General features: G+C 60.9%; 54 protein-coding genes and 1 pseudogene (1 of these 55 cut by a window edge). 36 read left to right on the top strand and 19 right to left on the bottom strand.

Translation table 11 applies throughout. From position 1 onward, the window contains the following. The 10 genes from ACOQFT_RS12035 to mdoH all read left to right on the top strand — a co-directional run. On the top strand, positions 1 to 1,042 hold the 3' portion of the coding sequence (locus tag ACOQFT_RS12035) for a cobyrinate a,c-diamide synthase (protein ID WP_421598161.1). The gene continues 275 nt to the left of window position 1, outside the view; only the last 1,042 of its 1,317 coding nucleotides appear in the window; the start codon falls outside the window, past its left edge; the stop codon is at positions 1,040 to 1,042. Next, the gene (gene cobA / locus ACOQFT_RS12030) at positions 1,039 to 1,767 is read left to right on the top strand and encodes a uroporphyrinogen-III C-methyltransferase (protein ID WP_421598160.1); all 729 of its coding nucleotides are present in this window, start codon (positions 1,039 to 1,041) and stop codon (positions 1,765 to 1,767) included. The genes ACOQFT_RS12035 and cobA overlap by 4 nt, the downstream gene beginning before the upstream one ends. Further along, the gene (gene cobF, locus ACOQFT_RS12025) at positions 1,760 to 2,506 is read left to right on the top strand and encodes a precorrin-6A synthase (deacetylating) (protein ID WP_421598159.1); all 747 of its coding nucleotides are present in this window, start codon (positions 1,760 to 1,762) and stop codon (positions 2,504 to 2,506) included. Before cobA ends, cobF begins: the two co-directional genes overlap by 8 nt. A gap of 61 nt (positions 2,507 to 2,567) precedes the next feature. Beyond that, a complete protein-coding gene (locus ACOQFT_RS12020) occupies positions 2,568 to 3,026 on the top strand; it encodes a DUF302 domain-containing protein (protein WP_421598158.1) in 459 nt (152 codons plus the stop codon). A 78-nt stretch (positions 3,027 to 3,104) separates the two neighbouring features. After that, on the top strand, positions 3,105 to 4,724 hold the full coding sequence (locus ACOQFT_RS12015) for a thiamine pyrophosphate-binding protein (protein ID WP_421598157.1): 1,620 nt from the start codon (positions 3,105 to 3,107) through the stop codon (positions 4,722 to 4,724). Continuing rightward, the gene (locus ACOQFT_RS12010; protein ID WP_421598156.1) at positions 4,711 to 5,895 is read left to right on the top strand and encodes a CaiB/BaiF CoA transferase family protein; all 1,185 of its coding nucleotides are present in this window, start codon (positions 4,711 to 4,713) and stop codon (positions 5,893 to 5,895) included. Before ACOQFT_RS12015 ends, ACOQFT_RS12010 begins: the two co-directional genes overlap by 14 nt. A 181-nt stretch (positions 5,896 to 6,076) precedes the next feature. Next, positions 6,077 to 7,447, top strand: coding sequence for a tetratricopeptide repeat protein (locus ACOQFT_RS12005; RefSeq protein ID WP_421598155.1), 1,371 nt, complete (start codon positions 6,077 to 6,079; stop codon positions 7,445 to 7,447). Between the two features lie 35 nt (positions 7,448 to 7,482). Further along, the gene (locus tag ACOQFT_RS12000) at positions 7,483 to 8,700 is read left to right on the top strand and encodes an OpgC family protein (protein WP_421598154.1); all 1,218 of its coding nucleotides are present in this window, start codon (positions 7,483 to 7,485) and stop codon (positions 8,698 to 8,700) included. Beyond that, positions 8,697 to 10,196 carry a glucan biosynthesis protein gene (locus ACOQFT_RS11995; protein WP_421598153.1) on the top strand — a complete coding sequence of 500 codons (1,500 nt, stop codon included), beginning with the start codon at positions 8,697 to 8,699 and terminating at the stop codon, positions 10,194 to 10,196. The genes ACOQFT_RS12000 and ACOQFT_RS11995 overlap by 4 nt, the downstream gene beginning before the upstream one ends. Continuing rightward, a complete protein-coding gene (gene mdoH, locus ACOQFT_RS11990; protein ID WP_421598152.1) occupies positions 10,193 to 12,061 on the top strand; it encodes a glucans biosynthesis glucosyltransferase MdoH in 1,869 nt (622 codons plus the stop codon). The genes ACOQFT_RS11995 and mdoH overlap by 4 nt, the downstream gene beginning before the upstream one ends. Before the next feature lie 98 nt (positions 12,062 to 12,159). Here the strand turns inward: mdoH and ACOQFT_RS11985 are convergent, their stop codons facing one another. After that, positions 12,160 to 12,975, bottom strand: a complete 816-nt coding sequence (locus ACOQFT_RS11985; protein ID WP_421598151.1) for an alpha/beta hydrolase family esterase — start codon at positions 12,973 to 12,975, stop codon at positions 12,160 to 12,162. Next, a complete protein-coding gene (locus tag ACOQFT_RS11980; protein ID WP_421598150.1) occupies positions 12,972 to 13,445 on the bottom strand; it encodes a rhodanese-like domain-containing protein in 474 nt (157 codons plus the stop codon). The genes ACOQFT_RS11985 and ACOQFT_RS11980 overlap by 4 nt, the downstream gene beginning before the upstream one ends. A 224-nt stretch (positions 13,446 to 13,669) precedes the next feature. Between ACOQFT_RS11980 and ACOQFT_RS11975 the strand changes: the two genes are divergently transcribed. From ACOQFT_RS11975 to selD, 7 genes are read left to right on the top strand one after another with little or no spacing between them, the layout of a single operon-like run. Next, a complete protein-coding gene (locus tag ACOQFT_RS11975) occupies positions 13,670 to 16,537 on the top strand; it encodes a monovalent cation/H+ antiporter subunit A (RefSeq protein ID WP_421598149.1) in 2,868 nt (955 codons plus the stop codon). Then, on the top strand, positions 16,537 to 16,896 hold the full coding sequence (locus tag ACOQFT_RS11970; protein WP_170325456.1) for a Na+/H+ antiporter subunit C: 360 nt from the start codon (positions 16,537 to 16,539) through the stop codon (positions 16,894 to 16,896). The genes ACOQFT_RS11975 and ACOQFT_RS11970 overlap by 1 nt, the downstream gene beginning before the upstream one ends. Continuing rightward, positions 16,893 to 18,431 carry a monovalent cation/H+ antiporter subunit D gene (locus ACOQFT_RS11965; protein ID WP_421598148.1) on the top strand — a complete coding sequence of 513 codons (1,539 nt, stop codon included), beginning with the start codon at positions 16,893 to 16,895 and terminating at the stop codon, positions 18,429 to 18,431. The genes ACOQFT_RS11970 and ACOQFT_RS11965 overlap by 4 nt, the downstream gene beginning before the upstream one ends. Beyond that, positions 18,431 to 18,928, top strand: coding sequence for a Na+/H+ antiporter subunit E (locus ACOQFT_RS11960; RefSeq protein ID WP_421598532.1), 498 nt, complete (start codon positions 18,431 to 18,433; stop codon positions 18,926 to 18,928). The genes ACOQFT_RS11965 and ACOQFT_RS11960 overlap by 1 nt, the downstream gene beginning before the upstream one ends. Beyond that, positions 18,925 to 19,194: a K+/H+ antiporter subunit F gene (locus ACOQFT_RS11955; RefSeq protein ID WP_421598147.1), complete on the top strand. Its 270-nt coding sequence runs from the start codon at positions 18,925 to 18,927 to the stop codon at positions 19,192 to 19,194. The genes ACOQFT_RS11960 and ACOQFT_RS11955 overlap by 4 nt, the downstream gene beginning before the upstream one ends. Positions 19,195 to 19,201: 7 nt before the next feature. Then, positions 19,202 to 19,588 (top strand): Na+/H+ antiporter subunit G, encoded by a 387-nt coding sequence (locus tag ACOQFT_RS11950; protein ID WP_421598146.1) that lies wholly within the window; start codon positions 19,202 to 19,204, stop codon positions 19,586 to 19,588. 5 nt (positions 19,589 to 19,593) lie between these two features. After that, a complete protein-coding gene (selD, locus tag ACOQFT_RS11945) occupies positions 19,594 to 21,753 on the top strand; it encodes a selenide, water dikinase SelD (RefSeq protein ID WP_421598145.1) in 2,160 nt (719 codons plus the stop codon). Here selD and mnmH read toward each other — a convergent pair. Both mnmH and ACOQFT_RS11935 read right to left on the bottom strand, forming a co-directional pair. Beyond that, the gene (gene mnmH / locus ACOQFT_RS11940; RefSeq protein ID WP_421598144.1) at positions 21,744 to 22,796 is read right to left on the bottom strand and encodes a tRNA 2-selenouridine(34) synthase MnmH; all 1,053 of its coding nucleotides are present in this window, start codon (positions 22,794 to 22,796) and stop codon (positions 21,744 to 21,746) included. The two genes, selD and mnmH, sit on opposite strands and share 10 nt — an antisense overlap. 44 nt (positions 22,797 to 22,840) lie before the next feature. After that, on the bottom strand, positions 22,841 to 23,506 hold the full coding sequence (locus ACOQFT_RS11935; protein ID WP_421598143.1) for an SOS response-associated peptidase: 666 nt from the start codon (positions 23,504 to 23,506) through the stop codon (positions 22,841 to 22,843). A 282-nt stretch (positions 23,507 to 23,788) separates the two neighbouring features. Between ACOQFT_RS11935 and ACOQFT_RS11930 the strand changes: the two genes are divergently transcribed. From ACOQFT_RS11930 to ACOQFT_RS11920, 3 genes are read left to right on the top strand one after another with little or no spacing between them, the layout of a single operon-like run. Next, on the top strand, positions 23,789 to 24,538 hold the full coding sequence (locus ACOQFT_RS11930; protein ID WP_421598142.1) for a tetratricopeptide repeat protein: 750 nt from the start codon (positions 23,789 to 23,791) through the stop codon (positions 24,536 to 24,538). After that, positions 24,508 to 24,621, top strand: coding sequence for a hypothetical protein (locus ACOQFT_RS11925; RefSeq protein ID WP_421598141.1), 114 nt, complete (start codon positions 24,508 to 24,510; stop codon positions 24,619 to 24,621). The genes ACOQFT_RS11930 and ACOQFT_RS11925 overlap by 31 nt, the downstream gene beginning before the upstream one ends. Further along, entirely contained in the window at positions 24,605 to 25,213 is a 609-nt protein-coding gene (locus ACOQFT_RS11920) for a sulfotransferase family protein (RefSeq protein WP_421598140.1), read from the top strand. Before ACOQFT_RS11925 ends, ACOQFT_RS11920 begins: the two co-directional genes overlap by 17 nt. Before the next feature lie 63 nt (positions 25,214 to 25,276). Here ACOQFT_RS11920 and ACOQFT_RS11915 read toward each other — a convergent pair whose 3' ends face one another. Then, positions 25,277 to 26,854, bottom strand: coding sequence for a bifunctional metallophosphatase/5'-nucleotidase (locus ACOQFT_RS11915; RefSeq protein WP_421598139.1), 1,578 nt, complete (start codon positions 26,852 to 26,854; stop codon positions 25,277 to 25,279). Between the two features lie 108 nt (positions 26,855 to 26,962). On the opposite strand from ACOQFT_RS11915, the gene ACOQFT_RS11910 reads away from it, so the two are divergent. Genes ACOQFT_RS11910 through arsC form a run of 3 tightly spaced genes read left to right on the top strand, consistent with a single transcriptional unit; the run spans position 26,963 to position 28,744 of the window. Further along, positions 26,963 to 27,301, top strand: coding sequence for a DUF952 domain-containing protein (locus tag ACOQFT_RS11910; RefSeq protein ID WP_421598138.1), 339 nt, complete (start codon positions 26,963 to 26,965; stop codon positions 27,299 to 27,301). 46 nt (positions 27,302 to 27,347) lie between these two features. Further along, the gene (locus tag ACOQFT_RS11905) at positions 27,348 to 28,406 is read left to right on the top strand and encodes a quinone-dependent dihydroorotate dehydrogenase (RefSeq protein WP_421598137.1); all 1,059 of its coding nucleotides are present in this window, start codon (positions 27,348 to 27,350) and stop codon (positions 28,404 to 28,406) included. Next, positions 28,403 to 28,744, top strand: coding sequence for an arsenate reductase (glutaredoxin) (gene arsC, locus ACOQFT_RS11900; protein WP_421598136.1), 342 nt, complete (start codon positions 28,403 to 28,405; stop codon positions 28,742 to 28,744). The genes ACOQFT_RS11905 and arsC overlap by 4 nt, the downstream gene beginning before the upstream one ends. Here arsC and ACOQFT_RS11895 read toward each other — a convergent pair. The 3 genes from ACOQFT_RS11895 to ACOQFT_RS11885 are packed head-to-tail and all read right to left on the bottom strand — an operon-like array spanning position 28,741 to position 31,001. Next, on the bottom strand, positions 28,741 to 30,057 hold the full coding sequence (locus ACOQFT_RS11895; protein WP_421598135.1) for an MATE family efflux transporter: 1,317 nt from the start codon (positions 30,055 to 30,057) through the stop codon (positions 28,741 to 28,743). The genes arsC and ACOQFT_RS11895 overlap by 4 nt on opposite strands. Positions 30,058 to 30,063: 6 nt before the next feature. Then, positions 30,064 to 30,582 carry a PaaI family thioesterase gene (locus ACOQFT_RS11890; protein ID WP_421598134.1) on the bottom strand — a complete coding sequence of 173 codons (519 nt, stop codon included), beginning with the start codon at positions 30,580 to 30,582 and terminating at the stop codon, positions 30,064 to 30,066. Then, positions 30,582 to 31,001, bottom strand: coding sequence for a PaaI family thioesterase (locus ACOQFT_RS11885; RefSeq protein ID WP_421598133.1), 420 nt, complete (start codon positions 30,999 to 31,001; stop codon positions 30,582 to 30,584). The genes ACOQFT_RS11890 and ACOQFT_RS11885 overlap by 1 nt, the downstream gene beginning before the upstream one ends. A 114-nt stretch (positions 31,002 to 31,115) precedes the next feature. Between ACOQFT_RS11885 and ACOQFT_RS11880 the strand changes: the two genes are divergently transcribed. From ACOQFT_RS11880 to ACOQFT_RS11845, 8 genes are all read left to right on the top strand, one after another. Continuing rightward, positions 31,116 to 31,484 carry a MerR family transcriptional regulator gene (locus tag ACOQFT_RS11880; protein ID WP_421598132.1) on the top strand — a complete coding sequence of 123 codons (369 nt, stop codon included), beginning with the start codon at positions 31,116 to 31,118 and terminating at the stop codon, positions 31,482 to 31,484. Positions 31,485 to 31,757: 273 nt separating this feature from the next. Further along, positions 31,758 to 32,159: a MerR family transcriptional regulator gene (locus tag ACOQFT_RS11875; RefSeq protein ID WP_421598131.1), complete on the top strand. Its 402-nt coding sequence runs from the start codon at positions 31,758 to 31,760 to the stop codon at positions 32,157 to 32,159. Between the two features lie 46 nt (positions 32,160 to 32,205). Next, the gene (locus tag ACOQFT_RS11870) at positions 32,206 to 33,987 is read left to right on the top strand and encodes an acyl-CoA dehydrogenase C-terminal domain-containing protein (RefSeq protein WP_421598130.1); all 1,782 of its coding nucleotides are present in this window, start codon (positions 32,206 to 32,208) and stop codon (positions 33,985 to 33,987) included. Between the two features lie 53 nt (positions 33,988 to 34,040). Then, a complete protein-coding gene (locus tag ACOQFT_RS11865) occupies positions 34,041 to 34,253 on the top strand; it encodes a hypothetical protein (protein ID WP_421598129.1) in 213 nt (70 codons plus the stop codon). A gap of 279 nt (positions 34,254 to 34,532) precedes the next feature. Further along, entirely contained in the window at positions 34,533 to 35,171 is a 639-nt protein-coding gene (locus ACOQFT_RS11860; protein WP_421598128.1) for a glutathione S-transferase family protein, read from the top strand. Positions 35,172 to 35,182: 11 nt separating this feature from the next. Continuing rightward, positions 35,183 to 36,394 (top strand): acetyl-CoA C-acetyltransferase, encoded by a 1,212-nt coding sequence (locus tag ACOQFT_RS11855; protein ID WP_421598127.1) that lies wholly within the window; start codon positions 35,183 to 35,185, stop codon positions 36,392 to 36,394. Beyond that, on the top strand, positions 36,394 to 36,882 hold the full coding sequence (locus ACOQFT_RS11850; protein WP_421598126.1) for a cupin domain-containing protein: 489 nt from the start codon (positions 36,394 to 36,396) through the stop codon (positions 36,880 to 36,882). The genes ACOQFT_RS11855 and ACOQFT_RS11850 overlap by 1 nt, the downstream gene beginning before the upstream one ends. Then, positions 36,875 to 39,076 (top strand): 3-hydroxyacyl-CoA dehydrogenase NAD-binding domain-containing protein, encoded by a 2,202-nt coding sequence (locus tag ACOQFT_RS11845; protein ID WP_421598125.1) that lies wholly within the window; start codon positions 36,875 to 36,877, stop codon positions 39,074 to 39,076. The genes ACOQFT_RS11850 and ACOQFT_RS11845 overlap by 8 nt, the downstream gene beginning before the upstream one ends. 68 nt (positions 39,077 to 39,144) lie before the next feature. Here ACOQFT_RS11845 and ACOQFT_RS11840 read toward each other — a convergent pair whose 3' ends face one another. The 3 genes from ACOQFT_RS11840 to ACOQFT_RS11830 form a co-directional block, all read right to left on the bottom strand. Then, positions 39,145 to 39,903 (bottom strand): Hint domain-containing protein, encoded by a 759-nt coding sequence (locus tag ACOQFT_RS11840; RefSeq protein ID WP_421598124.1) that lies wholly within the window; start codon positions 39,901 to 39,903, stop codon positions 39,145 to 39,147. Positions 39,904 to 40,075: 172 nt separating this feature from the next. Then, entirely contained in the window at positions 40,076 to 40,738 is a 663-nt protein-coding gene (locus ACOQFT_RS11835) for a sulfotransferase family 2 domain-containing protein (protein ID WP_421598123.1), read from the bottom strand. Continuing rightward, the gene (locus ACOQFT_RS11830; RefSeq protein ID WP_421598122.1) at positions 40,735 to 41,655 is read right to left on the bottom strand and encodes a DMT family transporter; all 921 of its coding nucleotides are present in this window, start codon (positions 41,653 to 41,655) and stop codon (positions 40,735 to 40,737) included. The genes ACOQFT_RS11835 and ACOQFT_RS11830 overlap by 4 nt, the downstream gene beginning before the upstream one ends. 140 nt (positions 41,656 to 41,795) lie before the next feature. Between ACOQFT_RS11830 and ACOQFT_RS11825 the strand changes: the two genes are divergently transcribed. Further along, entirely contained in the window at positions 41,796 to 42,812 is a 1,017-nt protein-coding gene (locus tag ACOQFT_RS11825; protein WP_421598121.1) for a hypothetical protein, read from the top strand. 3 nt (positions 42,813 to 42,815) lie between these two features. On the opposite strand, the gene upp is transcribed toward ACOQFT_RS11825, so the two are convergent. The 7 genes from upp to ACOQFT_RS11790 form a co-directional block, all read right to left on the bottom strand. Next, positions 42,816 to 43,448, bottom strand: a complete 633-nt coding sequence (gene upp, locus ACOQFT_RS11820) for a uracil phosphoribosyltransferase (protein ID WP_170443013.1) — start codon at positions 43,446 to 43,448, stop codon at positions 42,816 to 42,818. After that, positions 43,445 to 44,431, bottom strand: coding sequence for an adenosine deaminase (locus ACOQFT_RS11815; protein WP_421598120.1), 987 nt, complete (start codon positions 44,429 to 44,431; stop codon positions 43,445 to 43,447). Before ACOQFT_RS11815 ends, upp begins: the two co-directional genes overlap by 4 nt. Further along, positions 44,428 to 45,639, bottom strand: a complete 1,212-nt coding sequence (locus ACOQFT_RS11810) for a phosphopentomutase (protein ID WP_421598119.1) — start codon at positions 45,637 to 45,639, stop codon at positions 44,428 to 44,430. Before ACOQFT_RS11810 ends, ACOQFT_RS11815 begins: the two co-directional genes overlap by 4 nt. Further along, positions 45,636 to 46,943, bottom strand: coding sequence for a thymidine phosphorylase (locus ACOQFT_RS11805; protein WP_421598118.1), 1,308 nt, complete (start codon positions 46,941 to 46,943; stop codon positions 45,636 to 45,638). The genes ACOQFT_RS11810 and ACOQFT_RS11805 overlap by 4 nt, the downstream gene beginning before the upstream one ends. A gap of 4 nt (positions 46,944 to 46,947) precedes the next feature. Continuing rightward, positions 46,948 to 47,340 (bottom strand): cytidine deaminase, encoded by a 393-nt coding sequence (locus tag ACOQFT_RS11800; RefSeq protein WP_421598117.1) that lies wholly within the window; start codon positions 47,338 to 47,340, stop codon positions 46,948 to 46,950. 89 nt (positions 47,341 to 47,429) lie between these two features. Continuing rightward, the gene (locus ACOQFT_RS11795; protein WP_421598116.1) at positions 47,430 to 48,527 is read right to left on the bottom strand and encodes a cupin domain-containing protein; all 1,098 of its coding nucleotides are present in this window, start codon (positions 48,525 to 48,527) and stop codon (positions 47,430 to 47,432) included. Continuing rightward, entirely contained in the window at positions 48,496 to 49,185 is a 690-nt protein-coding gene (locus tag ACOQFT_RS11790; RefSeq protein WP_421598115.1) for a hypothetical protein, read from the bottom strand. The genes ACOQFT_RS11795 and ACOQFT_RS11790 overlap by 32 nt, the downstream gene beginning before the upstream one ends. A 180-nt stretch (positions 49,186 to 49,365) precedes the next feature. Here ACOQFT_RS11790 and ACOQFT_RS11785 point away from each other — a divergent pair, with 180 nt between their 5' ends. The 3 genes from ACOQFT_RS11785 (at position 49,366) to ACOQFT_RS11775 (ending at position 55,354) form a co-directional block, all read left to right on the top strand. After that, positions 49,366 to 51,639 (top strand): NADP-dependent malic enzyme, encoded by a 2,274-nt coding sequence (locus ACOQFT_RS11785; protein WP_421598114.1) that lies wholly within the window; start codon positions 49,366 to 49,368, stop codon positions 51,637 to 51,639. A 273-nt stretch (positions 51,640 to 51,912) separates the two neighbouring features. Beyond that, entirely contained in the window at positions 51,913 to 53,802 is a 1,890-nt protein-coding gene (gene prpE, locus ACOQFT_RS11780; protein WP_421598113.1) for a propionate-CoA ligase PrpE, read from the top strand. A gap of 94 nt (positions 53,803 to 53,896) precedes the next feature. Continuing rightward, positions 53,897 to 55,354 carry an amidase family protein gene (locus ACOQFT_RS11775; RefSeq protein ID WP_421598112.1) on the top strand — a complete coding sequence of 486 codons (1,458 nt, stop codon included), beginning with the start codon at positions 53,897 to 53,899 and terminating at the stop codon, positions 55,352 to 55,354. Between the two features lie 236 nt (positions 55,355 to 55,590). On the opposite strand, the gene ACOQFT_RS11770 is transcribed toward ACOQFT_RS11775, so the two are convergent. Next, positions 55,591 to 56,352 (bottom strand): NAD kinase, encoded by a 762-nt coding sequence (locus ACOQFT_RS11770; protein WP_421598111.1) that lies wholly within the window; start codon positions 56,350 to 56,352, stop codon positions 55,591 to 55,593. Positions 56,353 to 56,518: 166 nt separating this feature from the next. Between ACOQFT_RS11770 and glyA the strand changes: the two are divergent. Further along, positions 56,519 to 56,740, top strand: a pseudogene (gene glyA / locus ACOQFT_RS11765) (serine hydroxymethyltransferase); the annotation flags it as partial.

The raw sequence follows: 56,740 nt of genomic DNA, 5'->3' as shown, positions 1-56,740 counted from the left end.
GCTGTTTGACGGCGTCGCCAAACCCGGTGAGCTGGGACATGGGTCCAGCGCCGAGACCGCGTTGCGGATGGGATGGCCCGTAGTTCTGGTGCTGGATGTTGGTGGTCAGGCGCAATCGGCTGCGGCCACGGCGCTGGGGTTCCGGATGTATAACTCGGATCTGCCGTTCGCAGGTGTGATCCTGAACCGCTGCGCCAGCCCCCGGCATGAACGCCTGACGCGGCTGGGGATGGAGCGTGCGGGCCTGCCGGTTCTGGGCGTCTTGCCCCGTCGCGGTGACCTGACCCTGCCAGAACGCCATCTGGGCCTGATTCAGGCGATCGAGCACCCCGATCTGGAAAGCGCGATTGCCGGTTATGCGGCGTTTCTTCGTGAACATGTGGATCTGGAGGCGATCAAGGCGGCGGCTTCCTCAGGCCCGAAGGGGCCATCGTCAGCCGCGCTGCCGCGCCCTCCGGCGCAACGGATCGCGCTGGCCCGGGATGCCGCGTTTTCCTTTACCTATCCTCATTTGCTGGAAGGCTGGCGCGCGGCGGGGGCAGAAATTCTGCCGTTTTCGCCGCTGGCGAATGAAGCCCCGGCAGCGGATGCCGATCTGGTCTGGCTGCCCGGTGGATACCCCGAGTTGCACGCCGGGACACTGGCTGCAGCCGAAGCCTTTCTGACCGGGTTGCGCGAGCACGCTGAAACCAAGCCGGTGCACGGGGAGTGCGGCGGGTATATGGCTCTGGGTCAGGCTCTGATCGACAAGGAAGGTGTACAGCACCAGATGGCTGGCCTGTTGGGGTTGGTGACCTCGTATGAAAAGCGCAAGTTCAACCTTGGTTATCGCAAGGCGGAACTGTTGGCGCCGATACCCGGCTATGCGTCCGGTGCGGCTCTGCGCGGGCATGAGTTCCACTACTCCTCGATTGTCGAGCAACCTGATGCGCCGCTGGCGCGGGTCTTTGATGCCGAAGGGGCCGAAGGCCCGCAAACCGGCTCGGTGCGCGGCAGCGTCACCGGCACTTTCTTTCACCTGATTGCGGAGGCCACTGCATGAGCGGCTTCGTTTCCTTTATCGGTTCTGGTCCCGGCGACCCGGAACTTCTGACGCTGAAAGCCGTCGACCGGATGCAAAAGGCCGATGCAGTTCTTTTTGACGACCTGAGCAGCGGCCCAATTCTGGAGCACGCACGCGAAGACACCGATCTGGTTGGCGTGGGCAAACGCGCCGGGCGGCCCTCGCCCAAGCAGGACCATGTCAGCCGCCTTTTGGTGGACTATGCCAGGACTGGCGCGCGCGTCGTGCGGCTGAAATCCGGCGATGGCGGGCTGTTCGGTCGGCTTGAAGAAGAACTGGTCGCCCTGCGCGAAGCCGGGATTGACTATGAGATCATCCCGGGCATCCCGTCAGCCGTGGCCGCAGCGGCAGCGGCAGGAATTCCCCTGACGCGACGCCTGACTGCCCGCCGGGTGCAATTCGTCACGGGTCATGATGTCAGCGGCCAACTGCCCGAAGACCTGAACCTGCCCGCGTTGGCCGATCCGGATGCGACAACCGTGGTGTTCATGGGCAAGCGGACGTTCCCCCTGTTGGTAAAGACCTTGCACGGGCATGGCCTGCCATTGGACACGCCCGCGCTGATGGCTGAATCTGTTTCGACCCCTGACCAGAAGCTGCATCGTGCGACCATCGGCGCATTGTCGGAAAAACTGGCAATCGAGGTCGGCAACGCCCCGGCGCTGATCCTTTATGGCCCGCTGGCAGAGTTTGAAGATGTTTGACCTGACCCTGATCGGCATTGGCACCGGCAACCCGGATCACGTGACCTTTCAGGGCGCGCAGGCGATCCGTGATGCGGACCTGATCCTGATCCCCCGCAAAGGTGAGAACAAGGCCGATCTTGCCGGGCTGCGCGAAGAGATCATCGGGGCCGTGACCGACACGCCGCCCCGGATTGCATACTTTGACATTCCCAAGCGCCGTTCGGACGATGGTTACCTGCGTGGCGTGGACGAATGGCACGACGCGATTGCCCTGCGCTGGCACGAGGCGATCCAAGCCCACCCAGAGGCGCAACATGTGGCCTTGCTGATCTGGGGCGACCCGTCGCTATACGACAGCTCGCTGCGGATCGCCTCGCGGTTGGACCCGCAGCCGGAAACCCGAGTGATTCCGGGAATCACCGCCCTGCAGGCACTGACGGCGGCTCATGCTATTCCGATCAATGATCTGGGCGCGCCTTATGTTGTCACCACTGGTCGGCGTATCCGGGATGAGGGTTGGCCGGTAAACGCCTCGAAAGTGGCGGTTATGCTGGACGGTGAATGCTCGTTCCAAAGCCTTGAGATGCAGGACTATGACATCTGGTGGGGCGCTTATGTGGGCATGAAAGAGGAACTGCTGATCAAGGGGCCTCTGGCCGACGTGGCGCAGCAGATTCTGGACACCCGCACCAGCGCGCGTGCCGATCATGGCTGGATCATGGATATCTATCTGCTGCAAAAACGCACAGGATTGTGAATGCGCCACACCCGGTTCTCTGTCATCAATAAAGCCAATCGTGGTGTTGGAGGTGTCAAGAATGCGCGTTCTATGGGCTTTGCTTTGCTGTTTGGTCGTGCCTGCCTGGGCCGACGAACCCCTGTCCGGTTGGGCGATTTATCCGACGGACAAAAGCTATGAAGACCTCGTGGCCGATACCAAATCTGCGGTGAAGGAAAACGGGCTGATCGTGGTCACTCAGGCCGGGCCGACCAAGGCCGCGGCTGCGCGGGGCATCATCATTCCCGGAAATCTGGTGATCGGCGCCTTTAACAACGACTACGCCGTGCGCGTGCTGGAAACCTCGGTCCGGGCGATGATCGAAGCCCCAATCCGGCTTTACGTCACTGAAAACGAGGACGGCACCGCGACCCTGTCCTACAAAACGCCCAGCTTTGTGTTTGCGCCTTACGTCTATGAAGGAGGCGAGCCGCTGAGCGATATTGCCGCCGAACTGGACACAAAGTTTCAGGCGGTGGCGGAAACCGCAGTCAAATAGTCACACTGGCGTGAACCCGCTTGCGTCCGGGCGCGTCCTCCGCATTCTCCTGTGAAACACGATTTCGGAGCTTGACTGATGCAGGACCTGTCCCCCCGTGCGGCTGACCTTTTGGCCCAACGTCTCTACGAGGCCGGATGTCGCCACGCCTTTGGGATGCCGGGCGGCGAGGTTTTGACGCTGGTAGATGCTTTGGAACAGGCCGGGATCACCTTTCACTTGGCCAAACACGAAAACGCCGCCGGGTTCATGGCTGAAGCCGTGCATCACCGCGACGGTGCACCTGCGATCCTGGTGGCCACCCTTGGCCCCGGCGCGATGAATGGGATCAACGTGGTGGCCAACGCGCTGCAGGACCGGGTGCCGATGATCGTACTGACCGGCTGCGTCGATGCGGATGAGGCGCTGACCTATACCCATCAGGTCATGGATCATGCGCAAGTCTATCGCTCGATCACCAAGGGGACGTTCACCCTGACCCCGCAAGGGGCGGATATTGTGGCCGACAAGGCGGTGTCGCTGGCCAACCAGCCGCGTCCCGGTCCGGTGCATATCGACGTGCCGATCTCGGTCGCGGATACGCGCGTATCCGGTGTCAAACGCCGCCGCCTCACCAAACCCGCCGCCGTTGCGCCCGAGGGGAATTGCGTTGAAAAAGCCCGCCGCTGGGTGGCCGAGGCCGAGCGTCCCATCGCGATTGTGGGTCTGGACGTGCTCTATGACAACTCGCGCAATGTGGTGCAGGCGTTTCTGGAACATTTCAGCATTCCCTTCGTGACCACCTACAAGGCCAAGGGTGTGGTGCCCGAGGATCACCCTCTGAGCCTCGGCGGTGCGGGTCTGTCACCGCTGGCAGACAAGCATCTGGTGCCGCTGGTCGAACAATCCGATCTGGTGCTGTGTCTGGGCTATGACCCCATTGAAATGCGCCCCGGCTGGCGTGAGATCTGGGATCCCGAGGACAAGCGCGTCATCGATATTTCTGCCGTGGTCAATGATCATTTCATGCATCAGGCCGGGCTGCATCTGGTCGCCCATACAGGCGCCACGCTGGAATCCATCGCCAAAGGCAACCCCGCGCGCGCAACATGGCCGGGTGGTGAGCCCGCGCAGGTCAAGGCCGCCTTGGCGCAGGCCTTCCCCACCGATGACGACTGGGGCCCTGCCGCCGTGATCGCCGAGACCCGCGCCACCCTGCCCGCTGAAACACTGGCCACTGCCGACAGCGGCGCGCATCGCATCCTGCTAAGCCAGATGTGGGATTGCCATGAAGAACGCGGGCTGATCCAATCCTCGGCGCTGTGCACCATGGGCTGCGCGGTGCCGATGGCAATTGGCCTGAAACTGGCCGAGCCGGACCGCCCGGTGATCAGCTTTTCAGGCGATGCCGGGTTCCTGATGGTCGCCGGAGAGTTGTCGACCGCCGCCGAGATGGGCGGCAACCCGATCTTTCTGGTCTTTGTCGATGCCAGCCTTGCGTTGATCGAGTTGAAACAGCGCCAGCGCCAGATGGGCAACACAGGCGTCGATTTCGACCGCCACGACTTTGCCGCTATGGGTCGGGCCTTTGGCGGCAACGGCCACACCGTCCGCAACCGGGAAGAATTGCGCGCCGCGCTGAATGCAGCCGTAAAGGCCGACACATTCACCGTGATCGCCGCCGAGATTGACCGTGGAGGATATGATGGCCGCATCTGAAGGACCGCTGAAGGGCGTCAAGGTTTTGGACCTCAGCCGCATTCTGGCTGGGCCGACCTGCACGCAATTGCTGGGCGATCTGGGCGCCAGCGTCATCAAGATCGAAAATCCGGCCACGGGCGGGGACGACACGCGGCAATGGGGTCCTCCTTATGTTGAGGACGCAGACGGCAACCGTTCGGACCTGAGCGCTTATTTCATGTCGACCAACCGAAACAAGAAATCCGTGGCCATCGACATCACCACGCCCGAGGGTCAGGCGCAGATCAAGCGGCTGGCCTCGCACGCGGATATCTTAATCGAAAATTTCAAACCCGGTGGTTTGGCAAAATACGGGCTGGACTACGCAACCCTGTCGCCAGAGTTTCCCAGCCTCGTCTATTGCTCGATCTCGGGCTACGGCCAGACCGGGCCGAACGCGTCCAAACCCGGATATGACCTGATGGCGCAGGGCTATGGCGGGATCATGTCGTTGACCGGTGACGCTGACGGGGCCCCGATGAAGGTGGGCGTCGGCATCTCTGACGTGATGTGCGGGATGTACGCGACCGTCGGCATTCTGGCCGCGCTGCGCCACCGCGACCAGACCGGGGAAGGCCAGCAGATTGATCTGGCGCTGGTCGATGCGCAGGTGTCGTGGCTGATCAACGAGGGCGTGAACTATCTGACCTCGGGCGAGGTGCCCCAACGGCGCGGCAACGGGCATCCCAATATCGTGCCTTATGACGTCTACGAAACCGTCGATGGCCACGTCATTCTGGCCGTGGGTAATGACGGCCAGTTCCACCGCTTTTGCGATTTCATCGGTCAACCGGAGCTTGCGGACGACCCGCGCTTTGCCACCAACCCGGCGCGGCTGGAAAACCGGGACGCCCTAAACGCGGTGCTGCGTCCGGCTGTGCAGACCTATACCACCGCCACCGTGATCGCCGAACTTGAAACGCGCAAAGTGCCGGTCGGCCCGGTGCAGGCGCTGGATCAGGTTTTTGCCACGAAACAGGTCGCCGCGCGGCAGATGCAGATCGCCATGCAGGCCGCCCCGGGCGAAGTGAAATTGATCGGGAATCCGCTGAAACTGTCCCGCACACCTGTAACATATCGCAGTGCTCCGCCGGTGTTCGGGGCGGACACTCAGGCTGTTCTGAACGCTGAAAATCCATTCGAAGATTGAAACACGGCGCCTGTTTCGGCGGCAAGTTGCTGAAACATGCCGTTGAATCGGCGGTTTTTTTCACGTTTTCCACACACGGCATTTCACCAATTCGAGAGCAGCGGCGATACTGATACGACGCCGCCGTTGTCTCTGCTAAATCAGATATTGTACAAATTCATAATTGGATCGGATCGCTCCCATGAAACAAGATGTTTTCGGACAGATGAACACCCTGAGCCAGCCCGCAAGCGTCGAGGCGTGGAATGGTGTTCTGCTTGGCTTCATGGCGCATTCGGCCAGCACGCCGCAGCATCTGGGCAAAGTGCTTGAGCTTGAGCCCGACTTTGCCCTGGGTCACGCGATCAAAGGCCTGTTCATGGTTCTGCTGGGCCGGCGTGAGATGACGGCAGTCGCGGTTGAGGCATTTGCAGACGCAAATGCAGCGGCGGAGCGGCAGCCGGTTTCCGCGCGCGAGCAGCTGTATATCGACGCGCTGGGTCTGTATCTGGCCGACCTGCCCTCACAGGCCATCCAGAAATTCGAAGAGATACTGCGCGCCCATCCGCAGGACACACTGGCGATGAAGCTCAGCCACGCGACCCGGTTCGTTCTGGGCGACCCAACCGGAATGCGCCGCTCTATCGAACGGGTGATGCCCGCCTATGCGCCCGATCATCCCGGACGTGGCTATCTGCTGGGCTGCCATTCCTTCGCGCTGGAGGAAACCGGCGCCTATGAAAAGGCCGAGATTGCCGGGCGTCAGGCGCTGTGGATGGTATCGGATGACGCCTGGGGCCTGCACGCGGTGGCCCATGTGCATGAGATGACGGGCAACGCGCAGCTGGGTCTGGACTGGCTGGCTGGGCGCGAGGACGCTTGGACCCATTGCAACAACTTCCGCTATCACGTCTGGTGGCACAAGGCGCTGATGCACCTGGACCTGGGTCAGGTCGATCAGGTGATGGAGCTGTATGACAACTACATCCGTCAGGACAAAACCGACGATTACCGCGATATTTCGAACGCAACCTCGTTGCTGTCACGGCTGGAGCTTGAGGGCATAGATGTCGGCAATCGTTGGGAAGAGCTGGCCGATCTCAGCGCCGCCCGGACCGAGGATGGCTGTCTGATCTTTGCCGATCTGCACTATCTTCTGGCTCTGACCGGCGACAACCGCACCAACGCGACCAACAAGATGTTGCAGCGCATCCAGAAGGACGCACAGCGCAATCAGGGGGACACCCCGGTCCGCATGTCCGATCCGGGCATTGCAGCCGCCAAGGGGCTTGAGGCTTTTGGCGAAGGCCTCTACGGTGCCGCATTCGACTTTTTATCGAACGCGCGCAGTGGTATGCAATTGGCAGGGGGCAGCCACGCCCAACGTGATGTATTCGAGCGCATCACAATTGATTCCGGCCTGCGCGCGGGTCGTCTGGATGCTGTCGAGCGCATTCTGGACGATCGCCGCACCAAACGCGCCGGAGGCGAGGATAATTACGCTCTGGCGCGCCGCGCATTAATCGATGCGGCCCGCGATGACCGAGACGCACAAAGCGTACCGGCTGAATAACAAAACAAAAAAAGACCAAGAAGGACAGAATACGTATGGCGACAGCTTCGCCCGCTTCTGATTTTGCGCCTGTGGTGGCCTCGACGGCTGCCCCTGCGCGCACGCGCGACCCGCGGCTGGATTTCTATCGCGGCATCGCGATGTTCATCATCCTGATCGCGCATATCCCAAACGACCCGTGGGCCAAGTGGATTCCCGCCCGGTTCGGGTTCTCGGATGCGACCGAGATTTTCGTATTCTGCTCGGGCATGGCCTCGGCCATCGCATTCGGCGGCGCGTTTCTGCGCAAAGGCTGGTGGATGGGCACGTGCCGCGTCGCCTTCCGCATCTGGCAGGTCTACTGGGCGCATATTGCGCTGTTCTTCTTTGTTGCCATGACCATGGCGGCGCTGGATCAGAGTGGGTTATTCGAAAAAAGCTATATCGCGTCGCTGAACCTTCAGCATTTCTTCAACGACCCGGCGCCGCAGATCGTCGGGATGTTCACGCTGACTTATGTGCCGAACTATTTCGACATCCTGCCGATGTATCTGGTGGTTCTGGCGATGATGCCGCTGGTCATGGGCCTGTCGCGGATCGGGTTCTGGGCGGTTGCCCTGGCCTCTGTCGCGCTGTGGCTGGTGGCGCAGACTGACGTGCTGGACCTGCCTGCCGAGCCGTGGTCGGACCGTCAGTGGTTCTTCAACCCGTTCGGCTGGCAGCTGCTGTTCTTCACCGGATTTGCCTTTATGCGCGGCTGGATACCGGCGCCTCCGGTGTCGAAGACGCTGATCTGGGCGGCGGCACTGTTTGTGGTCCTGTCCGCACCATTCGGGTCGTGGAAGGTGTTCCTGTGGGTTCAGGCCGTCGCTCCGGATTTGGCGGCGGAAATTAAAAGGGTCTGGCCGCTGACCGGAGAGTTGCGCGACAAAACGGATTTCGGCCTGTTCCGTTACCTGCACTTCCTGTCTCTGGCCTATCTGGGCTGGGTTGTCGCAGGCGAGCACGGCCACCGCCTGATCGCCACCGGACACGGCGCTGCGGCCAAAGTCTGGCAATTCCTGCTGACCGTGATCACCAAGGTCGGGCAGCAATCGCTGGCAGTGTTCGTATTTTCCATGGCAGCAGCACGGCTTATCGGCGTCGGACTGGATCTGAGTGGGCGGGATGTTGCCAGTGTGTTCATCGCAAACATGATTGGCTTTGCCATGATCATCGGCGTTGCTTACATGGCCGCTTGGTTCAAGTCACAACCCTGGAAGTCGAAAAAATGAATTTTACACGTCGCGCATTTCTGGCCTCGACTTCGGCGCTTGCCTTTGCGCCTGCCACCTTTGCCACGGGCGGGGAAACCCCGTTTGACCGCAACGACGTCATCGCGATGGCCCGGGAATTGGCCAGCCAGCCTTATGCCGAACGCGAGATGGTGCCGCAGGAATGGCAGGATCTGACGTACCAGCAATACCGCTCGATCCGGTTCCGTCTGGACCGCGCGCTTTGGTATGAGACCGAGACGCCCTTCAACGTCGATTTCTTTACGCCCGGCCTGTACTTCCCGCGCACGGTTAAAGTGATGACGGTCGAAAACGGCATGGCCGCGCCGGTCGCCTTTGACCTTTCCATGTTCGATAAATCCGAGGATGTGCCCGAACTGCCGGTCGACGACACTCTGGGCTTTTCCGGCCTGCGCCTGCGCACCGAGATGCACCGCCCCGGCAAAACCGACGAATTCTGCGTCTGGCAAGGCGCCAGCTATTTCCGCGCCATCGGCCTGCACGAGGTCTACGGTCTTTCGGCCCGCGGGCTCGCCCTGAAAACCGGCGACCCGGATGGTGAGGAATTCCCCGAATTCATCCGCTTCTGGCTGGAACGCCCGAAACCCGGCCAGCGCGACATGGTTGTCCACGCGCTGATGGACAGCCCCAGCGTAACCGGTGCCTATCGGTTCAACGTCACCGCTGGCGCGGACTGTGTGATGGATATCGAAGCGACCCTGTTCCCGCGCGAGGAACTGCCGCATGTGGGCATCGCGCCCGGCACCTCGATGTTCCTGTTCGATCAGACCAACCACAGCCGGTTCGACGATTTCCGCCCCGCCGTGCATGACAGCGACGGGTTGCTGATCCGCAATGGTGCCGGAGAAGTGCTGTGGCGGCCGCTGGCCAACCCCACGCGGCTGCAGTTTTCATCCTTTGTCGACATGAACCCGCGCGGGTTTGGTCTGATGCAGCGCAAACGCGCGTTCTCGGACTATGCGGATCTTGAGGCGAATTACCACAAGCGCCCGGGCCTGTGGGTCGAACCCAATGGCGATTGGGGCAAAGGCGCTGTGACGCTGGTCGAGATTCCGGCCGATCAGGAAATCTATGACAACATCGTTGCCTACTGGCGGCCTGCCGAACCCTACGCGGCAGGTAGCCAGGTCGATCTGTCTTATCGCCTGATCTGGGGTGAGGAACCCCAGCGTACCCCGATGCCGCGCGTGATCAACACGGCGATGGGTGAGAACACCTTTGGCGAAGGGCGTCTGGCGGTTATCGACTTTGAGGAAAGCGAACTGTTTGACGACCCCGAGGCGATGACGATCTTTGTCGACTCGCCCCATGCGGAAACCTCCGAAGGTGTGCTGCAGCGCAATCCGGATACCGGTGGCCTGCGGCTGGCATTTTCATTCCAGCCGGGCGAGCGCAACCACGTGGAGTTGCGCGCGCAGTTGCTGAAAGACAAACAACCGGCCTCTGAGGTCTGGCTTTATCGTTGGACCGCATGACCCAGGATTTGCACATCATGCCCCCCGAGGCGCCTTTGGCCATGCCTGCGCAGGATTTCAGCGCGGATTTTCGGGATGCACAGGTACCGGCGGGTCGGCGCCCCTCAGCCGGGTTCTGGCGCGCGCTGGCGTTCTCTCCGGCCATGGCGGCTACGCTGGGCCTGTTGTGGATCATGGGCGATTGGTTTGGGGCCGAAGGGATCAATCTGATCGAAGGCATCCTGCTGGCGCTGATCTCGTTCAACTTCTTCTGGATCTCTTTCACGGTTTGCACCGTTTTGCTGGGCATGGTGTCCCTGTCGCGGCAGGAGCAGCCGAAACGCGAAACCCGCCCGCAGCCGCTGCGCGTGGCGCTGCTGACTCCGGTCTACAACGAGGTGCCGTGGAACGTGCTGGGCAACGCCCGCACAATGCTGGAGGACCTGCGCGCCCGAGGCGGTCAGCACCACTATGCTATGTTCATCCTGTCCGACACCCGCGACCCCGAGATCGCAGCGCAGGAACAGGCCAGTGTCGAAGCGCTGCGCACCACCCTCGCCCCCGGTCTGGAGCTGTATTACCGTCGGCGTGAGGAAAACACCGACCGCAAGGTCGGCAACATCGCCGATTGGGTCAGCCGCTGGGGCGCCGATTGGGACGCGATGCTGGTGCTGGATGCCGACAGCCTGATGACCGGGCGGGCGATCACGCGCCTGACGGATTCGCTGGCGCGTGATCCGGGTGCCGGTCTGATTCAAAGCTACCCGCAACTGATCGGCGCACAGTCGGTCTTTGCCCGGATGCAGCAATTCGCCAACGGCGTCTACGGCATTGCCTTTGCCGAGGGTCTGGCGCGCTGGTGTGGACAGGAAGGAAACTACTGGGGCCACAACGCAATCATCCGCACCCGGGCCTTTGCCACAAGCGCAGGCCTGCCAAAGCTGCGGGCCTTCAACGGTCAGGAAAAGCTGATCATGAGCCACGATTTCGTCGAGGCCGGCCTGCTGCGCCGCGCCGGTTGGGGCGTGCGCTTCCTGCCGCGCATTCGCGGTTCGTATGAGGAAACCCCGCCCACGCTGATCGACCATGCTCTGCGCGACCGCCGTTGGTGTCAGGGCAACCTGCAGCACCTGAAACTGCTGGGCTCGACGGGTTTCCGGGCCGTGTCGCGCTTTCACATGTTCCACGGCGCGGTCGGATATCTGATGTCGCCGCTGTGGTTTGCGCTGCTGGTGATGTGGGCACTGATTGGTCAGGGTGAGGACGCCTCGGTCCTGCATTATTTCAGCCCCGACAACCCGATGTTCCCGCAATGGCCCGAGATGTCGGAAACCCGCCACGTGCTGATCATCCTGGTGATGTACGCGATGCTGCTGGCCCCCAAGGTGCTGGGCGTTCTGGCCCTGCCCCTGAGCGGGGTGCGCTATGCCGAGTTCGGCGGCGGGTCCAAGTTCCTGACCTCTTTCCTGGCCGAGGTGATCCTGTCGATCCTGTATGCCCCGATCCTGATGGTGCAGCAGATGATTGCGGTGTTCCGCACGGCGCTCGGTATACAAAAGGGCTGGTCCCCGCAGGCGCGCGACGGCGGCACCTACAGCCTGCGCACCCTGGTTCTGTGCCACACGTTGGAAACCATCAGCGGCGTCGCGCTGAGTGTTGGCATCCTGTCCGGTCTTGTCTCGGTCTGGCTGGCACCAATTGCGATCAGCCTTGCGCTGGCGATCCCACTTTCCGCGCTCAGCGGTGTCTCGGCTGGCGCGGCGCGGCGTATGGTCGGGATGAGAGAGGATTTCCGCGAACCCGCGATCACCCGTTCGGCCCGGCGCCACCGGAAAGAACTGAAGCGCTTGATCGAGGGAAACGGCGCAATGACGCCGGCAGAGTAAAGCGCTTTGCGTTTCATTTGAGTTTCGTATCGAAATGCGCGTTCGACCGCAGGGAGAGGCAGCGTATTTCGATACAAGTCATACGCAAAGCGCTTGAATCAACCGCCGGGCAGGCCTTCGTACCAATCCACCATCATGTCCGCCCATCCCTTGGGCACACCATGACCGCCGGGGAACAGCGCAAATTCCAGCGCACTGCCCTCGGCGCATCCGGTCCAATAGCGGCGCATGAATTGGCCAGTGGTGGAAAAGCCGCTGGGTTTGGTGTCAGCGCATTCGTTGGCAACACGCCAAATCTCAAGACCGGCAAAGATGTCGCCCTGATGGAACCGGCCGCCGCCCAGCAGACGCCCCTCAAGCGGCACCACGTTGTCGGTCCAGCCATGGGTGTGAAACAACCGCACCGGGCCGTCGCAAGCCTCGGGGTGTGGACGCCAGAACCCTCCCGAGACAGGCACATAAGCTGAAAACGTATCCGGCGCGGCGCAGGCGAGGTAATAGACCATGAACGCGCCCGCCGAAAACCCGCCCAGCACCACCCGGTCCGTATCCACCCCGAACGTGTTCGAGGCGTCCTGAACAACCTCGGTCAGAAAAGCCGCTTCATCGCGCCCCTCCCATCCCGGAAAGAAATTCCAACTTTGGCGGCCATTGCGCTCAGCCCCTTCCGGCGCCATCACAGCGTAACCCCGCGCCAACAAGGGCTCGACCATGCTGCGGTTTTTCATCGTACCGGTGGCCGTGCCGCCATAGCCGTGCAGAAACACCACCAGCGGCGGGTTGTCCGCCTCGGGCAGTTCGATGTGATAGCCGCCCGAAGCGGTTTCGCACATACCGTCCTGATCGGCACACGCGGCAAGGCCAGCTTGCGCCGCGAGCGTCAACCTGGTTGCCAGCGTCATTTCACGGATCATCCAGTCTCTCCTGTTTTGCGTTGAACCGGCAATCCGGCGCGTACCCACCCCGGCCCTGCGGCAGAACCCAGCATACCCTCGGGTACGTCCAGGACATTGGTGAACCCGGCCTCGGTCAATCGGTTGCTCAGACGAGCCGACCGCACCCCACGGGCGCAGATCAACGCGACCGGGGCGCTGCGATCTCCGCCGGTCAGATGCGCCAGAGCTTGTTCGAAATCATCGCGGCGCATATCCAAAGGGTACGCCCCTTCACCAACACCAGTGGCCTGCCATTCCTGCGGAGTACGGATGTCCACCAGCAGGATATCGCCTGACAGTGCCTGCGCGTGCGCGTCCGCAACATTCAGCTGGCCGCCCGCATAATCCGGAGGAATCAAGCGATATTCACGAATGGCGAAACCGGTGGCAAGGGCTGCACCCCCGCCCAGCAAAACCCACCTTCGGGTCCGGTTTACCGTCTCTGCCATACAGTGCCCTCCTGCGCAGACAGGCCGTTTTTACCATACTCGCCAAGCCGGCGCTGTGGTGAAATTCGGCCCGCAGATCAAGTTCGCGTCATTAATTCGCACTTGACCAGCCGCCTGTTTCGTCCCCCAAGAATGCAGCGAAATACTTGCAATAGCTGGACAGTCAGAAAATTATCCTTACAAAATCAGGACTACTTTTGACCGCCCAGACCGGAGTATCGCACTTGTCCCTATTCCTCATCGCGGCCCTTCCCTTCCTCGGAGCTGTATTCCCAGCCCTTCTGATCCGGGCAGGACGAAACGCAGCAGCTTCGGCGGCGGGCTTGACCACCTTTCTGGCGCTTATGGGGCTGTTGATCCACATCCCTGCGGTCATGCGCGGAGAGGTTGTGGCCGCCCGGTTTGAATGGATACCCGCTCTGGGTTTGAATGCGAATTTCATGCTGGACGGTCTGGGGTTCCTGTTTGCTCTGCTGATCCTGGGTATCGGATTGCTGATCATCCTTTACGCGCGGTTCTACCTGTCGCGCGAGGACCCGATGGGGCAGTTCTACACCTATCTGCTGCTGTTTCAGGGCGCGATGGTCGGGATCGTTCTGTCTGACAATATCCTGCTTCTGCTTATATTCTGGGAGCTTACGTCGCTCAGCTCATTCCTGCTGATCGGGTATTGGAAGCACCTGCCCGAGGGCCGTCAGGGCGCCCGTATGGCTCTGGCCGTGACCGGTTCCGGCGGGCTGGCGATGATCGCAGGGATGCTGATCCTGGGCAATATCGTGGGGTCGTATGACCTGAGCGTGATCCTGCAGAACAAAGAGCTGATCCAGGCTTCACCCTATTACATGCCCGCGCTGATCCTGATTCTGCTGGGCTGTTTCACCAAATCGGCGCAGTTCCCGTTCCACTTCTGGCTGCCGCACGCGATGGCCGCACCGACGCCGGTTTCGGCCTATCTGCACTCGGCCACGATGGTGAAGGCCGGGCTGTTCCTGATGGCGCGGATGTGGCCGGTTCTGGCCGGGACCGATGCCTGGTTCTATATCGTCGCGACCACAGGTCTGGTCACCATGCTGATCGGCGCCTGCATCGCGCTGTTCAAGGATGACCTCAAGGCGCTGCTGGCGTTTTCAACGGTATCGCATCTGGGTCTGGTGACGATGCTGCTGGGCTTTGGCACCAAGATTGCCGCCGTGGCCGCCATTTTCCACATCATCAACCACGCGACCTTCAAGGCTGCGCTGTTCATGACCGCCGGGATCGTAGATCACGAGGCCGGAACCCGCGATATCAAACGTCTGGGCGGGTTGCGGCAACTGATGCCGATCACCTTTACCATCGGCACGATTGCCGCCCTGTCCATGGCAGGCCTGCCGCCGTTGAACGGCTTCCTGTCCAAAGAAATGATGCTGGAGGAAACGGTCCACACCACGTGGTTGCATTCGCACTATCTGGTACCGGGGCTGGCGTTGTTGGCCGCACTGTTCTCAGCCGCCTATTCCTTCCGTTTCGTCAGCCATGTTTTCCTTGGCCCGCAACGCACCGACTATCCGCATCACCCGCATGACCCACCTGTTGGGCTGTGGCTGGCCCCGGCCTTCCTAGTGGTGCTGGTGGTGCTGATCGGGTTGCAATCAGCAGCTATCGTCGGACCTTTGGTTGCGGTTGTGTCCAGTGCCGTGATCGGTGGTGAGAAACTGCCCTACTACTCGCTGAAACTGTGGCATGGATTCACGCCCGCGCTGTATATGTCGGCTGTGGCAACGCTGGGCGGTTTGTTCCTGCTGGCGCTGCACCGGCGGGGAGAGGCGCTGTGGAACGCCCTGCCCCGCCCCGAGGCCAAGACGATCTTTGACGCCGTTATCGGAGCCCTGACGGCGCTCAGCCGCTGGGTCACCGACACGCTGCACAACGGCGTGGTCAGCCGCTATGCGATCATCCTGATCGCGTTCACCGTCGGGCTTGGCTATTACGCCTATACGACCGGCACGATTGGTCCGGAAACGCGCGAGCCCCTGCCGATACAGATCATTCCGTTCGTCGGCTGGATTTGTCTGGTTGGCGCGACGCTGGCGATTATGTGGTTCCACCGCAACCGCCTGTTGTCACTGGTGCTGATCGGTGTGGTTGGCCTGATCGTCTCAATGGCGTTCAACTATCTCTCGGCCCCGGATCTGGCGCTGACGCAGATCTCGGTCGAGGTGGTGACGATGATCCTGTTGCTGCTGTCGCTGAACTTCCTGCCCACGGATACACCGTGGGACAGCAGCGCCGCGCGGCGCTGGCGCGATGCAGCGATCTCGGTTGTGGCAGGTCTTGGTTCTGGCGGGCTGATCTACGCGCTGATGCTGCGGGATTTTGCCTTCCCGACGATCTCCGAGTTTCATCTGGCGAATTCGTACAAAGGCGGTGGCGGCACCAATGTGGTCAACGTGATCCTGGTGGACTTCCGGGGCTTTGATACCTTCGGCGAGATCATCGTTCTGGGCATCGCCGCCCTGATCATCTTTGCCCTGACCGAGGCTGTTCTGGGCTCGAACGTCCGCGCCTATCTGCTGAACCGTAAACCGCACTGGCCGCAATCGGGAGACTCGCACCCGCTGATGATGGTGGTCGCGACCCGCGTGATGATGCCCATTGCGCTGATGGTTGGTGCCTACATCTTTTTCCGCGGACACAACCAGCCGGGGGGCGGTTTCATCGCCGGGCTGATCGTGGCCATTGCCTATCTGATGCAATACATGGCCAGCGGCTATACTTGGGCTATCGAGCGACAGCGCTTCTATTATCACGGTACAATCGGCTGGGGTGTTCTGATCGCCGCCGCGACCGGTCTGGGCGCGTGGTTCAACGAACGCCCGTTCCTTACCAGCGACTTCGGCTATCTCCACTGGCCACCATTGGAAGAGTTCGAATGGGCCACTGCCATCCTGTTTGACACTGGCGTGTTCCTTGCGGTTCTGGGCGCGGTGATGCTGGCACTGGACAGCCTGTCGCGATTCGCGTGGCAGCCGGGTATGGCGCAGGAATTCCCAATGGATATCAACCCGCTGCGGGATGACCTGAAAGACGACGAAGAGAAGGAGCAGGCCTGATGGAAGCGCTCGTAGCCTCAGCCGTAGGCATTCTGACCGCTGCCGGGATTTTCCTGATCCTGCGCCGCCGGACATTCCCCGTGATCCTGGGCCTGTCACTGATCACCTATGCGGTGAACGTGTTCCTGTTCGCCACCGGGCGGCTGGCGCTGGATGCGCCCGCCGTTCTGAACAAATACGAAGACGTCCCCTATACCGACCCGCTGCCTCAGGCGCTGGTGCTGACGGCCATCGTTATCTCGTTCGGGATGACGGCGGTGATCGTGATGATCGCACTTTCGGCCTATCTGTCCTCGAAGGATGACCATATCGACATGACCGCGCAGGACAGCGTGGACGCGCCGGGAGAAGACGCATGAACCACTGGATCGTAGCGCCGATCGTCCTGCCCGCGATCCTGGCCCCGTTCATCATCATGGTCCTGCGATACCACCTGGACCTGCAGCGCATCTTCTCGGTCGCCGGAGTTGTGGGTTTGTTGGGGATTGCCCTGACCATCACCGCGCAGGCCTCTGGTGGCGACATTCAGGTTTACGAGCTGGGCAACTGGCCCGCGCCCTTCGGCATCGTGATGGTGCTGGACCGTCTGTCGGCCATGATGGTGCTGCTGACCGCCCTACTGGCACTTCCCATTGTGCTTTATGCCATTGCGTCAGGCTGGGACGACCGGGGCAAACACTTCCACGCATTGTTCCATTTTCAGCTCATGGGGGTGTGCGGCGCCTTCCTGACCGGCGACGCGTTCAACCTGTTCGTGTTCTTCGAGGTCCTGCTGATCGCATCTTACGGCCTGATGACACATGGCGGTGGGGCGGTTCGCCTGAAGGCAGGCGTTCAGTATGTGGCCTATAACCTGATTGGATCGACCCTGTTCCTGTTTGCGCTGGGGACGCTCTATGCGGTGACCGGGACGCTGAACATGGCCGACATGGCAATGCGCGTGGCAGAACTGCCCGCCGACGATACGGCGCTGCTGCGCGTCGGTGCGGTGCTGTTGCTGTTGGTGTTCTGCATTAAGGCCGCCGTACTGCCGCTGCATTTCTGGCTGCCCGCCAGCTATGCCAACGCACCCCTGCCGGTGGCCGCGCTGTTTGCCATCATGACAAAGGTCGGGGCCTACTCGATCCTGCGGATGTACACGCTGGGCTTCGGCCCGGATGTCGAGGCAACGCAGGGGCTTGTGGGGGCATGGCTGCAACCGGCGGCGCTGGTCACGCTGGCCATTGGGGTCGTCGGTATTCTGGGTGCACAGCACATCGCGCGGATGGTCGCTTTTTGCGCCATCGCCTCGATGGGGACGCTGCTGATTGCGATCTCGCTGTTCACGGAAACCGCCACCGCTGCGGCGCTGTATTACATCTATCATTCGACCCTTGCGACGGCACTGCTGTTCCTGGTGGCCGATCTGGTGATGGAGCGCCAGGGCGGTTCCATCGAACCCAAGGCACCGATGCCGCAGAGCGGGTTGATCTCGGCCCTGTTCTTTGTCGGCGCCATCGCGCTGGCGGGGATGCCCCCATTGTCGGGCTTTGTCGGCAAGCTGCTGGTGCTGGACGCATCCCGCGACGCGCCGGATGCAAACGCGATCTGGGCGGTTGTCCTGATCGGGTCGTTTGTCACCATCGTCGGGCTGGCACGCGCGGGTTCGCTGATCTTCTGGAAAAGCCACGATGCCCAACACAATCCTACACCCGAAACAGAAGAAGAGGCCCCCGCCCAACCCGCGCCCGAACCAAATGCAGGGTTGGCCTTCACCTCCGTCTTCGGGCTGGTGCTGGGCCTTGTCATGCTAACCCTGTTCGCGGGTCCGGCCCTGACCTATGCTGGCAAAACAGCCGAGCAGCTGTTCACACCTGAACACTACATCTCGGCCGTTCTGGGAGGAGAGGAATGATGAGACTTCTGCACCGAATTTTCCCACACCCTCACCTGACCATCCTGCTGACGATTGTGTGGGTTCTGCTGGCCAACAAAGCCTCGCTGAACTCGCTGGTCTTTGGCCTGATCCTTGGGATCATCATCCCGTTCATCACCCAGCCCTACTGGCCCGACCGCCCAAAGCTGCGGAACTGGCCGATGGTGGTGGAATACATGCTGGTGGTGCTGTGGGACATCGTGATTGCCAATATCACTGTAGCAAAGATCATCCTGTTCAAACGCGATGCCGACCGGCAGCCCAACTGGATCTGCATCCCGCTGGAACTGCGCACGCCCGAGGCGATCACCGTACTGGCCGGAACCATCACCATGACCCCCGGCACCGTCAGCTCGGACCTGTCGGCGCAGGGGCACAACCTGCTGGTTCACTGCCTGGACGCGCCCGACCCCGACGCGGTGCGGGATCAGATCAAACAGCGCTATGAACGTCGCCTGAAGGAGATTTTCGAATGATCGAGGTTGCGATCTGGTTTGCCTTCGCATGTTTTGGAACGGCCATCATGATGTGCCTTTACCGGATCATCTCGGCCGAGGGCGTCGGTACCCGTGTTCTGGCGTTGGATACGATGGTGATCAACACCATCGCGCTGATGATCCTTTACGGGCTTCACTTGGGAACCGAGATTTTCTTCGAAGCCGCCATGATCATTGCCATGCTCGGCTTTGTCTCAACCGTGGCCTATGCGCGTTTCATGCTGCGCGGCAATATCATCGAGTGAGGGCGTCATGAGTTTCATCTTCGAGTTTCTTGTCGCCTTCTTTCTGGTCGTCTCAGGCATTTTTGGCTTTGTCGGGTCCTACGGGATGATCAAGCTGAAGGACCCGATGTCCCGCTTGCACGCTCCCACCAAGGCGACGACATTGGGGGTTGGCGGCGTTCTGATTGCATCAATCATCCATTCGCTTCTGATCGAAGACCACCTGTCGCTGCATGAACTGCTGATCACCCTTTTCCTGTTTCTGACCGCACCGATCACGGCCCTGTTCATTGCCAAATGGCACATTCACCGCCATGAACAGCCTGGTGATCTGCCGGACGCGGGCGAGGATGAGCTTTGGGCCACCCACGCGGTCGAGCAGGTCGAAGACGTCCCTGACCACAGCAAGATCTGAGTTTCATGCACCAACCACCGCTGCCCCTGACCCGTGATCTGGTTCTAATTGGCGGCGGCCACACCCATGCGCTGGTGCTGCGCAAATGGGGCATGAATCCGCTGCCCGGTGCCCGTGTGACGGTGATCAACCCCGGCCCTACAGCGCCCTATTCCGGAATGCTGCCCGGCTATGTCGCGGGGCATTATCAGCGCCAGGAATTGGACATCGATCTGGTGCGTTTGGCCCGGTTCGCCGGAGCACGCGTGATCCTCGGCCCGGTCGAAGGGATCGACAATGATCAACGTCAGGTCCATGTGCCCGGTCGTCCTCCGCTGGGGTTCGATGTGGCCTCGGTCAATGTCGGGATCACCTCGGATATGCCTGCGCTGCCCGGATTTGCCGACCATGCTATCCCGGCCAAGCCTCTGGGGCCATTCGCGGCGCGGTGGGCGGAATATCTGCAGGGCACCGGCCCGGCCTCGGTCGCGGTGATCGGTGGTGGCGTGGCGGGGGTTGAGCTGGTGATGGCCATGGCCCACGCCCAGCGCGCCAAAGGTCGCTCGGCACAGGTGACATTGATCGACAATGCCCAAGCCCTGACCGCGACAGGACCAAAGGCGGGCGCGACCATTCGCAAGGCTATGGCTAATCTGGGTGTTGATCTTATCGAAAACACGCCCATTTCCCGCATCGAGGCCGATCACATTGTTCTGGAGGATGGCCGTGAAATTCCGGCCGCCTTCGTGACTGGCGCCGCCGGGGCCCGCCCCTATGACTGGATCTCCCAAACGGGTCTTGATTTGCAGGACGGCTTCATTCGCGTGAACGGGTTCCTGCAATCCAGCGACCCAGTGATCTTTGCCGCCGGAGATTGTGCCCATCTGTCGGAAAACCCGCGCCCCAAGGCCGGTGTCTATGCGGTTCGAGAGGCCCCAGTCCTGTTTGACAACTTGCGCTCCGCGTTGGGGGCAGGACGGATGCGGCGGTACAAGCCGCAGAAGGATTACCTGAAACTGATCTCGCTGGGCGGCAAGTCCGCATTGGCCGAGCGGTTGGGCACTTCCTTCAGCGGGCCATTGATGTGGCGCTGGAAGAACCATATCGACCAGAGTTTCATGAACAAATTCCGCGACCTGCCCGAAATGGCGCGCCCTTCAATGCCGCGCCTTCGCGCAGCCGGGCTGCAAGAAGCACTCGGCGACAAGCCCATGTGCGGCGGCTGCGGTGCAAAGGTTGGGCGCGGCGCGCTGCGGGCTGCGCTGAACGACCTGCCCGTACCAGCGCGCACCGACATCACCCCCCTGCCCGGAGACGACGCTGCCCTGCTGACAATAGGTGGGGCGCGGCAGGTGATGACCTCGGACCATCTGCGCGGCTTCACCAATGACCCGGCGCTAATGACCCGCATCGCCGCCGTTCACGCGCTGGGGGATATCTGGGCCATGGGCGCCAGCCCGCAAGCGGCAACTGCGACGATCATCCTGCCCCGCATGTCGCCGGACTTGCAGCACCGGACCATGGCCGAGATCATGGCCACCGCAACCGAGGTCATGCGCGATGCCGGGGCCGAGATTGTGGGCGGTCACAGCTCGATGGGCGATGAGATGACCATCGGCTTCACCCTGACCGGCCTGTGCGAGGATGACCCGATAACCCTGTCTGGTGCCCATCCGGGTGACGCGCTGATCCTGACCAAACCGCTGGGCAGCGGCGTATTGATGGCTGCCGAAATGGCTGGCAAGGCTCGGGGCGAATGGGTTGTCGATGCCCTCCGGCAAATGGTCCAGCCGCAGGGCGTAGCCTCGCGCATTCTGGCAGGCGCCCATGCGATGACTGACGTGACGGGCTTTGGTCTGGCCGGGCATCTGCTGGGCATGTGCGAGGCTTCGGACTGCGGCGCGGTGCTGGATCTGGACGCAATTCCGTTGATGACCGGCGCGCTGGAATTAAGCGCACAAGGCGTCCGGTCAACGATTTTCAACGAAAATCGGTCCATCGCTCTGGATCTGCCGTTCGGCGGCAAGGCCGACCTGTTGTTCGACCCGCAGACCGCCGGAGGGCTGTTGGCCGCCGTCACGGCCAATCAGGCGCAGGGGCTGTGCGAAAAGCTGAGGCACGCGGGCTATCCGGCGGTCATCATCGGGCGCATGTCCGACACGCCGGGCCTGCGGCTTCAAAGTTGATCCAGAATCCGTTCGATGCGCGCGGCCATTTCGTTCAGGCCCGCGTCGTCCAAAGTGGCCGCATCGACCCGCGCCACAACCTCGGCAGTGCGGGCGCGGCTGGATTTGGCATAGGACGGGTCATAATGCTGCTCCATCAACGCCCGCGTCAGCGCCTGCTTGTCACCAGCGTCGATCAGGGAAAGCCAGCCATCCACAACTTCATGGCCCCGATGGAACCGCAGCGGAGAAAGTCGGTCGCGCAACCGGTCCCCATCCGACAGAATGTCGTCATAGGTATTGACCAGATAGGCGGTGCGAGCCCTGATCGAGGCCCGAACCTGAATTCGCGGCGCATTGCGCAAAGCAGTCCACAGGCTTGGCGGGAGGATCATGGTTCCGATCTTGGAGGACTCTGCCTCGACCACAACCGGGCACGCCGGATCAAGCCCGCACAGTGCTGCAGCCAGGGCGGACTCAAACGCCTTCTGGCTGGGTTGCCCGCCAGGCATCTCACCCAGCAATGAGCCGCGGTGGTTGGCCAGACCTTCAAGGTCCAGAACCTGAACGCCGCGTGATTTCAGATGCGCCAGTAGTTCGGTCTTGGCGGTGCCCGTGTAGCCGTCCAACGCGATCAGGCGATGCGGCAAGGGGTCCTGATACAGAAACTGGTTCACCAGACGGCGATAGGTGCGATACCCGCCTTCGACCACCTCGGCCCGCCAGCCGATCTGCTGCAGCATCCAGGCGAACGACCCCGACCGCTGCCCGCCCCGCCAGCAATAGACCAGAGGTTTCCAGCCCCCTTCGTGCAACGACAGGCTGTGTTCGATGTGATTTGCAGCGTTGCGGAACACCAGCGCCGCACCCAGCTTGCGGGCCAGAAACGGGCTTTCCTGCACATAGATCGTGCCCACCCGGGCGCGTTCTTCGTTGTCCAGAACCGGCAGGTTGATGGCACCGGGCAGATGGTCCTCGGCAAACTCGGCCGGGCTGCGCACATCGATCACCGTATCGAAGTCATGCGCGTAAAGGCTGGGCAGGTCGGTGAAGTTCAAAGCCATATCAAGGGTCTATCCTGCAAAGCCCGCATTGAAAAGGTACACCGTCAGGCCGGGATCGGTTCGATCAGGTCGGACCCGCTTGCCCGGTTCGAGTTTACCGCCGGGTCTACGCGGTAAAAGTCCAGTACATCCTCGGCGCCGGGCCGCATCAGGCGCGCGGCCCCCTTCCCGGCCTCACCCAGCCAGAGCGGCCAGTCGTCAGGTTCAAGGATCAGCGGCATCCGGTGGTGAATTTTGCTCAGATGGTCGTTGGCGGGCGTCGTCACGATGGCACAGGTGCCTTGCCGGGCTTCATCTGCGCCCCAGTCCTGCCAGACCCCCGCAAAAGCGATCGGCGCGCCATCGTTGCGATGAATATACCAAGGCAGGCGTGCGCCCTGTTCGGTCTTGGTCCACTCGTAGAACCCGGTCGCCACGATCAGGCATCGCCGTTCGCGGCAAGCCGCACGAAACGCGGGTTTTTCAGCCAACGTCTCGGCCCGCGCATTGATCAGCAAAGGACCGGCGGTTTCGGTCTTGTACCAATGTGGCAGAAATCCCCAGCGCAGCGGGTCCAGCCTGCGCCCGCTCTCTCCAGCGCGGACCACGTGTACCTGATTTGTCGGACAGACGTTGAAATTCGGCACCGCTGGAAGCGTGTTCGCCGGGCGTGCAGAAAACAGCTGCGCCATCGCGTCATTGGGAAGGGTTACTGCAAACCGTCCGCACATGGGAAAGGAACCATCAATAGTCGTTTCAAACAGGCACAGGGTGTCACGGGGTCACATGCAAAATCAAACAGCGAAAATCCTCAAAGGCAAGGTGGCGGCTGCTTTGGATGCAGGCAAGCTCTGACAGGAGCGGAAAAAGGCACAGTTGGGCGTCAAGAATCTCCCTAAGGATTCAGACTTTCACGCCATCTCGGGTTTTGTGCTGACCGAGATGAAGCAGTACAGGAATCCATACCCAATTTCGTCGAAGCGTCCCGGATGAAGTCCGAATATCCGCAATTCGTGGAAAACCTGTCCAATGCCCTGATGCAGATCGGTCAGATCGAAAAAGCCTTGGAATACACGGAGCAGAATCTTGAGAAGCACCCCAACAACAAGGAACTGAACCGGGTTCTGGACGAAATCTACCTTAAAGGCAATGACTGGCGCGTGATTGTCGAACATGCTAGCAAAAGACTGGAAACCGACCCTGATAACGTCAGCCTTTTGACAAGACGGGCGCGCGCGCACTCAATAATCGGCTTTGTCGAAGGTAACTCGAAAGATGTCGCCCGTGCATATGAGCTTGCTCGTGGCGACAAGAAGATCGCCTTTATGAAGTCATTGAACTTGCATCAGCAAGGCGACAAAAAGGCGCCCACGGAGATCTTTCAGCGTATTTTTGCGGAAGACCCCGGCCACGCAGCGTCTTTGCTGCAGATGTCGACCATGGCCGGGTCCGAAGACGCTACACATCTGCTAGACAGCGTCGAGGCGGTCATATCAAACAGTGAAAACGAAATTTCGGAGCTTGAGTTCGCCAAGGCGCATCTGATCTCGAAATCACAAGGTATGGATGTGGCCATGCCGCAGTTTGCACGCGGCAACGCGCTACAGCATGACACCAATCCATACAACTTTGAAGAAGCCGAAAAGCGTTGTCACACGATAACCGAGCTTTTCCCGGACGGAATAGATGCCCCGCAGGCCGGTCCGAGCGAAATACCCGCTCCCATTTTGTCGTGGGCCAACCCCGCTCGGGTACCACGCTGATGGAGATGATGCTGAGCGCAGCCCCCCCACCTTGCAGGTTGCGGAGAGCTGACCCTTGGGCCAGATTTGTCGCTGGTCTATGAGACGGGTGACCGGAGTTTCACTGAAAAAGAGGCTGCCGAGTTTGGGCGCGCGTACCGCAAGCTGATGCCGCCAATTCCCGAAGGATCGGTCGCTTTTGTTGACAAGATACCTCACAATTTTCAACGCGTCGGATTTCTGCTGTCCGCCTTCCCGAATGCAAAAATCATCAACATGCTGCGCGACCCGCGCGATGCAGGATTGTCCAAATGGAAGGTCAGGTTCCTTGCGGGCGGTATGCATTATGCATCGAACCAGGAATCCATCGCACATACCGCCAACCTTTACCGCCGCTACATGGCCCATTGGGATGCCGTGTCCCGAGATCGTATTCTGACCGTGCCTTACGAAAAACTTGTGGCCGACCCGCAAACCTACAGCCAGCAGGTCGCCGCGTTCTGCGGTATCGAGTGGAACGAAACAATGATGCGCCCCGAGGAAAACACCACGCAGGTCAGAACGGCCAGTATCGACCAGGTCCGCAACAAGATCTCGACCATATCGGTTGGGGGTTGGCAAAGCGTGGCCGAGCATCTGCGCCCGATGCAGGACGGCTTCGATCCGGCGCATTGGCCGGAACAAGATCTCGGCTGAACAAGCCGGAAAACCAAAGGCCGCATCAGGTGGTGCGGCCTTTTTTGTTACTGGGTCGCAGGGTTACTTCTGCTTGATACGACCATCCAGATAAGGCTGATAAGGCGCGTTTTCAGCCAGGTATTCCGCCGTCACGTCGGCCAGGTCAGGCCCATAGTCGTAGGCGTTCTTGTCGTCGCCTTCGAACATGGAATAGCCATCACCGCCGTTGCGAACATAGTTGTTGGTGACGACCAGATATGTGGCAGACGGATCGATGGGTACGAACCCGTCCCCTGCGGCAACCATCACCTCGGTGATTCGGCCTTCGTTCGGTGCAACCGACGGGTCCCAGGTAAAGGACAGGCCGGCAACCTGCGGGAAGCGGCCCTTGACCTCTTCGACTTGGCTGACACCGTTTTCCAACGCCTCGATGACGGTCTGACCACTGATCTCAAAGGTTGAAAGCGTGTTCTGGAAGGGCAGCACGGTCAGTACCTCGCCCATTGTCACCTCGCCCGGATCGATCGAGGCTCGCAGTCCGCCCGAGTTGGCAATCGCGATCTGTGCGCCCTGATCGGCAACCCGCGCCAGCATGGCGTCAGCGACCAGATTGCCCATCTCGCATTCCTGCACGCGGCAGACAGCGCGGTCACCTTCGATCGAATCTGCGGCATTCGCCACCACCTTGTTGCGGATTTCGTCCAGCGGCACAGCCAGTTCCGCGATGCGGTCCAGCGCGGCCTGATCCTCGGTCACGGTGTTGTCCATGATCAGAGGTTCGCCCACAGCTTCGACCACGTTGCCATCATCATCGAAGGTCACGTTCAACTCACCCAGGAACTTGCCATAGGCATAGGCCTGCACGATCTGCACGCCATTGACGAGGGTTGGATACGGACCAGCCGCCTTGTCGGACACGTTCGACAGGTAGGTGTTCGAATGACCACCCACGATGACGTCCACGCCCGTGGTTTCCTGCGCCACGCGTTGATCGACACCATAGCCCGAGTGGCTGAGCACGATAATCTTGTTCACCCCCTCACCGGTCAGTTTGTCAACCTCGGCCTGCACCGCAGGAACCGGGTCCGAGAAGGTGATGTTGGGTCCTGGCGAGGCAAGATCATGGGTGTCTTCCGGGGTCAGACCGATCAGACCGATCTTTTCACCACCTACTTCGATGACGGTGGATTTCTTGATCTTGTCGGTCAGCAGTTCTTCGTCACGGATATCCGCGTTCGACATCAGCACCGGGAAATCCACCGAGTCGATGAACCCCCGCAGCACTTCGGGGCCGTCGTCGAATTCGTGGTTACCCACGGTCATCGCATCATAGCCCAGCTTGTTCATGAACTCGGCCGCAACCTTGCCCTTGTAGTAGGTGTAGAACAACGAGCCCTGAAACTGGTCTCCGCCATCGACGAGGATCGAGTTGCCAGCCCGCTCGCGTGCCTCGTTAACGGCCGTTACCAGGCGGGCGGATCCGCCGAAACACTTGCCTTCTGCGTTGTCTTCCGCATCGCATCCGCTGTCATATTTGTTGATCGGCTCAAAGCGCGCGTGGAAATCGTTGGTATGCAGAATCGTCAGCTTGTATTCTGCCGCGGCCATGCCCGCGGACAGGCCCAGAACAGCTACTGACGCCAGAAAACGGGTGAACATATTGATACTCCCTGTAATTGATTGACGCGATGGTGCGCCCAGCGGCAGGAAGAGTCAAAGGGGGAAATCCGGCTTGATTCTGCCCGTCGCGCGGGGCATCACCACCTCATGCTGATTTACAAGATTTTCCGGGCCGACGAGTGGGCCGTTTTGCAGGATCAGGGTGCCTCGGACGGGGCGCCGATCGATGTATCCGACGGCTTTGTCCATTTCTCGACCGCCGAACAGGCCGCCGAAACCGCAGCCAAGCATTTCGCCGGGGTTGAGGGGCTGACCCTGCTGGCCTGCGACGCTGAGGCGATGGGCGAGGACCTGAAATGGGAAGTGTCGCGCGGCGGCGCCCTGTTCCCACATCTTTATCGCCAGATCCGCATGACCGATATTGTGTGGTCGCGCCCCCTGCCCTTTGACGGGCAAGCGCACCAGTTCCCGGCAGAGATGGTATGACACCATTCACCGCCCACCATGCGGCTGAAACTGGAAAGGGTTTCGGATGAAACTGACCGAGAAACTGGGGCTTGCCGTCCTGCACCAGATGGACCCCGAAACTGCCCATGGCATGTCGATCAAGGCGCTGAAGGCCGGGCTGGCGCCAATGCCGGGTCCGGTGACCTCGTCCCGGTTGAAAACCCAGGTGGCGGGTCTGGACCTGCCCAACCCGGTCGGGCTGGCCGCTGGCTTCGACAAGAACGGAGAGGCTCTGACCCCTCTGTCCCGCACCGGGTTCGGCTTTATAGAAGTCGGCGCAGTCACCCCGCGCCCGCAACCCGGCAACCCAAAGCCCCGCCTGTTCCGCCTGTCCGAAGACAAGGCCGCCATTAACCGCTTTGGCTTTAACAACGAAGGCATGGAGGTGATGGAAAACCGCCTCGCCAATCGCCCCAAAGACGCGGTCATCGGCCTGAACCTTGGCGCAAACAAGGACAGTGACGACCGCCCCGGCGACTTTGCCAAAGTGCTGGCCCATTGCGCGGCACATCTGGATTTCGCGACGGTCAATGTCTCGTCCCCCAACACCGAAAAACTACGGGATTTGCAGGGCAAGGCGGCGCTTGGGGCGTTGCTGGGCGGCGTGATCGAAACACGCAACACGCTGCCGCGTCCGGTCCCGATTTTCCTGAAGATCGCGCCTGACCTGACCGAGGCGGAATTGCAGGACATCGCAGAAGTCGCGGTTGAGACGGGCGTGGATGCGGTGATCGCCACCAACACCACTCTGTCGCGCGACGGGTTGCGCAGCGCTCATAAGCGCGAGACCGGCGGGTTGTCCGGTGCCCCGCTGTTCGAGAAATCGACGCGGATTCTGGCCCGACTCAGCCAGTTGATCGACGGGAAAATCCCCTTGATCGGCGTGGGCGGCATCAGCAATGCGGAACAGGCTTATGCCAAGATTTGCGCCGGGGCGTCCGCCGTCCAGTTTTATACGGCCCTGGTCTATGGCGGGATTTCTCTGGCCGCTGATATCGCGCAAGGCTTGGATGAATTGCTGGCGCGGGACGGGTTCAACTCTGTCGCGCAAGCTGTTGGAAGTAAACGAGAGGACTGGCTGTGATCGCATATTGGCATAACCCGCGCTGTTCGAAATCCCGCGCCGGGCTGGCGCTGCTGGAAGAGAACGGCGCGCAGGTCGAAGTGCGCAAATACCTTGAGGATGCGCCCTCGGCGGATGAGATTCGTGCGGTGCTGGATCGGCTGGGTATCGATGCCATCGATATGATGCGGACCGGAGAAAAGCGATTCAAGGAACTGGGCCTGACAAAGGACACGTCCGCGGATGACCTGATCGCCGCCATGGCCGAGAATCCGATCCTGATCGAGCGCCCTCTGGCCATTGCCGGCGACAAGGCCGCCATCGGACGCCCGCCCGAGAACCTGCTGGCGCTGCTTTAAGCCACCTGCGCCTCAAGCCGGGGGTAACGCCAGCCCAGCGTGATGCCGCGCGCGATGTTCAGCACCATCAGCGCGGCCCATAGCCCGTGGTTGCCCAGCGTCGGCACCAGGATAAACAGCGCAACAACATAGATCGCAACCGACTGGATCATCGCGTTGCGCATCGCGCGGGTCCATGTGGCCCCGATGTAGATGCCGTCGAACATCCAGCTTGCCACCCCGATTGCAGGGGCCAGAGCGGCCCAGATCAGGTATTCCCGCGCGGCCAGCCGCACCTCGGGCGAGGTGGTCATCAGATCGATCAGAGCCGGTCCGGCCAGATAAAACACAGCGCCCAACGCAAACGCCCCGCCCACGCCCCATTGCGATGCCATGATCGACGCGCGGCGGACCTGATACCGGTCGCGCGCACCCACGGCGCTGCCGACCAGAGCCTCGGCAGAGAAAGCAAAACCATCCAGCGCAAAGGCGGTGATTTCAAGGAATTGCAGCAGCACCTGATTGGCTGCAAGGTTCACATCGCCCAGATCGGAACCGACGAACAGAAACGTGGTAAACGCCCCGGTCAGCAGGACGGAACGGATCATGATGTCCGTGTTCACCTGCATCATCCGCCGCAGCCGGGCCGCATCGAAAATCCGGGGCCAGTCGCGCCACTGGTTTCCGGCAAACGCGGCGCGGCACAGCCACAAGCCCAGCGCCAACCCGGTCCATTCGGCGATCAGCGTAGCGATGGCGACACCTTCGACACCCCAGCCAAGACCAAGCACGAACCACAGGTCCAGCAGGATATTCAGTCCGTTCATCCAGACCTGCAGCATGAACACGCCGCGCGTTCGTTCGACCGCGATCAGCCAGCCGGTCACCGCGTAAAGGGCAATCGTTGCCGGTGCGCCCCAGATGCGGATTTGCAGGTAATCCCGCGTCAGCGCCTCGACCTCGGGGCTGGCGGGCGACAGGGCAAACGCGCCCCAGAACACCCAGATTTGTGTCAGGATAAAGAAAAACCCCGCCGCGCCGCCCAGCAGCAGCCCACGCATCAGCAAAGCACCGGTCTCGGCGGTGTCCCCGGCCCCGCGCGCCTGCGCCGCGAGGCCGGTTGTTCCCATGCGCAAAAAGCCGAATATCCAGTAGATCGTCGCGAGAATAACCGCGCCCATGCCCACGGCACCGATGGGGGCCGCCTGGCCCATCTGGCCGACGACACCGGTATCGACGGCCCCCAAAATGGGCACCGTGGCATTAGACAGCACGATCGGAACCGCGATCTTCAGCACCCGTCTATGGGTGAGAGGTGCCGAGGCGGTCTGCACGGTAAGTTACCCCGCTTTGGGTTTGGACTGCGGCATCAGGAAATGCCCGGTCGCCTGTGCTATCGGACGCGCGTGATTGTCCTGCCATGCCTCGACCCGGACCGACGCATAGCGCCGACCGGACCGGCTGACAAAAGCGCGGGCATAGGCATCGCGCGGCAGGCCCGAGCGCAGATAATCCACCGTGAAGTCAACGGTCTTGGGAAAGCGTACCGAGTCGGCCTTGAACAGCTCTTCTGCCTCGATTTCTCCGCTTTCGATCCTGGGAAAGAAATACTCCCAACTCAGTGTGATGACGGCAGTGACCTCAAGGAATGCAGCCGTGACCCCGCCATGCAGCGCGGGCAGCAACGGGTTTCCGATCAGCTTGTCATCGAAATTCAGCACTCCGGTCAGTTCGTCGCCGCGCCGGTCAAACGTGATATTCAGGAACCGGATATACGGCACCCCTTCGACAATTGCGTTCAGGGCCGCGTCGCGGCGTTGCTTGACCACCTGCATTGGTTCGGGACGGGGACGCGCCATCACAGACCCTCCACCGTAAAGGAACCCGCTGCGGTTGCGACCGGCAGATCCTGATTCTCGTCCATCGCCGTGGCCCGGACGAAGGCGACATTGCGGGTGATGTGATAGCAGGTGGCATGAGCGGTGATGTTCTGCCCCGGCGTTGCGGCGCGCATGTAGTCGATCCTTAAATCAATCGTGGCAGTTCCTCCGGGCGCCGACGGGTGGCACATGACGGCCGCACCGCAGCAGGTGTCCAGCGCGGCAAACACGGCACCTCCATGAATAACACCGGTTCTGGGGTCTCCGATCAGATCGGCGTTGTACGGCATCGAAATCGCGGCCTCACCGTCGCTGATTGCGGTCAGCTTGAGCCCCAGCGCCTTGGCGTGCGGGATCGCCTCGATGAATCGGCGCGCAATTTCCACTTTGTCGACCATGTCGTGGTGTCCCCCTTGATTTCTTTCTTTATGAGCCTGTGCCTTGCAAAAGAGCAAGACCGCCTGTTGCGCTTGCCGTGACGACGGCCTAGTTTGCAGCCCAGGAGGCCGAGAATGACCGACAACCGTTTGTCATTAAACGAGATGTGCGAAGAGTTCGACGTAACCAAGCGCACCTTGCGTTACTACGAGTATATCGAGCTGCTTCAGCCTGAACGCGAAGGCCGCAGCCGGTATTATGGCCCACGTGAATGCGCTCGGATGAAGCTGATCATGCGCGGACGTCTGTTTGGATTCTCGTTGGAAGAGATTCGCCAATGGCTGCTGATCTATGAAGATCAGGGAAACCAGGCCCAGATGGCCGAGTTCATAAAGCTGGCTGACCGACAGATGCCGGAACTGCAGAAGCAGCGGCAGCAACTGGATGAGGCGATGGACGAGCTCCAGCGCCTGCGTGACCAGACCGCCAAGTTGCTAGGCTGAACCACCCACTTTTGCTGCGAACTGACACCCGGGCATTGCAGCCCTGGACCGTCCGGTTGTGTCTTCGCACCAAATACCCGCCGCCTTCGGCTGAATTTCCGTCACGTCAATTCCCAAAACCGGGACATCAGACACCTTGACGCGAAAGGATGCTACGTCAACTTTCAATGTGACGTAGCGTTTGCATTACGTGAACGTCATCTACGTGTTGTAACGTGCGCATCGACTGCGCACCTGACTTTGATAGACGCCAGTGACGAGAGTGCTGAAACCATGACCGAAGACCTGATGACCATCCGTGAAATGTGCGAGACCTACGAGGTCACGCCTCGCACCTTGCGTTTTTACGAGGCAAAGGAACTTTTGTTTCCAATCCGCGAGGGCCAAAAACGCCTGTTCACCAAACGCGACCGGGCACGCCTGAAACTGATCCTGCGCGGCAAGCGTTTCGGCTTCAGCCTGGAGGAAATCCGGCAATTGCTGGACCTGTACCATGTGGGTGACCAACAAAAGACCCAGATGGTCCGAACGATTGAAATCGCACGCGAACGTCTGTCGGATATGGAAGCCCGCCGTGAGGAGCTGACGCAAGCCATTGACGATCTGAAAGAGCAGCTGCGCTGGGGCGAAAAAGTCATCGCCTCAATTAACACCGAGAAAAAGGCCGTCGGTTAACCCCTGCGGCTCAACCCCCGGACATCTGAATTTAAGGGAGCTTCAAATGCCCGTCTACAACGCGCCAACCAAAGACACTCAGTTCATTCTGCACGATGTGCTGAAAGTCTCGGAATCCGATATTCCAGGCTATAGCGAACTGGAGGCCGAATTTACCGGCGCGGTTCTGGAAGAAGCAGGCAAGGTTGCCACCAACGTTCTGCATCCGCTGAACGTGGTCGGCGACACCGAAGGATGCCGATTGGAAAATGGTATCGTCTACACCCCTACCGGGTTCAAGGACGCCTTCGAGCAGATGAAGGAAGGCGGCTGGACTGGCCTCGACATGCCGGAAGAGTATGGCGGCCAGAACATGCCCTACGTGATCGGCACCGCCGTGGGCGAGATGTTCTCGGGCGCGAACCAGGCGTTTGTCATGTATCAGGGTCTGACCCACGGCGCGGCCTCGGCCATTCTGGCGCATGGTACGGATGAGCAGAAAGATAAATACCTGCCCAACATGGTCAGCTGCGAATGGACCGGCACCATGAACCTGACGGAACCGCATTGCGGCACCGATCTGGGCCTGATGCGCACCAAGGCGGAACCGCAGGGCGACGGCAGTTACAAGATTTCCGGTCAGAAGATCTTTATCTCGTCCGGCGACCACGACATGGCCGACAACATCATCCACCTGGTGCTGGCCAAAATCCCCGGCGGCCCCGAGGGCATCAAGGGCGTGTCCCTGTTCATCGTACCCAAATTCATCGTCAACGAAGACGGTTCTCTGGGTGAGCGCAACGGCGTGTCGGTCGGCAAGATCGAGGAAAAGATGGGCATCCACGGCAACTCGACCTGCGTCATGAACTATGACGAGGCCACTGGTTGGCTGCTGGGCGAAGAACACAAGGGTATGCGCGCCATGTTCACCATGATGAACGAAGCACGCCTGGGTGTGGGGATGCAGGGCCTGTCTCAGGCCGAAGCCGCGTTCCAGAACGCCTTGGAATATGCCAAGGATCGTCTGCAGGGCCGCGACGTCACCGGCGTGAAGAACCCCGATGGCCCCGCCGATCCGCTGATCGTGCATCCGGATATTCGCCGCAACCTGATGGATCAGAAAAGCTTCACCGAAGGCGCACGCGCGTTCATCCTGTGGGGCGCGACCATGATCGACAAGGCGCACCGTTCGGGTGACAAGGACGCAGACGGGCTGATCTCGCTGCTGACCCCGGTCATCAAGGGCTTCCTGACCGATCAGGGTTACGACATGACCGTTCAGGCGCAGCAGGTCTATGGCGGCCACGGCTACATCGAAGAATGGGGCATGTCGCAATACACCCGCGACGCCCGGATCGCGATGATCTACGAAGGGGCGAACGGCGTTCAGGCGCTGGACCTTGTAGGCCGCAAACTGGCGCAGGATGGCGGCAAGCACGTCATGGCCTTCTTCGACATGGTCAAAACCTTCTGCAAGGAAAACGGCGGCAAAGACGAAGCTTATGACAAGGCCTTCATCGAACCGCTGAAAACCGCCTCCAAGGATCTGCAGGCTGCTGGCATGTATTTTATGCAAGAGGGCATGAAGAACCCGAACAACGCGCTGTCCGGTTCCTATGACTTCATGCACATGTTCGGCCATGTCTGCCTGGGCCTGATGTGGGCGCAGATGGCCAAAGCCGCGCAAGACGCGCTGGACGGGGGCGCCTCGGACAAAGAGTTCTACGAGACCAAGATCAACACCGGCCGATTCTACATGGCCCGCCGCCTGCCAGCCACTGCGCTGCACCTGTCGCGCATCCAAACTGGCGCAGACACGGTGATGGCATTGGAGGCTGCGAACTTCTGATCACTTTCCGGTTCCGGGGCCCTGCCCCGGAGCCGATTCCCGGAGGAGACCCAATGCCAAAACGCTTTCGCCTGACCCGCCGCTTTCCGGTTGCCATGACCGAGGACGGCTATCGCAAGCTCAGGGCTTTTGCCCACGATGCCGGGCTGGACGAAGGTGAAGCGCTGTCGTTTCTTTTCGAGAACTTCAACAGCGTCATAATCGAGGAGAACCTGACCCACCGCCTACGGACCTTCAACTCTGAACTTGAGGCGCGCAAAAGATGACAACTGGCAACAAACGATCATGTGACTGCGCCAAATCGCAATGCCGGAAGCCTCCGGCGGGAGTATTTTTGAAAAGATGAAATGTGATGCGTCCCTGCCACCGGGCGCACTCGCCATCAGGACAGGGACGACTTCACCTTTTGCGGTCATCGGCTCTCCAGCCTGTACCGCACAACCATTGAAAAGGAACATGGTTGATAAAGGGTTACCGTCCGAACTTCATCTTTCAAAAATACTCAATTCCTACGCATCCACGCGCGCCACGGGAGGGGCGATCGCATGACCATCAAACTTCACTGTTTCGGAGAGAGCGGGAGCTCGTACAAAGCCGCGCTGGCGTTAGAGATGTCCGGGCTGGATTGGGAGCCCGTCTTTGTGGATTTCTTCAACGGTGAAACGCGCACGCCCGAATACCGGGCCGAGGTCAATGAGATGGGCGAAGCCCCCGTCATGATCGACGGTGAATTCCGCACGACACAATCCGGTGCAATCCAAGCCTATGTGACCGAGAAATCGGGTAAGTTCGGCGGCAAGAACCGCGATGAGAACTACGAGATTTTTCGCTGGGTGCTGTGGGACAATCACAAGCTCAGTTCGATGGCCGGAATGACGCGGTTTCTGATGAACTTCCTGCCCGAGCAACACCGCAATGCCGACGTTACCGGTTTCAACCAAGGCCGTCTCAAAGCTGCTTATGAAACCCTGAACAGCCACCTTGAGGGCCGCGACTGGATCGTCGGCGACGGCGTGACCAACGCCGACCTCAGCTGCTGCGGCTACCTTTATTACCCTGAACCATTCGGCTTTGACCGTGCCGACTGGCCCCATATCGACGCCTGGCTGACTCGCTTGTCGGAACAGCCCGGCTGGAAACACCCATATGACCTGATGCCCGGCAAACCGTCGGATCGAGCTTAAGGAGAAGACCCATGACCGAAGCTTATATTTATGACGCCCTGCGCACCCCGCGCGGTAAGGGCCGCAAGGATGGCAGCCTGCACGAGGTAACCTCGGTGCGCCTGTCCGCCCTGACCCTGAACGCGATGAAAGAGCGTAACAATCTGGAAGGTCACGCCGTCGAGGACGTGATCTGGGGCAACGTTACGCAGGTGATGGAGCAAGGCGGCTGTCTGGCGCGCTCGGCGGTTCTGGCCTCGGATCTGGATCAATCGATCCCCGGTCTGGCGATCAACCGCTTCTGCGCCTCGGGCATGGAAGCCGTGAACCTGGCGGCAAACCAGGTCAAAGGCGGCGCTGGTGACGCCTATATCGCAGGCGGTGTTGAAATGATGGGCCGTGTGGCGATGGGCAGCGACGGCGCAGCGATTGCCGTTGATCCGACGCTGGCGATGGACACCTATTTCGTGCCGCAGGGTATCTCGGCCGATATCATCGCGACCGAGTATGGGTTCAGCCGTGACGACGCCGACGCGCTGGCGGTGGAATCGCAAAGACGCGCGGCAGAAGCCTGGGAAGACAACCGGTTCGAGAAATCGGTCATCACCATCAAGGATCAGAACGGCCTGACCATTCTGGACCGCGACGAATACATGCGCCCCGGCACTGACATGCAGTCGCTGGGCGCTCTGAACCCGTCCTTCCAGATGATGGGCGAGCAGATGCCCGGCTTCGACAAGGTGGCGATGCTGAAATACCCGCATCTTGAGCGGATCAACCACATCCACCATGCGGGCAACAGCTCGGGCATTGTGGATGGTGCGGCGGCTGTGCTGATCGGCAACAAGGAATTCGGCGAGAAATACGGCCTGAAGCCGCGCGCCCGCATCAAGGCAACCGCCAAGATCGGCACCGACCCGACCATCATGCTGACCGGTCCGGTTCCGGTGACCGAGAAAATCCTCGCCGACAACGGCATGAAGATCAGCGATTTGGACCTGTTCGAAGTAAACGAAGCCTTCGCCTCAGTCGTGCTGCGGTTCCAGCAGGCGTTCGATGTGGACCCCGCGCTGGTAAACGTTAACGGCGGCTCGATCGCGATGGGTCACCCGCTGGGTGCGACCGGTGCGATGATCATCGGCACGCTGCTGGATGAGCTTGAGCGTCAGGACAAGGAAACCGGTCTGGCCACGCTCTGCATCGCATCCGGCATGGGTGCAGCAACCATAATCGAGCGGGTCTGATGCCCAAGCTGGATCTCTCTCAGATCCCGTTCAAGGGTGGCTCGGCCTATCCCGGCAAGCTGGCCGATGCGACTGCAGGTCGTTTCGTGCAGCGCGTTGGCGATGCGGGCGGGCTGAGCCAATACGGGGTGAACATCGTGCGGCTTGAGCCGCAGGGCCTGTCCTCGTTGCGCCACTACCACATGGAGCAGGACGAGTTTGCCATCATGCTGACTGGCACCTGCGTGCTGATCGACGACGATGGTGAGCATGAGATGCTGCCCGGCGATTGCGCCGCATGGCCTGCAGGTGAGGCCAATGGCCATCACCTTGTGAACAAAACCGATGCGCCTGCGACCTTTCTGGTGGTGGGCACTCGGACCCCGACCGAGACCGGCTATTACAGCGACATAGACATGATGGTGAAGGATGATGAGAACGGATTCGCCTTCACCCGCAAAGATGGCAGCCCGCTGACGGCTGACCAGACTGGAGATGACAATGACTGATTTCACTCTGAGCAAAGACGCGGACGGCGTCGCCTTTGTTACCTGGGATGCCCAGGGCAAATCCATGAACGTGCTGACCCGCGAGGCCTTTCAGGAGGTCAGCCAACTGATCGACCAGGCCCTGAACGATGACGAGATCAAAGGTATCGTCATCACCTCGGGCAAAGAAGGCTCATTCGCAGGCGGTATGGACCTGAACACGCTGGCCACCATCCGTCAGGAGGCAGGAGACGAACCGGCACAGGCGTTGTTCGATTTCGTCATGGGCGGCCACCACATCCTGCGCAAGATGGAATTGGCGGGCATGGACCCCAAGACCAAGAAGGGCGGCAAGCCGATCGCCTGTGCCATCAACGGCACCTGTGCCGGTATCGGGACCGAGATCGCGCTGGCCTGTCACCACCGCGTCATGACCTCGAACCCGAAGGCCAAGATCGGTCTGCCGGAAATCATGCTTGGCATCTTCCCCGGCGGCGGCGGCACCATGCGTTTCAGCCGTATGGTAGGCGCAATGGCAGCGGCCCCGGTCCTGCTGGAAGGCAAGATGATGGACCCGGCCAAAGCCAAGGGCGCGCAGTTGATTGACGCTGTGTCGGACGATCCGGTTGCGGCGGCGAAAGAGTGGGTTCTGAACGCCAAGGACGCCGATCTGGTCAAACCGTGGGACGCGAAGGGCTACAAGATGCCCGGCGGTGCGCCCTATCACCCGGCTGGCTTCATGACCTTTGTTGGCGCGAACGCGATGGTGAACGGCAAGACCCAGGGCGCCTTCCCGGCGGCCAAAGCTCTGCTGAGCTCGATCTACGAAGGTGCGTTGGTTGACTTTGACACCGCTTTGAAGATCGAAGCGCGCTGGTTCACCAATGTGCTGATGAACCCGTCCTCGTCGGCCATGATCCGGTCGCTGTTCCTGAACAAGGAAGCGCTGGAGAAAGGCGCGGTGCGTCCCAAGGATGTGCCCGATCAGCGCGTCCAGAAGGTTGGCGTTCTGGGCGCGGGCATGATGGGGGCCGGTATCGCTCTGGTCTCGGCTCAGGCTGGCATGGAGGTTGTTCTGATCGATCGTGATCAAGCAGCCGCCGACAAGGGCAAGGCCTATAGCGAAAGCTTCATGGACAAGGGCATCAAGCGCGGAAAGGCCACGGCCGAAAAGAAAGAGGCGCTGCTGGCCCGCATCACCGCGACTTCGGATCTGGAGCATCTGAAAGGCTGCGACCTGATCATTGAGGCCGTGTTCGAAGACCCGGGCGTCAAGGCCGAGATGACCCAAAAGGTCGAGGCGATCATCCCCGAGGATTGCATCTTTGCCTCGAACACTTCGACCCTGCCGATCACCGATCTGGCCAAAGCCTCGGCTCGGCCCGAGCAGTTCATCGGCATCCACTTCTTCTCACCGGTCGAGAAGATGTTCCTGGTCGAGATCATCAAGGGTAAGGAAACCGGTGATCGCGCGGTGGCCAAAGCGCTGGATTACGTCCGGCAGATCAGGAAAACGCCGATCGTGGTCAACGACGCGCGCTTCTTCTACGCTAACCGTTGCATCATTCCCTACATCAACGAAGGTGTTCGGATGATCGCCGAGGGCGTGAACCCTGTGCTGATCGACAATGCCGCGCGCCAGTTGGGCTTCCCTGTGGGTCCGATCCAACTGACCGACGAAACCTCGATTGATCTGGGTGCCAAGATTGCCCGCGCGACCAAGGCGGCGATGGGTGATGCCTATCCGGAAAGCCCGTCGGACGATTTGATCTTCTGGATGGAGGAACAGGGCCGTCTGGGCCGCAAGGCCAACGCTGGCTTCTTCGACTATGACGACAAGGGCAAGCGCACCGAATACTGGAAAGGCTTGCAGGAGAAATATCCGCACGCCGAAAACCAGCCGGACCTGATCGAAGTGCAGGAACGCCTGATGTTCGCGCAGGTACTGGAAGCGGTCCGCGCGCTGGAAGAAGGCGTTCTGGAAGACATCCGCGAAGGCGATGTCGGCGCGATCCTTGGCTGGGGCTTTGCACCGTGGTCCGGTGGCCCGCTGAGCTGGTTGGACATCATCGGCACGCCTTACGCGGCCGAGCGGTGCGATCAGCTGACCGAGGCTTTTGGCGAGCGCTTCACCTGCCCGCCGCTGCTGCGTGAGATGGCCGAAAAGGGCCAAAGCTTCTACGGACGCTTCGCCCCCGAAGCGAAAGCTGCCTAAACAAAAAAAACGCTGGCGCATGCCCCCCATGCGCCAGCGTCACTTTGTGGGTTCAGATAGTTCCCCCTTCAAATCACCATCACAGGTCGACCCGGCCGCCCGGGCCGCCGCGCGCCCCTGACCGGCCTTACCGGAACAATCGGATGATCAAAGACCGGCGCAGGCAGCGAACCCAGGGAATTGGCCAGAACGCCAATATCGCCGCGCCTTGCCGTCAGATAAATCAGATCCGCAGCGGCCTCACCCACGACCACCTCATACGCTGCCTCACCCGAGAGGCTGCCTGATCCAAAGCGCCCCGCAGGGCAAAAGGCCCGAAACCCGCCTTCAACATAGATTACCTCGTCCTGATCGAAGAATAGGGTGCTGATGTCGAAATAAGACGCAGGCACATCCGAGGTGATCCGGAACATGCCGCTTAGCAGTCTGGCCGAAACAATGGGCAGGTTGACGGGCAGAGCGATCGGATCGTGGCCCAGCTTGGTGTTGTCCAATGCGACGCCCTGCTCGGGCATCAGCCACACCGGACGGCCGTTATAGGCCGCTTGTGCCGGTACCCGGATCGGCATGTTCTCGGCGTTGGTTTCTCCGGGCGGCACCGTGATGCAATCTGTCGCAACACGACTTACCGGCCTGAAACCATTGTCCAAAGTACGAACGAGGTCACCGACCCGCAGATCTTCGACCAGTTTCCACCCACCTTTTGTTGCAACTTTGGTCCCATGTACCAGCCCACCCCGGCGCGCGTTCAGCGCAGCTTGTGGCTCTGCGTTCCCCTGGTATTCAGACCTTTCGGCAAAATCTATGATACTCTCAATCTTCAACAAGAACCCACCCACCTATTACACACAAAAACTAAGGTTAATGAGTATCACAGGATTTGGCGGTGCGACTTATTTTTGACACATTATGGCCCAATTCAGACCATTTCAGGCCCGCAAATCCCGCAAAATATGAACAACAATTCAAATGCTAACGACATTGGGCTCAATCTGGAAACTATACGCCCTGCGGTGAATCAAATGCATATCCGAATCTGGCGATGTCCTCGGCACAGGCTTCGGCAACGGCCGCAGCTGACTGGTCGGAATAGTAACTGCGGTAATCTGCATGCCGCCCGGACGGGTTGAGGTGGGGCAAGGTCACATGGAATCCAAGATGGTCGAACAAGGGGGCCGCGTCCTGTTCGAAATGCTCCAACCGGAGGAAAAACCTGCACTGCTCGACCCCATCGGCGCGGGTCATGTAACGGCGGGCTGGGTGCAGCCGGAAAGATCGCCCTATGTCGGGATGCCGCACAAACCCATCGAAGGGCAGTGACTTTGCCAGCGAGACCGCCATGTGATCAAAGCTCTGCGCGCGTAACCAGTGGTAATAGCTGACGATCCGATTCCACGGGTTGCGCACCAGGGTGAATGCGGTCATGGCCTGTAGTTCCTCAACCGTCAGAACCCCGTCGATATCCGCCAGCGTGGCGTGTTTCCATAACCGCCCCCTGCCCGTCAGCGCCCTGGCCCGCTTGCGGCGCTTCACGGCCTTTGGTGTATCTCCGAACAGAATGTCATCCTTCATCGCCCGCTGCTCTAACGCCTGCGCCAGCGACGTGCCGCCTGTTTTGGGGATGTGAACGAACACATAGCCGCGCCCGCGCGAGATGATCACACCGTCTCTCCCATTGCGCTCGCGCGCCTGGACCGCCAGCCCAGCAGCGCCCCGGCTGCGGCGATCAACCCGATCCCGGTAATCTGCATGACGCCGATCACCTGCCCCAGCGCGACCCAGGCAAACAGCGGACCGAAAATCATAACCGAGTATTCGAACACAGCGACATAAGAGGTTTCCCCAATCTGATAGGCTTTGATCAGCATGAAAACCGCAATCGTTGACCCGAACGCCTGCACGACGATCCATTTCAGCGCCGGCTGCATGTCCCAGACCATGCCCCGCGTCACGAAACCATCGGGCAATGAAAGCATCGAGAACACGACCAGGCCAAGCGCTCCGGCCAGCCCAAGGGTCAGGATCATGGCCGCCAACAGCGCTACGGTGCTTTCCTGCGCGCAATGGCTGCGCGTCATGATCGCGCTGAGCGCATAGAAAAACCCTCCGGCCACGGGCAGCAGGGTTTGGGCGTCGAATTCATAGGGGTTGGGCTGCAACACGCACAGGGTACCGGCAAACCCGATCAGAACGGCCAGAATGCGCCATGGGCCGATCCTTTGCCCCATCGCAACGGCTGAGATCAGCAGCACGAAGATCGGTGAGGTGAACAGCCCCGCCAGCGCCTGCGCAATCGGCATCAACGCTAGCGAGGCAAAATAGAACAGCATTGCCAGCGTGATCAGAACGCTGCGCAGGATGACCGGCCCCAGCCGCTGCGGGCGCAAATTGCCCATTCCCAACAGGGACAGGCCACCGATCAGCGGCAGCATCAGCAGGGCGCGGCTCAGGTGGAATTGCCACAGGCCAATCGTTTCGGCCAGCAGGATCACGACGTTGTCGATGACCCCGATGATTGCCATTGCACCAACCATCAGGACCGAGGCCAAAATCGGTGAGGTCTGAGTGTCCGCCTGCATTCGAAGCCCCGGTTGAAAAGCGGCATGGATTGCCGCGCTTCGTGTTATCCAGCACATTTCACAATCCGGGCGCAACAGGTTTGCGCCTTTGGATTTTACCATGCTAAGCTAAGCCAAAATAATCACGAGCATACCTCATCTTGAAGACGGCACTTAAACAGTACCAGCGGATCGAAGCCACCGGTCTGTGGCGCCCCTCGCCCGATATACAGCGGCGAGAGGTCGTGGTGTCGCTTGGTGAGGCCACGCTGACGATCTCGGATTTCAATGAACAGGCCCTGACACATTGGTCTCTGGCCGCATTGGAACGGCGGAATCCGGGTGTGTTTCCGGCGATCTTCAACCCCGATGGCGACCGAGACGAAACGCTGGAACTGGCGGAAACCGAAACCACGATGATCGAGGCCATCGACCGGCTGCAACGGGCCATCGACCGGGCGCGGCCGCATCCGGGGCGGTTGCGCTGGCTCAGCGTGGCGGGTGTGGTGGCCGCCGTGGCCGCGCTGTTGTTGCTGTGGATGCCGTCGGCTTTGCAACACCACGTTGTCTCGGTCGTGCCCGAAATCAAACGCCAGGACATCGGCAACGCGATCCTGCACCGGATCGAGCGGGTGTCGGGACGGGCCTGCACCGCAGAGGACGCAGAGGCGGCGCTGGACCAACTGGCCGCACGCACTGGGGTGCGAAAGGTCATCATTCTGCCCGCCGGGGTACAGACCAGCCTCAGCCTGCCGGGCGGCATCGTTCTGCTGAACCGGGCCTTGGTCGAGGATCACGAGGACCCCTCGGTTGCGGCCGGATACATCATCGCCGAACGCGCCCGAAACCAGGCGCAGGACCCGCTTGACGATTTGCTGGACCGCACCGGCGTCACAACCGCGTTCCGCCTGCTGACGACCGGAGAGCTGACGCCCGGGATTGTCGACAATTACACCGAGCAAGTGCTGGCCGAACCGCGCCCGACCCTGCCGGACGACGATCTGCTTGCCGTGTTTGCGCAGGCCGCGCTGCCGTCAACGCCTTATGCCTATGCAATGGATGTCACCGGTGAGACGGTGCTGGGCTTGGTCGAGGCCGACCCGATGGCAGGCCGCCCCCTGCAACAGGTTCTGCCGGACCGCGACTGGGTCCGGCTGCAGAATATCTGCGGCGAATAAGCGCTATTTGGTGCCGAACATCCGGTCCCCGGCATCGCCGAGACCGGGCATGATGTAGCCCTTCGAATTCAACTCGCGGTCCAGGGACGCGGTGACGATTTTCACATCCGGATGCGCCTCTTTCATACGCGCGACACCTTCGGGCGCGGCCAGCAGGCAAAGGAAACGGATATCTGTGGCACCCGCCTCTTTCAGCAGGTCAATCGCCGCGGCTGAGCTGTTGCCAGTGGCCAGCATCGGATCAACGGCAATCACCAGACGGTCCTTCAACCCCTCGGGCGCCTTGAAGTAATACTGCACCGGTTTCAGCGTCTCTTCGTCGCGATACAGACCAACAAACCCGACACGCGCCGAGGGGACCAGTTCCAGCACCCCGTCCAGCATCCCGTTGCCGGCGCGTAGGATCGACACAAGTGCCAGTTTCTTGCCGGCCAGAATGGGCGCATCCATCTCCTCCATCGGGGTTTCGATGTGGCGGGTGGTCAGCTTCAGCTCACGCGTGACCTCATAGGCCAGCAGCAGCGTGATCTCGCGCAGCAACTGCCGGAAAACAGCGGTCGAGGTGCCTTTGTCCCGCATGAGCGTCAGCTTATGTTGCACCAGCGGGTGATCAACGACGGTCAGGTGTTCGCTCATTTTTTCTCCAGTCTTTTCTTGACCCGCGCACGGGTGTCTTCATCACAGAAGGCCGCGTTCAGGGCCGTCTCATTCAGGGCAGCAAAGTCTTCGGCCTCCCAGCCGAAGGCTTTGCTTAGCATCTCATATTCGCGCCGCATGGTGGTGTGGAAAAACGGCGGGTCGTCGGTTGATACAGTGACGTTGACCCCGTGGTCGCGCAACCGGGCAATCGGATGCGCCGCGAAATCGGGAAACAGCCCCAGAACCACGTTCGAGCCGGGGCAGACCTCAAGCGTCACCTCTCGGTCGACCAGTTCGCGGATCAGGTCGGTGTCCTCGATGGCCCGGACACCGTGGCCAACACGCTCCACCCCCAGATCGCGCACTGCATCACGCACGCTTTCGGGGCCACCGAATTCACCGGCATGAGTGGTCAGACGCAGCCCGGCTTCGCGGGCGCAGTCGAAGGCCCATTTGTAATCGCGCTGCGTGCCGACGGATTCGTTGCCGCCCATTCCAAAGCCGGTGATCCAGTCCCCGGCGGTCTCGGCAGCGCAATAGGCGCTGCGTTTGGCCTGCTCCGGCCCGAAATGGCGCACGCAAGTCACAACGCCGCGCAGGGTGATATCGAACTTGCGCTCGGCCTCGTCTGCTGCGTCCTGAATGGCATTCAGATAATCGCGCCAGGCGTGCAGGTCGCCGCCGCCACAGAAGTCTGGGCTGAGGAAGGTTTCCGAATAAACCACTCCGTTTGCAGCGCTTTCTTCGAGGATAGCCAGCGTCAGGCGGCGAAAATCCTCGGGTGTTTTCAGCACTTCGCAAGCGGCTTCGTACACGCTGAGAAAATGCGCGAAATCGCGGAAGTCATAGCTGCCGTCAGGTTTGAAAATCCCGCTCAGGTCGATGCGTTTTTCATGCGCCAACTGACGGATAAAGGCGGGTGGTGCCGCACCTTCGTGATGCAGGTGCAATTCGATCTTGGACAGGTCACCGACGGTCATAGGAAACTCTTCCCCGGCCCTTGGGCCGGAATGTTCAGGTGATGCGCGATACTGGCGGCGACGTCGGCGAAATTGACCGGGCCGATCTGACCAGCGCCCTGTCCGGCGATCAGTACGGGCACTTGTTCGCGCGTGTGATCTGTGCCGATCCAGCTGGGGTCATTGCCGTGATCGGCGGTCAGCAGCATCAGATCACCGGGGCGTAGACGCGCCATAATGGCACCGATCTCGCGGTCGAACCACTCCAGCGCGCGGGCATATCCGCTGATGTCGCGGCGGTGGCCATATAGGCTGTCGAACTCGACGAAATTGGCGAAGTTCAGGCTACCCTCTTCGGCCTCATCGACCAGATCGGACAGGTGGCCCATCAACTCGGCATCCGAACCTTTGCGCAGTGTATCGATCCCCTGCATCGAGAAAATGTCGCCGATCTTGCCCACCGCGTGAACGCGCCGCCCGGCATCCTGCGCCCAGTTGGTCAGCACCGGCGCAGGCGGCAAGATGGCGAAATCCTTGCGGTTCGTGGTACGGGCAAAGCCCTGTTCGGGCGAACCGACAAAGGGCCGCGCAATGACACGGCCAACCTTCATCTCATGCAGACGCGGGGCCAGCGCCTTGCACATGTTCAGCAGACGATCGAGGCCAAAGCTCTCTTCATGGGCGGCGATCTGAAAGACACTGTCGGCCGAGGTGTAGCAGATCGGCCATCCCGTGCGCATATGCTCGGCCCCCAACTCGGCAATGATCGTCGTGCCCGAGGCATGACAATCACCCAGAATGCCGTCGGTTCCGGCGGCCTCGGCAGCAGCGGCGCTTAAATCGGTGGGAAAGGACGGCGTTTTGTCCGGGAAATAGTGCCAGTCCCACGGCACCGGCAGCCCGGCCAGTTCCCAATGGCCCGAGGGCGTGTCCTTGCCCGGAGAAAACTCGCGCGCGCAGCCCCACAAACCTTTGGGTTCGGCCTGCAATCCGGGTGTCTCCGCGCCCGAAGCCAAACGCGTCGCGGCCCCCAAGCCAAGCGCATCCAGATTGGGCAGGTTCAGCGGGCCAGAACGCCTCTGCTCGGCCCGCCCTTCGGCGCAGGCCTGCGCGATATGGGCCAGAGTGTTCGCACCGGTATCCGGGGTTTCGCCGTTAAAGAACCGATCGGCATCCGGCGCGCCACCGATGCCTACTGAATCCATCACGACAAGAAAGGCGCGGGTCACGACAGGATCCTTTCATGCACAAGTGTCGGCATCAGCCCTGCATCCGGACTGATTTTTATGGCCTTTTTCACCGCTTCAGCAGCCCGTTTCGCGGCGTCTTCGCGCGCCGCGTGGACAACCGCCAAAGGCGCGCCCTTGTCGATCCTGTCACCCAGCCGGACAATATCCGACAGGCCAACTGCCGGGTCGATCACGTCATCTTCAACCTGCCGACCGCCGCCCAGCGCGACCACGGACAGGCCCAGGGCCTCACCATCCAATGCCGTGATGTAACCACTGGATTCGGCGGGAACCTCAAGGATCACGCTGGCTTCGGGCAGGTAACGGGACCAGTTGTCGACAAACTGCAACGGCCCACCCACGGCGGCCATCATACGGCCGAACCGCTCGGCGGCGCGACCGTCGCGGATGACGTCGGTGATCTTGTCGCGCCCCTCGTCAGCGGTTGCGAACATACCTGCATCGGCCAGCAGCACCCCGCCCAACTCGGCCGAGATCTCGGCCAGCGGTGCGTCATATGCCTTGGTCAGCACCTTCATCACCTCGGCCACCTCCAGCGCGTTGCCCAGCGCCGGGGCCAGGGGTTGGTGCATGTCCGTGATCACCGCCGAGGTCCGGCACCCAGCCGCGTTTGCCGTTTCCGTCAGGGCCTGCGCCAGATTACGGGCATCCTCCAGCGTCTTCATGAACGCGCCAGAGCCAACCTTGACGTCCAGCACCAGTGCCTCGGGGCTGGCGGCCAGTTTCTTGGACAGGATCGAGGCGGTTATCAGGTCCAGGCTTTCCACCGTCGCCGTCACATCGCGGATCGCATAGAGCCGCTTGTCCGCAGGTGCAATCTGCCCCGTCGCACCGACAATTGCTGCGCCGGTGTCGCGCAGGATCTGGGACAGACGTTCCTGCCCGATCTGGGTGCTGACGCCGGGAATGGATTCCAGCTTGTCCAGCGTACCGCCGGTATGGCCCAGCCCACGGCCCGAGATCATCGGAACATAGGCCCCAAGTTCGGCCAACGCCGGGGCCAAAACCAGTGAGACGCTGTCACCCACCCCGCCGGTCGAGTGTTTGTCGATCACGGGGCCGTCGAAATCCCAGCTCAGCACGTCGCCGCTGTCGCGCATGGCGACTGTCAGATCGGCGCGCCCCTGCGCGCCCAGTCCGCCCATGCAGACGGCCATGGCAAAGGCGCCAGCCTGCGCGTCGGTGACGCCGCCATCGGCCAAGCCTTGCGCGAACCATGTCAGTTCCTCACCGGTGGGCACCTGCCCCCGGCGCAGTTTTGCGATGATCGAACGGGCGTCCATGGGCTCAGGCACCCTCCATATGCGAGGCGTCGAAAGCCCCCGGCAGCAGGTCGCCGATGGTGGTTTCAAACTCGGCCCCGTCAACCGTGGCCAGCGTCACCTTGACATCCCGCTTGCCGAATTCGGCCAATTTCTGGCGGCACCCCCCGCAGGGCGGCACCGGTTGCGGAGAGGACGCGACCACGTAAACCTCGGTCAGGCTCTGTTCGCCCGCAGCGACCATGGCGGCGATGGCCCCGGCCTCGGCACAGGTGCCTTCAGGATACGCCACGTTTTCAACATTGCAGCCGAAATAAACCACGCCCGACGCCGACCGGATTGCTGCGCCAACCTTGAAGTTCGAATAGGGCGCATAGGCTTTTTCCCGGACGGAGAGTGCGGCGTCTTTCAAAGTCATGGCGATTCCCCAATTTTTGATCATCTGGTCAGAAAGGCATACCCTAAATGAAACCGTCCGGGGAGTTGAAGCCCCGAGCGACAGATTCCTTAGCCTAGCGTCGTATTGAACGTCCCCGGAAGCGTAACCTCCAACAGCTCAACATCGTCCGAAGGGTCAGCCAGCCGGGTGCGCATACCGGGCGGAATGACGAAAGCATCGCCCTGTTCAAGACGGAAGGGATCGCGGTCTTCGCCCTCAAGCGTGACCTCTCCGTTCATGACAAAGGTAAAGTGGATATCCGTATCGTGGGTCGCCCAGACCGGATCGCCCTGCCCTTTGCGCACGACCTGCACCCCGGCGACGCCCTTAGTGTTCTCGGCGATGGTCGTGTCGCGGCAGATATACCCCGGCAGACGGAACGGAGCCCATTCGGCCCCCGCGGCCTGATTGAAGACGAACCGCTGGCCCTGCCACTCGCGTTCGGGGCGGTAGTGGGGCGTGGGCAACTCCATCTCGTGATCGATCTCGGTAACGTGCTCGGCCGGAACGCCGATCTCGATCACCTGCACATTGTCTGAGGCCTCCAGCACGCGGTGGCGGATTTCCGGCGGCTGGATAAAGCAATCGCCCGCAGTCAGGCGCATCTTGTCGCCCTGATCTTCGTAGACCACATCGACCCAGCCATGGATGCAGAAGATCAGCTGAAATCCAACCTTGTGGAAATGCAACATATCGGGAACAGGCCCACCGTCGGGAATGCGAATGTGGCTGGCGATGATCGATCCGCCCAACCGGTCCGGCACCAGATCGCGATAGTGCATACCTGCCCGCCCGATGATCCAAGGCGCCTGATCTTTCAGCCTGCGCACCACGAAGGAATGCACCGTTTCCGGCATGACCAGAGGCGGGTTCAATTCGTCGATCTCAACGCGGGTGCCGTTGGGGGCGACAAGGCTGCGCCGACCCTCTGCGAAGTCATCCGGGCTGTCCGTCAGAATACGCAGCGTACCGGGCGATTCCGGCGCGTCTTTCTCGATCCTCAGGCGCAGGCCATGGCCCGAGAACACGGCGACACGCGGGTCATCGGCGGGATAGATCATGTCCATCCGCATCCCCAGAACCTTGGTAAAAAACGGGATATCGTCGCGCAATTCCTGCGTTGGCAGGCGGATTTCAGCTTGGGTCTGACTGTGTGGTTTGGTCATTGGTGGTCTCACCGGCCTTGGCTTTTGGCCATCCGATCAGAACGGCGGCCAAAATGCCAATCGAAAAGAACAACTCGAGCGTTTCTTCCAGCACGAACAGACGGGTCGCCATGGCGGCTGTCATCTCGGCGCCGATGGCACTGCTGACCTCTTCCAACCCCTGCGCGACAACGGCGCACGTACCGGCCAGAAAGAACACCAGTAGAAACGGCGCCCGCGCCTTCATTGCCCGCCAGGCGTTCGGAACCCCGTGCCAGGCAACCCCACCCAGCACGATCACCGCCAGCACCACCCGCACCACCGTCATATCCAGCAGGACATCCAGACCGTGCAAAATAAAGTAGGGCGTGCTGTCTACTGCATAGATATCGGCCTCAAGCTCTCGTTCCGCCAGCAACAGCAGAACCACGCCAATATACAAGCGGCTGATCCCCCGGTATCGGCACAATGCCGCCAATCCAGCAACCAGCAAAGCCGCGGCCGAGCCGGTTTCGATCAGTCCGCCTTCTTGGTTGAACACCGCCGCCTGCACCGGCCACAGCGAGATGGCGCACAGGATTACAACACCCAGAACGATGGACGCGCTGAACACAGTTCCAAATTTGCTTTTGTTCGACGCAAGGGACGCGCCCATCTCGACGTCTTTCTGATAGCTCATGCCGGTCTTCTCGATGCAAAAGGGGGTGAGTTCAAAAGTTGCGGGACTGTAAATGTTTTGCGGCGGAAATCAAGCGCAGCGGCAAATCGGCCCGCCCTGCGTTCTTGAGTGACGTAGCGTAGCCAAGCCCCGGAAATTAGTTTAAGGCCAAATCAAATTTCTGAAGGGAGCTGAATTTCGATGTCGGATACACCCAGTTTGCGGCAGGCCGCGCTTGAATATCACGCCCATCCAAAACCCGGGAAGCTTGAAATCAAGGCGACCAAGCCGATGGCCAACGGCCGTGATCTGGCTCGTGCCTATTCACCCGGTGTGGCCGAAGCCAGCCTTGAGATCAAGGCGGATGCCGACAACGCGGAACGCTATACCGCGCGCGGCAATCTGGTGGCGGTTGTCTCGAACGGGACGGCGGTTCTGGGGCTGGGCAATATCGGTGCGCTGGCCTCGAAACCGGTGATGGAGGGCAAGGCGGTTCTGTTCAAGAAATTCGCAGGCATCGACTGTTTCGATATCGAGGTCGATCAGCCCGACCCGGAAAAGCTGGCCGATATCGTCTGCGCGCTGGAACCGACCTTTGGCGCCATCAACCTCGAAGACATCAAGGCCCCCGATTGCTTTATCGTCGAAAAGCTGTGCCGCGAGCGGATGAACATTCCGGTTTTTCACGATGATCAGCACGGTACGGCCATCGTGGTCGGCGCGGCCGCCAAGAACGCGCTGCACGTGGCGGGCAAGAAATTCGAGGATATCAAGGTCGTCTCGACCGGCGGCGGCGCAGCGGGGATCGCCTGCCTCAGCATGTTGGTGAAACTGGGCGTCAAACGCGAGAACATCTGGCTGTGCGACATTCATGGATTGGTCTACGAAGGCCGCGCCGAGGACATGAACCCGCACAAGGACCAGTTCGCGCAGAAATCCGACCTGCGCACGCTGGACGATGTGATTGGTGACGCCGACCTGTTCCTTGGCCTCAGCGGCCCCAATGTGCTCAAGCCCGAGATGGTCGAGAAAATGGCCAAGCGCCCGATCATCTTTGCGCTGGCCAATCCGACGCCTGAGATTCTGCCGCAAGCCGCCCGTGAAGTCGCGCCGGACGCGATCATCGCCACCGGCCGCAGCGATTTTCCCAATCAGGTCAACAACGTCCTTTGCTTCCCCTTCATCTTCCGCGGTGCACTGGATGTGGGCGCGACCGAGATCAACGACGAAATGCAGATCGCCTGCGTCGACGGCATCGCCGAGATGGCCCGCGCCACAACCAGCGCCGAAGCCGCCGCGGCCTATAAGGGCGAACAACTGACGTTCGGCCCGGATTACCTGATCCCGAAACCGTTTGACCCGCGACTGGTGGGCGTCGTGTCGTCCTCGGTGGCCAAGGCGGCGATGGACAGCGGCGTCGCCAAGCGCCCGATCGACGATATCGAGGCATATAAAGAGCGTCTGAACCAAAGCGTGTTCAAATCGGCCCTGCTGATGCGGCCCGTATTCGAGGCCGCCGCAGTTGCCTCGCGCCGGATCGTATTTGCCGAAGGCGAGGATGAACGTGTCCTGCGCGCTGCGCAGGCCATTCTGGAGGAAACCACAGAAACGCCCATCCTGATCGGTCGCCCCGATGTCATCAGTGCCCGGTGCGAGCGGCTGGGCCTGACGGTGCGCCCCGGCGAGGATTTCCAGATCGTGAACCCGCAGGATGACCCGCGCTACTATGACTATTGGAATTCGTATCACGCAATCATGCAGCGCCGCGGCGTGACGCCCGATCTGGCCAAGGCGATCATGCGCACGAACAACACCGCGATTGCCGCCATCATGGTGCAGCGGGGCGAAGCCGACAGCATGATCTGCGGCACTTTCGGCGAGTACCGCTGGCATCTGAACTATGTGCAACAGGTGCTGGCCGATGGCGACCTGCGCCCGCACGGCGCACTGTCCCTGATGATCCTCGAAGACGGCCCCCTGTTCATCGCCGACACCCATGTACGGCAATTGCCAAAACCCGAGGAACTGGCCGAAACCACAATCGGCGCCGCGCGGCATGTGCGCCGTTTCGGTATCGAGCCCAAGATTGCCTTCTGTTCGCAATCGCAATTCGGCAATCAGGCCGAAGGGTCCGGTAAACGTCTGCGCGCCGCGCTGGAAATCCTCGATTCCGAACCGCGCGACTTTACCTATGAAGGTGAGATGAACCTTGATCTGGCGCTGGACCCGGAACTGCGGTCCCGGATTTTCCCGAACTCGCGTCTGGACGGCACGGCAAATGTTCTGATCTTCGCCCATGCGGATGCGGCCAGCGGTGTGCGCAATATCCTGAAGATGAAAGCCGACGGGCTGGAAGTTGGGCCGATCCTGATGGGCATGGGCAACAAGGCGCATATCGTGACGCCGTCCATCACCGCCCGCGGGCTGCTGAACATGGCTGCCATTGCCGGAACCCCGGTAGCGCATTACGGCTAACGCTCGAAACAGAGGCTCAGGTGCCCGTGTCGGCACCTGAGCACATTCTGAGCGCCGGTGATTCTTTGCACGCTGAACTTTGCAGATTTGCAAAAACTCGCACTCCAGACACGCAACTTTGCCCTCTCAAAACACTTTGCAAAAATTTGCAGGCTAATTGGGCATGACCTGCAAATATTTTGCGATAAAGTGACGCCCCGTCATTTCCCTCGCTTGTGCGTTGCCCCCTGCCCACCTTACACACGGCGCAAGGGATTTAAGGAGGAGACCAACGTGGCTTATCAGGACGTTTACGAAAGCTGGAAATCCGATCCAGAGGCATACTGGATGGAGGCCGCTAAAGGGATTGATTGGATTCAACCTCCGACCAAGGCGCTGTTTGACGACAACGCGCCGATGTATGAATGGTTCTGCGATGCCAAGGTCAACACCTGCTGGAACGCGGTGGACCGCCACGTCGAAAACGGCCGCGGAGAGCAGACGGCTATCATCTATGACAGCCCGATCACCCACACCAAGCGCGAGATTTCTTATGTCGAACTGCGCAACCGTGTGGCCAACCTGGCCGGGGCGCTGCGGGCCAAGGGCGTTGAAAAGGGTGACCGGGTCATCATCTACATGCCGATGATCCCCGAAGCGCTCGAGGCGATGCTGGCCTGCGCCCGTCTGGGCGCCGTGCACTCGGTCGTGTTTGGCGGCTTTGCCAGCAACGAACTGGCGGTGCGTATCGACGACGCCAAGCCCAAGGCGATCATCGCCGCGTCCTGTGGTATGGAGCCGGGCCGCGTGGTGCACTACAAACCCCTGCTGGACGGCGCCATCGACATGGCCCGCCACAAGCCCGATTTCTGCGTGATCTTCCAGCGCGAACAGGAAGTGGCGCAGTTGGTCGAGGGGCGTGACTATAACTGGCACGGTTTCCAATACGGGGTCGAACCGGCTGAATGTGTGCCGGTGGACGGCAATGACCCGGCCTATATCCTTTACACCTCGGGCACCACGGGGGCACCCAAGGGCGTCGTGCGCCCAACTGCGGGCCATCTGGTTGCACTAAACTGGACGATGAAGAACATCTATGACGTCGATCCCGGCGATGTGTTCTGGGCCGCGTCAGATGTGGGTTGGGTCGTCGGGCACTCGTATATCTGCTACGCGCCGTTGATCCACGGCAACACCACCATTGTCTTCGAAGGCAAACCGGTCGGCACCCCCGATGCGGGCACCTTCTGGCGGGTGATTTCCGAGCACAAGGTGAAAAGCTTCTTCACCGCCCCCACCGCCATCCGCGCAGTGAAACGCGAAGACCCCAAGGGCGAGGTGCTGGCGAAGTACGACCTGTCCTGCCTGCGTGCACTATATCTGGCGGGCGAACGTGCCGACCCGGATACGATCGAATGGGCTCAGGACGCGCTGAAGGTTCCGGTGATCGACCATTGGTGGCAGACCGAAACCGGTTGGGCCATCGCGGGCAACCCGCTGGGGATCGAGGAACTGCCGATCAAGCTGGGCTCCCCGGCCAAGCCGATGCCGGGTTATGACGTGCAAATTCTGGACGAGGGCGGCCATCCGATGAAGCCGGGCGAGCTGGGTGCGATTGCGGTCAAACTGCCGCTGCCTCCGGGCACCTTGCCGACGCTGTGGAACGCAGAAGAGCGGTTCAAAAGCTCGTACCTGAACCACTTCCCCGGCTACTATGAAACCGGTGATGCGGGGATGATCGATGAGGACGGCTACCTTTATATCATGGCGCGCACCGATGACGTGATCAACGTCGCTGGCCACCGCCTGTCCACTGGGGGGATGGAAGAAGTTCTGGCCGCCCACCCCGACGTCGCCGAATGCGCGGTGATCGGCGTGACCGATCAGCTCAAAGGTCAGATGCCCGTTGGTTTCCTGTGCCTGAACGCGGGCTGCGACCGCAACCATGGTGAGGTCGTGCAGGACGTGGTCAAGCTGGTCCGAGAAAAGATCGGCCCGGTGGCTGCTTTCAAAAAGGCCGTCGTGGTGGATCGCCTGCCAAAGACCCGGTCGGGCAAAATCCTGCGCGGCACGATGGTGTCGATTGCGGACAGCCAGGATTACAAGATGCCCGCAACCATCGACGATCCGGCCATTCTGGACGAGATCACCGTGGCGCTGAAATCCATCGGCTACGCCCAGTAAATGCGCTGCGGGCGGTCTCTGACCGCCCGTTCTGCGCCTTTCCCTTGCAACCGGAACCAAGGCCCCTAATGTCTGACCAAGACAATGAGGCCGCATGACATATTCCGACATCTGGCGACTGAGCGCCACCGACTTGACCGCCCTCACCCGCAGCGGAGACCTGAGCGCCGAAGACGCGGTGCGCGCGGCCATTGACCGGATGCATCAGGTCAACCCGGACCTGAACGCCGTGGTCGAGGATCTTGGCACCGAGGCACTGGAGCGGGCGCGCGGCCTCGATCAGGCTCGGGCGAAAGGAACACCAACCGGACCGCTGCATGGCGTGCCGGTGACCATCAAAATCAACGTCGATCAAAAGGGACACGCCACGTCGAATGGTGTGGTGGCCTTGAAAGACGTGATCGCCCCCGATGACGCGCCCGTTGTGCGCAATCTGCAAAACGCCGGGGCCGTGGTGATCGGGCGGACCAATACGCCCGAGTTCTCGTTCCGCGCCGACACCGACAACCCGCTGCACGGGCGCACACATAACCCTTGGGGGCGGCATATTTCACCCGGCGGATCTTCGGGCGGTGCCGCGGCAGCTGTTATGGCCGGGGTCGGAGCACTGGCGCATGGCAACGACATTGGCGGCAGCCTGCGTTTTCCGGCGGCTGCGAACGGAGCGGTGACAGTAAAGCCTGGCTTGGGCCGCGTGCCGGCATGGAACCCCAGCCAACAAGCCGAGCGTGGTCTTCTGGCGCAATCCATGTCAGTCCAAGGGCTGATCACACGCTGCACCGCCGATCTTCACCTGTCGATGCCCAGCCTGATCGCGGCCGACCCACGCGATCCGTTTCACGTACCGATGCCCTGGCGCGGCGAACCTTTGGATAACCCCATCAAGGTCGCCTTCACCAAGGACACTTTTGGCTATGCCCTGCACCCCGAGGTCGACAAGGCGCTGGATACGGCCCGCGATGCTCTGATCGATGCGGGCTATCAGGTTGAAGAAGTCAGCCCGCCCGATGTGTTCGACTGTGGCCGAACGGGTTACCGCACGCTGATGGGTGAGGTCCTGACCCTGTTGAAAGGCGATATCGAGGCAGCCGGGTCCGAGACAATTCGTGACATCTTTGACGTCTATTTTCAGGAATTCCCGCCCATCACCGGCACCGACATGGTGAAGATGCTGGCCAAACGCACCCACTATGCGCGGGAATGGTCGCTGTTCATGCAGGATTACCCTTTGGTCCTGTCCCCCTTCCTTCCGCAACCGTTCTTTAAACCCGACCGCGACACCGAAGGCGTCGAAGGCGTGCACGAGGTTCTGGGCTGCGCGGTATATTCCTATGCGATGAACTTCCTGGGCTTGCCCGCCGCCAGCGTTCCCGCGCGGCTGGCCGATCTGCCGCAAGGGCCGCAACCGATCAACATCCAGATCGCCGCCCGCCGCTGGCGCGAGGACATGGCGGTTGACGCCGCCGCCGCGATCGAGGCGCGTGTGGGCCAGATGTGCCTGCCGCTTTGGGAAAAAATGGAAGCGGCCAGTCAGGCCGGAACAAGAAAATAGACCCCGGGGTTTTGCGCCCGGGGTCCTCTTGCTTAAATAAACCCGGAAATCTGACAACGAGCGTAGCACCACCTACCCTCGCCGGCGCGAAAACTGCGCAATCATTCAAAAACGCCGCTTGGTGGCCACTCACTCCCACCTAGGCGTGTTCTCCGGGCAAGTTAAGATTAACAAAAGATGAATCAATCGCCTGTGAACTGGATCACATAAGAGAAAAAAGGCGCGTTTCCGGGATTTCAGGTGAACTGTTCCGAGATCAGACGCTCTTCCAGCCCATGCCCCGGATCGAACAGGATACGGTGTTGGATCGAGGGTTCCGAGCGGATCTCGACCCAGTCGATATCGGCAAAGGACACCGAATCCGCGTCGGCCATGACCGGGCGCTTATCGGCGTCCAGCACGTCAAAACGAACCTTGGCGATCTTGGGCAAAAGCGCCCCGCGCCACCGGCGTGGCCGGAACGCGGCAATCGCCGTCAGGGCCAGCACGTCGGACCCGATGGGCAGAATCGGCCCATGCGCCGAATAGTTATAGGCCGTTGATCCGGCTGGCGTAGACAGCAAGGCGCCATCGCAGACCAACTCGGCCATCCGCACCCGCCCGTCGACGCTGATCTTCAGCCGGGCTGCCTGCGGACCCGCGCGCAGCAACGACACCTCGTTGATGGCCAGTGCCTCGTGCAGTTTGCCGGATTGGTCCATTGCCTGCATCGCCAGAGGGTTGATCACCTCTTCTTCGGCCGCAGCCAAACGCTCCATCAGGTCGTCTTCGTGAAACTCATTCATCAGGAACCCGATGGTACCGCAGTTCATGCCATAAACCGGCGTGTCCAGATGCTGCATGTTGTGCAGCGTGTGCAACATGAACCCGTCACCGCCCAGGGCAACCACCACATCCGCATCCCGGGGGGCCGCATTGCCATACAGTTTCACAAGACTGCTCCGCGCGGATTGCGCAACTTCGACGTCGCTGGCGAGAAAGGCGATTCTCTTTGTCATCTTTTCCGGTTTCCGGTGTTACACATTTGGTTCCGAAACAAACATACCTTTCCCCGATAGGCCAGTCTTGACGCCACAGCGGGCCAAATCGTCGCTTTACAGCTTTTGTAGATGTGCCGTTTCCGATAGGAAATCCGCAAGATAATCCCAGCCATGTGGAGCCCCCATGAACGCCAATCTTCGTGATACCGGTTTTTTCACCCAGTCCCTTTCCGACCGTGATCCCGAGCTGTTCGGCTCGATCAGATCCGAGCTGGGCCGTCAGCGCGACGAGATCGAGCTGATCGCGTCCGAGAACATCGTCTCTGCCGCCGTGATGGAGGCGCAGGGCTCGGTGATGACCAACAAATACGCCGAGGGCTATCCCGGTCGCCGCTACTATGGCGGT

This window comes from Ruegeria sp. MALMAid1280, assembly GCF_049195285.1.
Lineage (GTDB): Bacteria > Pseudomonadota > Alphaproteobacteria > Rhodobacterales > Rhodobacteraceae > Ruegeria.
This window is presented reverse-complemented; position numbering and strand designations above follow the sequence as displayed.

Excerpts from the sequence above, each read along its gene's own strand:
- cobA (WP_421598160.1), top strand. The coding sequence starts at position 1,039 with ATGAGCGGCTTCGTTTCCTTTATCGGTTCTGGTCCCGGCGACCCGGAA.
- cobF (WP_421598159.1), top strand. The coding sequence starts at position 1,760 with ATGTTTGACCTGACCCTGATCGGCATTGGCACCGGCAACCCGGATCAC.
- ACOQFT_RS12020 (WP_421598158.1), top strand. The coding sequence starts at position 2,568 with ATGCGCGTTCTATGGGCTTTGCTTTGCTGTTTGGTCGTGCCTGCCTGG.
- ACOQFT_RS12015 (WP_421598157.1), top strand. The coding sequence starts at position 3,105 with ATGCAGGACCTGTCCCCCCGTGCGGCTGACCTTTTGGCCCAACGTCTC.
- ACOQFT_RS12010 (WP_421598156.1), top strand. The coding sequence starts at position 4,711 with ATGGCCGCATCTGAAGGACCGCTGAAGGGCGTCAAGGTTTTGGACCTC.
- ACOQFT_RS12005 (WP_421598155.1), top strand. The coding sequence starts at position 6,077 with ATGAAACAAGATGTTTTCGGACAGATGAACACCCTGAGCCAGCCCGCA.
- ACOQFT_RS12000 (WP_421598154.1), top strand. The coding sequence starts at position 7,483 with ATGGCGACAGCTTCGCCCGCTTCTGATTTTGCGCCTGTGGTGGCCTCG.
- ACOQFT_RS11995 (WP_421598153.1), top strand. The coding sequence starts at position 8,697 with ATGAATTTTACACGTCGCGCATTTCTGGCCTCGACTTCGGCGCTTGCC.
- mdoH (WP_421598152.1), top strand. The coding sequence starts at position 10,193 with ATGACCCAGGATTTGCACATCATGCCCCCCGAGGCGCCTTTGGCCATG.
- ACOQFT_RS11985 (WP_421598151.1), bottom strand. The coding sequence starts at position 12,975 with ATGATCCGTGAAATGACGCTGGCAACCAGGTTGACGCTCGCGGCGCAA.
- ACOQFT_RS11980 (WP_421598150.1), bottom strand. The coding sequence starts at position 13,445 with ATGGCAGAGACGGTAAACCGGACCCGAAGGTGGGTTTTGCTGGGCGGG.
- ACOQFT_RS11970 (WP_170325456.1), top strand. The coding sequence starts at position 16,537 with ATGGAAGCGCTCGTAGCCTCAGCCGTAGGCATTCTGACCGCTGCCGGG.
- ACOQFT_RS11965 (WP_421598148.1), top strand. The coding sequence starts at position 16,893 with ATGAACCACTGGATCGTAGCGCCGATCGTCCTGCCCGCGATCCTGGCC.
- ACOQFT_RS11960 (WP_421598532.1), top strand. The coding sequence starts at position 18,431 with ATGAGACTTCTGCACCGAATTTTCCCACACCCTCACCTGACCATCCTG.
- ACOQFT_RS11955 (WP_421598147.1), top strand. The coding sequence starts at position 18,925 with ATGATCGAGGTTGCGATCTGGTTTGCCTTCGCATGTTTTGGAACGGCC.
- ACOQFT_RS11950 (WP_421598146.1), top strand. The coding sequence starts at position 19,202 with ATGAGTTTCATCTTCGAGTTTCTTGTCGCCTTCTTTCTGGTCGTCTCA.
- selD (WP_421598145.1), top strand. The coding sequence starts at position 19,594 with ATGCACCAACCACCGCTGCCCCTGACCCGTGATCTGGTTCTAATTGGC.
- mnmH (WP_421598144.1), bottom strand. The coding sequence starts at position 22,796 with ATGGCTTTGAACTTCACCGACCTGCCCAGCCTTTACGCGCATGACTTC.
- ACOQFT_RS11935 (WP_421598143.1), bottom strand. The coding sequence starts at position 23,506 with ATGTGCGGACGGTTTGCAGTAACCCTTCCCAATGACGCGATGGCGCAG.
- ACOQFT_RS11915 (WP_421598139.1), bottom strand. The coding sequence starts at position 26,854 with ATGTTCACCCGTTTTCTGGCGTCAGTAGCTGTTCTGGGCCTGTCCGCG.
- ACOQFT_RS11910 (WP_421598138.1), top strand. The coding sequence starts at position 26,963 with ATGCTGATTTACAAGATTTTCCGGGCCGACGAGTGGGCCGTTTTGCAG.
- ACOQFT_RS11905 (WP_421598137.1), top strand. The coding sequence starts at position 27,348 with ATGAAACTGACCGAGAAACTGGGGCTTGCCGTCCTGCACCAGATGGAC.
- ACOQFT_RS11890 (WP_421598134.1), bottom strand. The coding sequence starts at position 30,582 with ATGGCGCGTCCCCGTCCCGAACCAATGCAGGTGGTCAAGCAACGCCGC.
- ACOQFT_RS11885 (WP_421598133.1), bottom strand. The coding sequence starts at position 31,001 with ATGGTCGACAAAGTGGAAATTGCGCGCCGATTCATCGAGGCGATCCCG.
- ACOQFT_RS11880 (WP_421598132.1), top strand. The coding sequence starts at position 31,116 with ATGACCGACAACCGTTTGTCATTAAACGAGATGTGCGAAGAGTTCGAC.
- ACOQFT_RS11875 (WP_421598131.1), top strand. The coding sequence starts at position 31,758 with ATGACCGAAGACCTGATGACCATCCGTGAAATGTGCGAGACCTACGAG.
- ACOQFT_RS11870 (WP_421598130.1), top strand. The coding sequence starts at position 32,206 with ATGCCCGTCTACAACGCGCCAACCAAAGACACTCAGTTCATTCTGCAC.
- ACOQFT_RS11865 (WP_421598129.1), top strand. The coding sequence starts at position 34,041 with ATGCCAAAACGCTTTCGCCTGACCCGCCGCTTTCCGGTTGCCATGACC.
- ACOQFT_RS11860 (WP_421598128.1), top strand. The coding sequence starts at position 34,533 with ATGACCATCAAACTTCACTGTTTCGGAGAGAGCGGGAGCTCGTACAAA.
- ACOQFT_RS11855 (WP_421598127.1), top strand. The coding sequence starts at position 35,183 with ATGACCGAAGCTTATATTTATGACGCCCTGCGCACCCCGCGCGGTAAG.
- ACOQFT_RS11850 (WP_421598126.1), top strand. The coding sequence starts at position 36,394 with ATGCCCAAGCTGGATCTCTCTCAGATCCCGTTCAAGGGTGGCTCGGCC.
- ACOQFT_RS11845 (WP_421598125.1), top strand. The coding sequence starts at position 36,875 with ATGACTGATTTCACTCTGAGCAAAGACGCGGACGGCGTCGCCTTTGTT.
- ACOQFT_RS11830 (WP_421598122.1), bottom strand. The coding sequence starts at position 41,655 with ATGCAGGCGGACACTCAGACCTCACCGATTTTGGCCTCGGTCCTGATG.
- upp (WP_170443013.1), bottom strand. The coding sequence starts at position 43,448 with ATGAGCGAACACCTGACCGTCGTTGATCACCCGCTGGTGCAACATAAG.
- ACOQFT_RS11815 (WP_421598120.1), bottom strand. The coding sequence starts at position 44,431 with ATGACCGTCGGTGACCTGTCCAAGATCGAATTGCACCTGCATCACGAA.
- ACOQFT_RS11805 (WP_421598118.1), bottom strand. The coding sequence starts at position 46,943 with ATGGACGCCCGTTCGATCATCGCAAAACTGCGCCGGGGGCAGGTGCCC.
- ACOQFT_RS11800 (WP_421598117.1), bottom strand. The coding sequence starts at position 47,340 with ATGACTTTGAAAGACGCCGCACTCTCCGTCCGGGAAAAAGCCTATGCG.
- ACOQFT_RS11795 (WP_421598116.1), bottom strand. The coding sequence starts at position 48,527 with ATGACCAAACCACACAGTCAGACCCAAGCTGAAATCCGCCTGCCAACG.
- ACOQFT_RS11790 (WP_421598115.1), bottom strand. The coding sequence starts at position 49,185 with ATGAGCTATCAGAAAGACGTCGAGATGGGCGCGTCCCTTGCGTCGAAC.
- ACOQFT_RS11785 (WP_421598114.1), top strand. The coding sequence starts at position 49,366 with ATGTCGGATACACCCAGTTTGCGGCAGGCCGCGCTTGAATATCACGCC.
- ACOQFT_RS11775 (WP_421598112.1), top strand. The coding sequence starts at position 53,897 with ATGACATATTCCGACATCTGGCGACTGAGCGCCACCGACTTGACCGCC.
- ACOQFT_RS11770 (WP_421598111.1), bottom strand. The coding sequence starts at position 56,352 with ATGACAAAGAGAATCGCCTTTCTCGCCAGCGACGTCGAAGTTGCGCAA.